Origin of the sequence: Acinetobacter sp. CFCC 10889, from assembly GCF_003268395.1 — a bacterium.
Classification (GTDB): domain Bacteria; phylum Pseudomonadota; class Gammaproteobacteria; order Pseudomonadales; family Moraxellaceae; genus Acinetobacter.
The window spans coordinates 1-57,671 of the sequence record NZ_LQXQ01000023.1 but is presented as its reverse complement, the minus strand read 5'-3'; the positions used below and the strand labels follow the sequence as shown (position 1 = coordinate 57,671).

Annotated in this window: 56 protein-coding genes and 4 pseudogenes (1 of these 60 running past the window's edge); 25 read left to right on the top strand and 35 right to left on the bottom strand. The window is 37.4% G+C overall.

Translation table 11 applies throughout. The features are described 5' to 3' along the window. From AVJ19_RS10635 to AVJ19_RS10625, 3 genes are all read left to right on the top strand, one after another. Positions 1 to 173, top strand: partial view of a hypothetical protein gene (locus tag AVJ19_RS10635; RefSeq protein ID WP_111859687.1) — the 3' portion only. 61 nt of this gene lie to the left of the window's left edge; the window shows 173 of its 234 coding nt (coding positions 62–234); the start codon falls outside the window, past its left edge; its stop codon occupies positions 171 to 173. Positions 174 to 308: 135 nt separating this feature from the next. Next, on the top strand, positions 309 to 686 hold the full coding sequence (locus AVJ19_RS10630; RefSeq protein ID WP_111859686.1) for a DUF2750 domain-containing protein: 378 nt from the start codon (positions 309 to 311) through the stop codon (positions 684 to 686). A 201-nt stretch (positions 687 to 887) separates the two neighbouring features. Beyond that, on the top strand, positions 888 to 1,319 hold the full coding sequence (locus tag AVJ19_RS10625; RefSeq protein WP_111859685.1) for a CBS domain-containing protein: 432 nt from the start codon (positions 888 to 890) through the stop codon (positions 1,317 to 1,319). 87 nt (positions 1,320 to 1,406) lie between these two features. On the opposite strand, the gene trpB is transcribed toward AVJ19_RS10625, so the two are convergent. The 9 genes from trpB to AVJ19_RS10580 all read right to left on the bottom strand — a co-directional run bounded on the left by trpB (position 1,407) and on the right by AVJ19_RS10580 (position 9,384). Then, a complete protein-coding gene (trpB, locus tag AVJ19_RS10620; RefSeq protein ID WP_111859684.1) occupies positions 1,407 to 2,615 on the bottom strand; it encodes a tryptophan synthase subunit beta in 1,209 nt (402 codons plus the stop codon). 61 nt (positions 2,616 to 2,676) lie between these two features. Beyond that, positions 2,677 to 3,864, bottom strand: a complete 1,188-nt coding sequence (locus tag AVJ19_RS10615; protein WP_111859683.1) for a vWA domain-containing protein — start codon at positions 3,862 to 3,864, stop codon at positions 2,677 to 2,679. Between the two features lie 15 nt (positions 3,865 to 3,879). Further along, complete coding sequence (locus AVJ19_RS10610) at positions 3,880 to 4,731, bottom strand: AAA family ATPase (protein WP_111859682.1); 852 nt, start codon at positions 4,729 to 4,731, stop codon at positions 3,880 to 3,882. Positions 4,732 to 4,751: 20 nt separating this feature from the next. Continuing rightward, entirely contained in the window at positions 4,752 to 5,195 is a 444-nt protein-coding gene (locus AVJ19_RS10605) for a hypothetical protein (protein WP_111859681.1), read from the bottom strand. Then, entirely contained in the window at positions 5,161 to 5,466 is a 306-nt protein-coding gene (locus AVJ19_RS10600) for a YcgL domain-containing protein (protein ID WP_111859680.1), read from the bottom strand. Before AVJ19_RS10600 ends, AVJ19_RS10605 begins: the two co-directional genes overlap by 35 nt. Before the next feature lie 145 nt (positions 5,467 to 5,611). Further along, positions 5,612 to 6,754, bottom strand: a complete 1,143-nt coding sequence (locus AVJ19_RS10595) for a ribonuclease D (RefSeq protein WP_111859679.1) — start codon at positions 6,752 to 6,754, stop codon at positions 5,612 to 5,614. A 413-nt stretch (positions 6,755 to 7,167) separates the two neighbouring features. Then, the gene (recR, locus tag AVJ19_RS10590) at positions 7,168 to 7,764 is read right to left on the bottom strand and encodes a recombination mediator RecR (protein WP_111859678.1); all 597 of its coding nucleotides are present in this window, start codon (positions 7,762 to 7,764) and stop codon (positions 7,168 to 7,170) included. An 11-nt stretch (positions 7,765 to 7,775) separates the two neighbouring features. Continuing rightward, on the bottom strand, positions 7,776 to 8,105 hold the full coding sequence (locus tag AVJ19_RS10585) for a YbaB/EbfC family nucleoid-associated protein (protein ID WP_111859677.1): 330 nt from the start codon (positions 8,103 to 8,105) through the stop codon (positions 7,776 to 7,778). Positions 8,106 to 8,196: 91 nt separating this feature from the next. Beyond that, positions 8,197 to 9,384: an O-succinylhomoserine sulfhydrylase gene (locus AVJ19_RS10580; protein ID WP_111859676.1), complete on the bottom strand. Its 1,188-nt coding sequence runs from the start codon at positions 9,382 to 9,384 to the stop codon at positions 8,197 to 8,199. Positions 9,385 to 9,522: 138 nt separating this feature from the next. Here AVJ19_RS10580 and AVJ19_RS10575 point away from each other — a divergent pair. The 5 genes and pseudogenes from AVJ19_RS10575 (at position 9,523) to AVJ19_RS10555 (ending at position 13,842) form a co-directional block, all read left to right on the top strand. Beyond that, positions 9,523 to 10,621 (top strand): annotated as a pseudogene (locus tag AVJ19_RS10575) (alpha/beta fold hydrolase). 3 nt (positions 10,622 to 10,624) lie between these two features. After that, positions 10,625 to 11,497: an NAD(P)-dependent oxidoreductase gene (locus AVJ19_RS10570; RefSeq protein WP_111859675.1), complete on the top strand. Its 873-nt coding sequence runs from the start codon at positions 10,625 to 10,627 to the stop codon at positions 11,495 to 11,497. 263 nt (positions 11,498 to 11,760) lie between these two features. After that, on the top strand, positions 11,761 to 12,030 hold the full coding sequence (locus AVJ19_RS10565) for a YARHG domain-containing protein (RefSeq protein ID WP_111859674.1): 270 nt from the start codon (positions 11,761 to 11,763) through the stop codon (positions 12,028 to 12,030). A 53-nt stretch (positions 12,031 to 12,083) separates the two neighbouring features. Beyond that, on the top strand, positions 12,084 to 12,497 hold the full coding sequence (locus AVJ19_RS10560) for an HIT family protein (protein ID WP_111859673.1): 414 nt from the start codon (positions 12,084 to 12,086) through the stop codon (positions 12,495 to 12,497). Between the two features lie 265 nt (positions 12,498 to 12,762). Beyond that, positions 12,763 to 13,842, top strand: coding sequence for a porin (locus AVJ19_RS10555; RefSeq protein WP_111859672.1), 1,080 nt, complete (start codon positions 12,763 to 12,765; stop codon positions 13,840 to 13,842). 77 nt (positions 13,843 to 13,919) lie between these two features. Here the strand turns inward: AVJ19_RS10555 and AVJ19_RS10550 are convergent, their stop codons facing one another. The 4 genes and pseudogenes from AVJ19_RS10550 to AVJ19_RS10535 form a co-directional block, all read right to left on the bottom strand. Beyond that, on the bottom strand, positions 13,920 to 14,648 hold the full coding sequence (locus AVJ19_RS10550; protein ID WP_162626583.1) for a hypothetical protein: 729 nt from the start codon (positions 14,646 to 14,648) through the stop codon (positions 13,920 to 13,922). Between the two features lie 125 nt (positions 14,649 to 14,773). Beyond that, complete coding sequence (locus AVJ19_RS10545; RefSeq protein ID WP_111859670.1) at positions 14,774 to 15,142, bottom strand: 5-carboxymethyl-2-hydroxymuconate Delta-isomerase; 369 nt, start codon at positions 15,140 to 15,142, stop codon at positions 14,774 to 14,776. Positions 15,143 to 15,229: 87 nt separating this feature from the next. Further along, positions 15,230 to 16,944: pseudogene (locus AVJ19_RS10540) on the bottom strand (AAA family ATPase). A gap of 61 nt (positions 16,945 to 17,005) precedes the next feature. Continuing rightward, positions 17,006 to 19,039 carry a hypothetical protein gene (locus AVJ19_RS10535; protein WP_111859669.1) on the bottom strand — a complete coding sequence of 678 codons (2,034 nt, stop codon included), beginning with the start codon at positions 19,037 to 19,039 and terminating at the stop codon, positions 17,006 to 17,008. Positions 19,040 to 19,317: 278 nt separating this feature from the next. On the opposite strand from AVJ19_RS10535, the gene mdh reads away from it, so the two are divergent. Both mdh and AVJ19_RS10525 read left to right on the top strand, forming a co-directional pair. Beyond that, the gene (gene mdh / locus AVJ19_RS10530; RefSeq protein WP_111859668.1) at positions 19,318 to 20,490 is read left to right on the top strand and encodes an iron-dependent methanol dehydrogenase; all 1,173 of its coding nucleotides are present in this window, start codon (positions 19,318 to 19,320) and stop codon (positions 20,488 to 20,490) included. A gap of 193 nt (positions 20,491 to 20,683) precedes the next feature. Beyond that, positions 20,684 to 21,646, top strand: a complete 963-nt coding sequence (locus tag AVJ19_RS10525; protein WP_111859667.1) for an alpha/beta hydrolase — start codon at positions 20,684 to 20,686, stop codon at positions 21,644 to 21,646. Between the two features lie 101 nt (positions 21,647 to 21,747). Here the strand turns inward: AVJ19_RS10525 and AVJ19_RS10520 are convergent, their stop codons facing one another. Then, a complete protein-coding gene (locus AVJ19_RS10520) occupies positions 21,748 to 22,929 on the bottom strand; it encodes a transcriptional regulator (RefSeq protein ID WP_416240580.1) in 1,182 nt (393 codons plus the stop codon). Positions 22,930 to 23,259: 330 nt separating this feature from the next. On the opposite strand from AVJ19_RS10520, the pseudogene AVJ19_RS10515 reads away from it, so the two are divergent. Continuing rightward, positions 23,260 to 24,770, top strand: a pseudogene (locus AVJ19_RS10515) (aldehyde dehydrogenase family protein). Between the two features lie 108 nt (positions 24,771 to 24,878). After that, positions 24,879 to 25,322, top strand: coding sequence for a hypothetical protein (locus AVJ19_RS10510; RefSeq protein ID WP_111859665.1), 444 nt, complete (start codon positions 24,879 to 24,881; stop codon positions 25,320 to 25,322). Here the strand turns inward: AVJ19_RS10510 and AVJ19_RS10505 are convergent. Together AVJ19_RS10505 and AVJ19_RS10500 are read right to left on the bottom strand one after the other, a co-directional pair. Then, the gene (locus AVJ19_RS10505; RefSeq protein ID WP_111859664.1) at positions 25,283 to 25,621 is read right to left on the bottom strand and encodes a hypothetical protein; all 339 of its coding nucleotides are present in this window, start codon (positions 25,619 to 25,621) and stop codon (positions 25,283 to 25,285) included. The two genes, AVJ19_RS10510 and AVJ19_RS10505, sit on opposite strands and share 40 nt — an antisense overlap. A 3-nt stretch (positions 25,622 to 25,624) precedes the next feature. Further along, the gene (locus tag AVJ19_RS10500; RefSeq protein ID WP_162626586.1) at positions 25,625 to 26,497 is read right to left on the bottom strand and encodes a LysR family transcriptional regulator; all 873 of its coding nucleotides are present in this window, start codon (positions 26,495 to 26,497) and stop codon (positions 25,625 to 25,627) included. Positions 26,498 to 26,629: 132 nt separating this feature from the next. Between AVJ19_RS10500 and AVJ19_RS10495 the strand changes: the two genes are divergently transcribed. Next, complete coding sequence (locus AVJ19_RS10495; protein WP_111859662.1) at positions 26,630 to 27,547, top strand: AEC family transporter; 918 nt, start codon at positions 26,630 to 26,632, stop codon at positions 27,545 to 27,547. 140 nt (positions 27,548 to 27,687) lie between these two features. Here AVJ19_RS10495 and AVJ19_RS10490 read toward each other — a convergent pair whose 3' ends face one another. Continuing rightward, positions 27,688 to 28,284 carry a 2-hydroxychromene-2-carboxylate isomerase gene (locus AVJ19_RS10490; RefSeq protein WP_111859661.1) on the bottom strand — a complete coding sequence of 199 codons (597 nt, stop codon included), beginning with the start codon at positions 28,282 to 28,284 and terminating at the stop codon, positions 27,688 to 27,690. Between the two features lie 405 nt (positions 28,285 to 28,689). Beyond that, positions 28,690 to 29,433 carry an SDR family oxidoreductase gene (locus AVJ19_RS10485; RefSeq protein ID WP_068976150.1) on the bottom strand — a complete coding sequence of 248 codons (744 nt, stop codon included), beginning with the start codon at positions 29,431 to 29,433 and terminating at the stop codon, positions 28,690 to 28,692. Positions 29,434 to 29,614: 181 nt separating this feature from the next. On the opposite strand from AVJ19_RS10485, the gene AVJ19_RS10480 reads away from it, so the two are divergent. Next, positions 29,615 to 30,184 (top strand): TetR/AcrR family transcriptional regulator, encoded by a 570-nt coding sequence (locus tag AVJ19_RS10480; protein ID WP_111859660.1) that lies wholly within the window; start codon positions 29,615 to 29,617, stop codon positions 30,182 to 30,184. 66 nt (positions 30,185 to 30,250) lie between these two features. Continuing rightward, complete coding sequence (locus AVJ19_RS10475) at positions 30,251 to 30,973, top strand: glutamine amidotransferase (RefSeq protein WP_111859659.1); 723 nt, start codon at positions 30,251 to 30,253, stop codon at positions 30,971 to 30,973. A 157-nt stretch (positions 30,974 to 31,130) separates the two neighbouring features. Here the strand turns inward: AVJ19_RS10475 and AVJ19_RS10470 are convergent, their stop codons facing one another. The 11 genes from AVJ19_RS10470 to AVJ19_RS10415 form a co-directional block, all read right to left on the bottom strand. Beyond that, complete coding sequence (locus AVJ19_RS10470; RefSeq protein ID WP_111859658.1) at positions 31,131 to 31,895, bottom strand: glutathione S-transferase family protein; 765 nt, start codon at positions 31,893 to 31,895, stop codon at positions 31,131 to 31,133. A gap of 318 nt (positions 31,896 to 32,213) precedes the next feature. Next, entirely contained in the window at positions 32,214 to 33,029 is an 816-nt protein-coding gene (gene phnX, locus AVJ19_RS10465) for a phosphonoacetaldehyde hydrolase (RefSeq protein WP_111859657.1), read from the bottom strand. Between the two features lie 59 nt (positions 33,030 to 33,088). After that, a complete protein-coding gene (gene phnW, locus AVJ19_RS10460; RefSeq protein WP_111859655.1) occupies positions 33,089 to 34,237 on the bottom strand; it encodes a 2-aminoethylphosphonate--pyruvate transaminase in 1,149 nt (382 codons plus the stop codon). 56 nt (positions 34,238 to 34,293) lie between these two features. Continuing rightward, entirely contained in the window at positions 34,294 to 35,448 is a 1,155-nt protein-coding gene (locus AVJ19_RS10455; RefSeq protein WP_111859654.1) for a TIGR03364 family FAD-dependent oxidoreductase, read from the bottom strand. A gap of 126 nt (positions 35,449 to 35,574) precedes the next feature. Further along, on the bottom strand, positions 35,575 to 37,290 hold the full coding sequence (locus AVJ19_RS10450) for a putative 2-aminoethylphosphonate ABC transporter permease subunit (protein WP_111859653.1): 1,716 nt from the start codon (positions 37,288 to 37,290) through the stop codon (positions 35,575 to 35,577). Further along, positions 37,284 to 38,507 carry an ABC transporter ATP-binding protein gene (locus AVJ19_RS10445; RefSeq protein ID WP_111859652.1) on the bottom strand — a complete coding sequence of 408 codons (1,224 nt, stop codon included), beginning with the start codon at positions 38,505 to 38,507 and terminating at the stop codon, positions 37,284 to 37,286. Before AVJ19_RS10445 ends, AVJ19_RS10450 begins: the two co-directional genes overlap by 7 nt. A 95-nt stretch (positions 38,508 to 38,602) precedes the next feature. Further along, positions 38,603 to 39,646 carry a putative 2-aminoethylphosphonate ABC transporter substrate-binding protein gene (locus AVJ19_RS10440; RefSeq protein ID WP_111859650.1) on the bottom strand — a complete coding sequence of 348 codons (1,044 nt, stop codon included), beginning with the start codon at positions 39,644 to 39,646 and terminating at the stop codon, positions 38,603 to 38,605. Between the two features lie 385 nt (positions 39,647 to 40,031). After that, the gene (locus tag AVJ19_RS10430; protein ID WP_171334194.1) at positions 40,032 to 40,760 is read right to left on the bottom strand and encodes a UTRA domain-containing protein; all 729 of its coding nucleotides are present in this window, start codon (positions 40,758 to 40,760) and stop codon (positions 40,032 to 40,034) included. Between the two features lie 101 nt (positions 40,761 to 40,861). Next, positions 40,862 to 41,371 carry a hypothetical protein gene (locus AVJ19_RS10425; protein ID WP_111859648.1) on the bottom strand — a complete coding sequence of 170 codons (510 nt, stop codon included), beginning with the start codon at positions 41,369 to 41,371 and terminating at the stop codon, positions 40,862 to 40,864. 61 nt (positions 41,372 to 41,432) lie between these two features. Continuing rightward, positions 41,433 to 41,951 (bottom strand): hypothetical protein, encoded by a 519-nt coding sequence (locus AVJ19_RS10420; RefSeq protein WP_111859647.1) that lies wholly within the window; start codon positions 41,949 to 41,951, stop codon positions 41,433 to 41,435. Between the two features lie 110 nt (positions 41,952 to 42,061). Continuing rightward, positions 42,062 to 42,601 carry a hypothetical protein gene (locus AVJ19_RS10415; RefSeq protein WP_111859646.1) on the bottom strand — a complete coding sequence of 180 codons (540 nt, stop codon included), beginning with the start codon at positions 42,599 to 42,601 and terminating at the stop codon, positions 42,062 to 42,064. Between the two features lie 322 nt (positions 42,602 to 42,923). Between AVJ19_RS10415 and AVJ19_RS10410 the strand changes: the two genes are divergently transcribed. Together AVJ19_RS10410 and AVJ19_RS10405 are read left to right on the top strand one after the other, a co-directional pair. Then, positions 42,924 to 43,577, top strand: a complete 654-nt coding sequence (locus AVJ19_RS10410; protein WP_111859644.1) for a potassium channel family protein — start codon at positions 42,924 to 42,926, stop codon at positions 43,575 to 43,577. Positions 43,578 to 43,585: 8 nt separating this feature from the next. Further along, the gene (locus AVJ19_RS10405) at positions 43,586 to 44,938 is read left to right on the top strand and encodes a TrkH family potassium uptake protein (RefSeq protein WP_111859643.1); all 1,353 of its coding nucleotides are present in this window, start codon (positions 43,586 to 43,588) and stop codon (positions 44,936 to 44,938) included. A 73-nt stretch (positions 44,939 to 45,011) separates the two neighbouring features. On the opposite strand, the gene AVJ19_RS10400 is transcribed toward AVJ19_RS10405, so the two are convergent. The 4 genes from AVJ19_RS10400 to AVJ19_RS10385 all read right to left on the bottom strand — a co-directional run bounded on the left by AVJ19_RS10400 (position 45,012) and on the right by AVJ19_RS10385 (position 50,214). Next, positions 45,012 to 46,160: a phospholipase A gene (locus AVJ19_RS10400; RefSeq protein ID WP_111859642.1), complete on the bottom strand. Its 1,149-nt coding sequence runs from the start codon at positions 46,158 to 46,160 to the stop codon at positions 45,012 to 45,014. A gap of 20 nt (positions 46,161 to 46,180) precedes the next feature. Then, positions 46,181 to 49,120, bottom strand: coding sequence for an insulinase family protein (locus AVJ19_RS10395; protein WP_111859641.1), 2,940 nt, complete (start codon positions 49,118 to 49,120; stop codon positions 46,181 to 46,183). A gap of 138 nt (positions 49,121 to 49,258) precedes the next feature. Further along, positions 49,259 to 49,738: a GNAT family N-acetyltransferase gene (locus AVJ19_RS10390; protein WP_111859640.1), complete on the bottom strand. Its 480-nt coding sequence runs from the start codon at positions 49,736 to 49,738 to the stop codon at positions 49,259 to 49,261. Positions 49,739 to 49,743: 5 nt separating this feature from the next. Then, positions 49,744 to 50,214, bottom strand: a complete 471-nt coding sequence (locus AVJ19_RS10385) for a nucleotide triphosphate diphosphatase NUDT15 (RefSeq protein ID WP_111859639.1) — start codon at positions 50,212 to 50,214, stop codon at positions 49,744 to 49,746. Between the two features lie 168 nt (positions 50,215 to 50,382). Here AVJ19_RS10385 and AVJ19_RS10380 point away from each other — a divergent pair, with 168 nt between their 5' ends. The 8 genes and pseudogenes from AVJ19_RS10380 to AVJ19_RS10345 all read left to right on the top strand — a co-directional run bounded on the left by AVJ19_RS10380 (position 50,383) and on the right by AVJ19_RS10345 (position 56,262). Further along, entirely contained in the window at positions 50,383 to 51,387 is a 1,005-nt protein-coding gene (locus AVJ19_RS10380) for an adenosine kinase (protein ID WP_111859638.1), read from the top strand. 18 nt (positions 51,388 to 51,405) lie between these two features. Next, positions 51,406 to 51,717, top strand: coding sequence for a Rieske (2Fe-2S) protein (locus tag AVJ19_RS10375; protein ID WP_111859698.1), 312 nt, complete (start codon positions 51,406 to 51,408; stop codon positions 51,715 to 51,717). Positions 51,718 to 51,736: 19 nt separating this feature from the next. Next, the gene (locus AVJ19_RS10370) at positions 51,737 to 52,345 is read left to right on the top strand and encodes an OB-fold-containig protein (RefSeq protein ID WP_111859636.1); all 609 of its coding nucleotides are present in this window, start codon (positions 51,737 to 51,739) and stop codon (positions 52,343 to 52,345) included. 572 nt (positions 52,346 to 52,917) lie between these two features. Continuing rightward, positions 52,918 to 53,109 (top strand): cytochrome oxidase putative small subunit CydP, encoded by a 192-nt coding sequence (gene cydP, locus AVJ19_RS10365; RefSeq protein WP_111859635.1) that lies wholly within the window; start codon positions 52,918 to 52,920, stop codon positions 53,107 to 53,109. Then, a pseudogene (locus AVJ19_RS10360) lies at positions 53,109 to 54,694 on the top strand (cytochrome ubiquinol oxidase subunit I). The gene cydP and the pseudogene AVJ19_RS10360 overlap by 1 nt, the downstream one beginning before the upstream one ends. Then, positions 54,691 to 55,836: a cytochrome d ubiquinol oxidase subunit II gene (gene cydB, locus AVJ19_RS10355; RefSeq protein ID WP_111859634.1), complete on the top strand. Its 1,146-nt coding sequence runs from the start codon at positions 54,691 to 54,693 to the stop codon at positions 55,834 to 55,836. Before AVJ19_RS10360 ends, cydB begins: the two are co-directional and overlap by 4 nt. A gap of 23 nt (positions 55,837 to 55,859) precedes the next feature. Further along, on the top strand, positions 55,860 to 55,961 hold the full coding sequence (cydX, locus tag AVJ19_RS10350; RefSeq protein ID WP_002120988.1) for a cytochrome bd-I oxidase subunit CydX: 102 nt from the start codon (positions 55,860 to 55,862) through the stop codon (positions 55,959 to 55,961). A 4-nt stretch (positions 55,962 to 55,965) separates the two neighbouring features. Next, positions 55,966 to 56,262 carry a cyd operon YbgE family protein gene (locus AVJ19_RS10345; protein ID WP_111859633.1) on the top strand — a complete coding sequence of 99 codons (297 nt, stop codon included), beginning with the start codon at positions 55,966 to 55,968 and terminating at the stop codon, positions 56,260 to 56,262. A gap of 54 nt (positions 56,263 to 56,316) precedes the next feature. On the opposite strand, the gene AVJ19_RS10340 is transcribed toward AVJ19_RS10345, so the two are convergent. Together AVJ19_RS10340 and AVJ19_RS10335 are read right to left on the bottom strand one after the other, a co-directional pair. After that, positions 56,317 to 56,880 carry a hypothetical protein gene (locus AVJ19_RS10340; protein ID WP_111859632.1) on the bottom strand — a complete coding sequence of 188 codons (564 nt, stop codon included), beginning with the start codon at positions 56,878 to 56,880 and terminating at the stop codon, positions 56,317 to 56,319. Positions 56,881 to 56,895: 15 nt separating this feature from the next. Continuing rightward, on the bottom strand, positions 56,896 to 57,576 hold the full coding sequence (locus tag AVJ19_RS10335) for a SprT family zinc-dependent metalloprotease (protein WP_111859631.1): 681 nt from the start codon (positions 57,574 to 57,576) through the stop codon (positions 56,896 to 56,898). Positions 57,577 to 57,671 lie beyond the last annotated feature (95 nt).

Below are 57,671 nucleotides of genomic sequence, written 5' to 3'. Positions count from 1 at the left end.
TTCATTCAGAAATGAACTTTGTAGATGCGGTAAAACAGTTAGAAGATGCAGCAAAAGCAGGTCATGGTAAAGCAGCAATGTTCTTAGCAGAACTTTATTTCCAAGGTTTTCGTGTAGAACGTGATTCACTTAAAGCGCAATACTGGCAAAAATTAGCCACTATGCAAGCATAATAAAACGTCACTTAGGTGGCGTTTTTTAATAGCATGCTTTTATATTCATATTTGTTTACGAATTAACAGCAAGCTTACATTAAAAAAATAGTCGAATCGCTTACAATAGCGTTGTATCAGATTCGATTGTTTATCATGAAAAAATACATTCTTCTTCAACCAATTTCTAAAGAACTGACGATCAAACTCTCTATTCTTAAATCGCTCATGTATTGCGGGGTTTTATGGGGCTTATATCATCAAGGTTGGGCAATGAAGACCGACAAAAACGATGTATTCTTTCCATTTTGGCTAAACTCGTTGCAAGCATATCAATATGCGAGTTTACATTGGCCACAATACACACCTAAGAAAATTACACCAAAAGATTTTCAAGATGCCTTACTTCCGACCCTCACTCGTCTGAATGTAAAACCTGCTTTATTTAATTCTTCAGGTCGTAAATTCAAACTTTCTACTACACAAATGCATCATTTTTTCTTCGATAATTCAATGCAATTTCACGCAATATAAGCTGAAATTGCATTGCCATTTTTCTTTCCACACTTCGCTTATATAAACTGTTTAACCTTTTATCTGAAAATTGAGCTGTTTTTGACGAAAGATTAAACAAATCATTGTTTTTTTTCTGCGATTGTCATACGAAAGTATTTGCATTCTTTTAAAATAAAGCTAAGTTAAAAGAGTGCAATAAAAACGAAAAGGAAAATAATGATGACTACAGTTGCTCAAGTAATTCACAATAAAATCGGTCAAGAAATCTTTACGATTTCTCCTGAACATACTGTTCTACAAGCCATTACAATCATGGCAAATAAAGGCATTGGTGCACTCGTGGTTACCCAAGACAACAAAGTTGTGGGAATCTTATCTGAACGTGACTATACCCGTAAAATCGCACTCATGCAGCGTACTTCTGACCACACCACTGTAGCAGAAATCATGACACCAAAAGTCATTTCTGTGACGCCAAACCATACCGTTGAGCAATGTTTAAGTTTAATGACGGATGGTCATTTACGCCATTTACCTGTACTTGAGGAAGGTGTTTTAGTTGGTTTTATTTCGATTGGAGATCTTGTCAAAGCCACAATGGAAGACCAACGCAAGCTAATTGAACAGTTAAAACAGTATATTTCTGGTTAGGCTGATAGATTTACATTTTCACAACAAGATTGAAGTAAATATAAAAAACCTAGCCAAAGCTAGGTTTTTTATCAACTTAGTTTTAAATTAGTTTAAACCTAATTTTTCAGCAACAAAGTCGGCATCTTTATCGCCACGACCTGAAAGATTTACCACAATTTTCACATCTTTTGGCATTTTTGCAGCTTCACGGATCGCCCAAGCAACTGCATGTGAACTTTCTAAAGCAGGTACAATACCCTCAACACGTGACAAAGTCATAAATGCATCTAAACATTCTTGATCTGTCGCAGTTGAATATTCCACGCGCCCTAAATCTTTTAAGAAACTGTGTTGTGGGCCAACACCCGGATAATCCAAACCTGAAGCGATTGAATGCACAGGTAAAGGCTCACCCTGTTCATCTTCCAATACATAACATGCCATACCATGCAACTGACTTGGTTTTCCTAAGGTTAGTGTCGCCGAATGTTGATCCGTATCTAAACCATGACCTGCCGGCTCAACACCAACGAGTTTAACATTTTCTTCATTTAAAAATGCTGTAAATGCACCCATGGCATTTGAACCACCACCCACACATGCCACGATATAGTCAGGGTTTGCACCAAAACGTGCATGGGTTTGATGTTTGATCTCATCCCCAATGATGGCTTGAAAGTCTCGCACCATTTTCGGAAATGGATGTGGACCAACCACTGAACCAATTGCATAAATAAAGCTTTGCGGGTCTTTGAGATATTCTTCAAAAGCACTATCCACCGCATCTTTCAATGTTGCTGTGCCACGAGTCACTGAAATTAAGTTTGCACCTAAAATTTTCATTTTGACCACATTTGGATGTTCTTTTTCAATATCCACTTGCCCCATATGAATCTCACATGGAATACCAACCAAAGCACATGCTGTTGCCAAAGCAACACCATGTTGCCCTGCACCTGTTTCCGCAATCACTTTAGTTTTACCCATATATTTAGCAAGCAAAGCTTCGCCCAAACAATGGTTAATTTTGTGTGCGCCAGTATGGTTTAGATCTTCACGCTTCAAATAAATCTGTGCGCCACCGATTTGATCAGATAAGCGTTTTGCATGAAATAGTGGACTTGGACGACCTACATAATTGGCAAATAAATCAGCGAGTTCATTTTGAAATTCAGCCGTATGGCGAATTTCCTCATATGCAACATTGATTTCATCCATCGCTTGTTTTAAATGAGGTGGAATAAATTGACCACCGTATTCACCAAAAAAACCTTCTTCATTTGGTAAAGCAATGCCATTAATTTGATGTGTCATTTCATTCCTCGGATCATCAACATATTTCAATTTAATCTGAAATTATAAATATTTTTCAAGGCTAACGAGATAGATATTTAGTCAAATCCTCGATACCTTTTAAGGTCATCGGATACATGTGATCATCAAAGATTTGCTTAATCCAACCAATTGTTTGTGTATAGTGCCAATAATTTTCTTGTTCTGGATTAAGCCACGCTGTTTTTTCAAAATGATTGCGTAAACGGCGTAACCACACATCACCAGCTTCATCATTCATATATTCCACTGAGCCACCGACAGACTTTAACTCATACGGTGCCATACTCGCATCACCAACGACAATCACACGGTAATCCTTACCATAGGTATTCAATAAATCCCATGTATTCATTTTGGTTGATGAACGGCGAAAATTATCTTTCCATACATAATCATACAAGCAGTTATGGAAATAAAAATATTCGAGTGTTTTAAATTCAGTTTTAGCAGCACTAAATAATTTTTCACACTGTGCGATATGAGAATCCATTGACCCACCAACATCAAACAACATTAAAACTTTAATGCGATTACGACGTTCAGGCACCATTTGTACATCCAATATGCCCTGCTTTGCCGTTTCATAAATAGTACTGTTAATATCTAACTCTTCAGCAGCACCTTGACGGGCGAATTTACGCAAACGACGTAAAGCCATTTGCATTTGTCGAGTACCTAAAATCTGTTCATCATCAAGATTTTGATATTTACGCTGTTCCCAAACTTTGACTGCTGAATTTTTACGACTTGGACCACCGATCCGCACACCTTCTGGATGATCACCAAATGCACCAAAAGGTGAAGTCCCTCCCGTCCCGACCATGCGGTTTCCACCCTGATGTTTTTTATGTTGTTCACGTAAACGCTCTTCCAACATTTTCATCAATTCTTCAAGCGAACCCGCTTTCATCAATTCAGCACGTTGCTCAGGTGTTAAATGCTTTTCGAGTAGCTCTAAATCAAACCAATCTTTTGGTAAGTTTTGAACTTTATTGAGTAGATCATCAATATCAAAGGTCTGAATTCCCTCAAAATAATCTTTCATCGCACGATCAAATTTATCAAAGAATCTTTCATCTTTGACCATAACCGTTTTAACGAGTTGATAAAAATCATCTTGACTAGCAAATACCAGACCTGCTGCAACTGCTTGATTTAAATCAATCAATTCACGAGTTGAAACAGGTATACCATATTTTCTCAGGGTATAAAATAATCGCACAAACATCTGGCGATCCCCCTATTAACGACGTGACATAAAGGCTAAACGTTCAAGCAATTGCACATCTTGTTCGTTTTTAATTAAGGCACCATATAAAGGTGGAATCGCTTTTGACTTATCATGATTGCGTAAAATATCTTCAGGCATATCATCTGCCATAAGCAAACTCAACCAATCAATCAATTCAGAGGTTGAAGGTGGTTTTTTTAAGCCAGGTACTTGACGTAATTTAAAGAATACTTGTAAAGCTTCAGAGACCAAAGTCGATGAAATTTTTGGGAAATGTACCGCAATAATTTCACGCATGGTTGCTTCATCAGGAAACTCAATATAATGAAAGAAACAGCGGCGCAAAAATGCATCTGGCAATTCTTTTTCATTATTTGAAGTAATGATTACAATCGGGCGTTGAGTTGCTGTAATTGTTTCACCTGTTTCATAAACAAAGAATGACATTTTATCAAGTTCATGCAACAAATCATTTGGAAATTCAATATCAGCTTTATCAATTTCATCAATCAATAAAACACAGCGTTCTTCACTGGTAAATGCTTCCCACAATTTACCTGGTTTAATATAGTTTTTAATATCATAAACACGATCATCACCGAGCTGACTATCACGTAAACGCGATACAGCATCATATTCATACAAACCTTGCTGTGCTTTGGTTGTTGATTTGATATGCCAAGTGATTAATTTTAAACCTAAACTTTCAGCAACTTGCTCAGCCAACAAGGTTTTTCCTGTACCAGGCTCACCTTTAACCAAAAGCGGCTTTTGCAATGCTCGTGCTGCTTTTACTGCAAGTTTCAAACTATCAGTCGCAATATATTGCGCTGTCCCTGTAAATTGTTGCACTTCCACAGACATAATTAACCTTTATTTTTTATTTAAAGTGGTGACGTATTTTTCGTTGCCGCTGTTTTTTGCATTGAATTTTTATTTGCTTTGTATTTCGACCAAAAAAAGCCGAGCACTAAGCCAATACCAATTACAAAAGTAATCAGTGCTGCATTTGACCAAATTAATGGAGAGTCTTTAGTGAGTACACCAAAAAGTAATCCAAAAAATGCTGGAGCAATCGCAGAATTAGGTCCTTCTGAAATAGTTGGGGTTGCAATAACTGCAAATACAATAATCCATGTAATCCCACCTAATGGTGAAGGTAGACGTTTTGCGATCGAATACCAACACCTTAAAATAATCAGTGTCCCAAGAATATAGACAGTGATCGCAATATTATCTTCTGGTATAGAATCAAATAGGTTGAGGAAATTTGCCCATATTCCTGATAACTGTTCAAGCACCGCGTAATCCCTCTGGTTCAACCGCATTTGGATTAATTAACCCTTCAGGCGGCATTTGAAGAAAGAAGCCCTTGGTTTGTAATGAATCCAACACATGTAACACATTCACACGTGCCAATTTACGCGATTCATTTAACTCCAAATGCATCACATACGTTGCACGACCAAATGCAACACGCAATGGTTCAGCTAAAATCTCAAGTGGATCCGCATTTTCAGCTTCATTTGGATGATTTGGACGAGCCACATAAAGATACATTTCATCTTTTTTGCTCGACTTATAAATATCACAATGCATTTTATTCAACAGCGTAACTAAAACTCAAACAACAGCATACATGAAAAAAACAACGGATACATTAGCGTTTGTTAACGCATCAGTCGTTATTTTATGCTGTTTGTAAATTCTTTAACCAATTCATTTTGACTCAATCCAGATACACTTAAGGAAAAACTTCCATTTGCGTAGAAAGATAGCGTTTGTCATTCACCAGTATTTTAATGAGCGGTTGTGTTAATAATTCATAACGCCAACCCAGCAAATAGCGAGGTAAATCCTGTTCATCACGCTGAAAAACTACATGTTGATATAATGCATTCATCCATTTTTTACGCATAAGAACTTCTTTCGGAATTTGCATTTCAGTCGCAACATCTAAAATCAAATCCTCCACTGTCTGAGCAACCTCCTGTGAAGAATGCTTAATTGGGCGTGCAATACGCAATGGCCATTCATCCATATCAGGAAGAAATTTCAACAAATCTAAAATTGTTTTCCCATGCTCACGCACAATATTTGGACGAATATCTTTGCTTTGTGACAATTGGAAGTTATTTTTTGGATTTTTTTCGAGCAAATCATGCATCGTTGTATTTTTTAAAATAAAACTACGTGGTTGATTTAATGCTTTAGCAAGCTCTTCACGCCACAAACACAATTGTTGCAATTGCATCAATTGTTTACGTGAATGACGATAGTTACCAATATCACTGTATAACTTATCTTTTGGCGTTTCCTGCGCAATGTCATAGGTTAGATTATTACAATCTTCTACCACGCACGTATAAAGATTTTTATGATGCAATTGTTGTTTCAAATCATTTGCCAACTGCATGATATATAAAACATCATTTGCTGCATAATCCATTTGCTTACACGTTAAAGGTCGAGCCAACCAGTCTGAGCGAGTTTGATCTTTATCAATCTCAATATCTAAGACTGTTTTTAATGCAGATTGATAACTCACTTGTAAACCATGTCCTAAAAAAGACATGGCAACTTGGGTATCAAAAACATTTTCTAAACATTTTTTTTGTGAATAATGATAAATCAAGTCAATGTCTTCACTACATGCGTGAAATACATTTTGCTCTGCCTGATAAATAGATGCCCAAAATTCTGATAAATCTAAAGTTGTTCCATCAAGTAAAAATACTTGATCACAGACATTAATTTGGAACACGCCAAGTTTTGGCCATAATGTATCGACTTTGATAAATTCAGTATCTAGACCATAAATAGAACTCTGACGCATCAATTGGATCACGTGGTCGAGTTGTTTTTGCTGATTAATAAATTGAAACATGCCTGTTTTGCGTCAAAATGTTACATTTAAATGAAATGTTGATTTTACCTTAATATATAAAATATAAATATAATATTTTTAAAGTAATTTACAACAAAAGCTATATTTTTCAGCAATATCTATATAACAAATCTATTTTAAAAATAGTTTTTAACACTTAATCCCTATATAAATCCATTTATATCTGAATATTACTTGAAAACAATCACAATGATGATCTATGTGCATCGTGGCATAAAATTACTTTTTTTGAGTAAAATTCTGCATAGCAATTGTAAATATTTATATTCAAACAATAAATTTATGGAAAACTTTGTCTCTTATTCTCTTTACTTTTCCATATTTTGAGACATTTCATCAATAATTCAGGTTCTTTGATAAAAATTTAGACAAAAAAATAAGCACTAATGTGCTTATTTCATCTGCATCCGATTATGCACAGCTTGACTTAAGGTATGGCTATCGACATATTCAAGCTCGCCCCCTTGTGGCACACCTTGCGCAATACGGGTCACTTGTATCCCCAAGTGCTTGGTTGCTTCCACCAAATAGTGTGCTGTTGCTTGACCTTCCACTGTTGCATTGGTTGCCAAAATCACTTCTTGGACTTGCCCATTTGACAGTCTTTGCACCAAATAAGGAATGCCGATTTCTTCAGGTCCAATCCCATCCAAAGGTGACAAATGCCCTCCGAGAACATGATATTTCCCTTTAAAACTACCACTTTGTTCAATCGCCATCACATCAGCAGGTGACTCAACCACACAGAGGATTTGGTCATTACGTTCTGTAGACTGGCAAATATCACACACTTCATTTTCAGTTAAAGAATGACAAATGCAACATTCATGAATATAAGAAGTCGCTTCGTTTAAAGCAGATGCTAAAGCTACAGCACCTTCTTTGTTTTTCATAATCAAATGCAATGCCATGCGCTGCGCCGACTTCGGCCCAACACTTGGCAATATTCTTAATGCTTGTACCAATTGATCAAAACGGTTGCTAAACACCTAAGCAACCCTTAGAACATGCCTGCAAGACCTGGTGGTAAACCCATGCCTGCATTTGCTTCTTTCATTTTCGCTTCAGATACAACTTCTGCTTGTCGTGCAGCATCATTCATTGCCGCAGCGATTAAGTCTTCGATCATGTCTGCATCGTCTTGTAACAAGTCAGGACTAATTTCGATGCGTTTAACAACATTACGGCAAGTCATTGTAACTTTAACCAAACCACCACCTGCTTCGGCATGAACCTCAGTTTGAGCAAGTTCTTCTTTTGCCTTTTTGACATTATTTTCCATATCTTTTTGCATGCGTTGAGCTTGCTGCATGAGCATATTAATGTTCATAAAATTCTCCGAACATAAAGTGGTTTAAATTTTCATCGCTCAAGTCTAAACTCGCTTTTAGACTTGAGCATTTATTTCATTCCAGCAGATTCTAAATTAAATCTAAGCCACGAGAAAGGTCACCGATAATATCATCAATGTTTTCTAAGCCTACAGACACACGAATTAAACCTTCTACAATGCCTGCTGCTTGTTTTGCCTCAGCTGACATTCTGCCATGTGATGTCGTTGCAGGATGGGTAATTGTTGACTTTACATCACCTAAATTGCTGGTAATGGACAAGAAACGAGTATGATCAATGACTGTCCATGCACCTTGTCGCTCACCTTTCACTACAAACGAAACAACACCACCAAAGCCTGATTGTTGTTTTTTCGCCAAATCATGACCTGCATGGCTTGGTAGACCTGCATAATATACTTTTTCAACTTTTGGATGTGCATCCAGCCATTCAGCAAGTTTTTGTGCACTTTCGCAATGTGCTTTCATGCGCAAGCTAAGTGTTTCCAAACCTTTTAAGAAGATCCATGCATTAAATGGACTCATTGAATTACCTAATGTGCGAATCACACCATTAATTTCTTCAACAAGTTTGTCTTTCCCAACAACAGCACCACCTAACGCACGACCTTGTCCATCAATATATTTTGTTGATGAATAGATAATTAAGTCTGCACCAAATTTAATCGGTTGTTGCAATACGGGTGTACAGAAAGTATTGTCCACTGCAAATAAAGCACCATGTTCATGCGCAATATCAGCAATTGCTTGCATATCCCCTACTTGAGCCAATGGATTTGATGGTGTTTCAATAAACAATAGGCGTGTATTTGGACGAACTGCCTGTTTCCAACCATCTAAATCTTCTAAGTCAACAAATGTGACATCTACCGCAAATTTAACAACATATTTTTCAAATAAGGAAATAATTGAACCAAACACAGCACGTGAACAGATGACATGATCACCTGCTTTAAGATATGCCATACATACCGCATGTACCGCAGCCATACCTGAACTTGTTGCAACCGCACGTTCTGCACCATCTAAGACTGCCAAACGCTTTTCAAAAGTTTGTACGGTTGGATTGGTATAACGAGAATAGGTATTGCCTTCGATCTGTCCAGAAAATTTAGCCGCAGCATCAGCCGCATTTTCACACACAAAAGAAGATGTGAGAAAAATTGGTTCACTATGCTCACCCTCAAAACTACGATTATGACCTGTACGAATCGCTAATGTATCAAGTTGGTATTCTATGTCGTCTTGTTGGCTCATGTTAAATTCAGTGATCCACTGCCTTTGTAAAGTATTGCTAACATTTTGAGCGTCTAGTGTATTTAAGGTCAAGGTATAATGTGAAATTATCGCTTAGACTTCGATCAAACTTTTATGATTTTTGGACTAAAACGCCTTATGGAACAATTAACGAGTCATCCTCAAGTCCGTTCGAGCAAAATTAAAAATTTATCTAGACGTATTTTCAATGGTAAATCATTGGTTTTATCACAAACTACGCCTTATGAAATTATTGGTCACTACAATCAGGCTAAAATCCGCTTTTATGCTGCAACTGAACGGAAATACCTAGAACCTTTGGTATTCGTTGCACCTTTGGCGATCAATATGTCGATTTACGATCTTTATCCTTATCGTTCTTTGATTAAATATTTCACTGAACAAGGTTTTGATGTTTATTTATTGGATTGGGGCAAACTCAGTTATAAACATCGTTATCTCAATTTTTTAAATTTTATTGATGAAGCAATTCCATACTGTATTGATCAAATTCGTGCACACTCAAAAAGTGAACAAATTTCTCTACACGGCTGGAGTATGGCGGGCATTTTTGTGCTGCTTTATACAGCTTTAAAACAACCTAATTATGTGAAAAATCTAATAGTTTTAGGCAGTCCAATTGACAGTTATTCATCAGGTGGTATTGGCAAGCTCTATAAACGAGTAAATATGCTGCTGTCTAAAAACCATAAAATTCAACAATCTATTTATCATGGCATGATCCCAAAAAGAATTTTACATACACCTGGTATTTTAAATGCGATTGGTTTTAAAATTTTAGATCCCAAAGGTTGGTATGAAGGTCATAAACAACTTTTACTGAACCTAGACGATGAAAAACTACTACACGAACATGCAACTTTAGGTAATTTTTTAAACCATATGATTGATTATCCTGGGGGAGTCAATCAAGATATGCTGTTTAATATTTGGTTGCAAAACCCACTGAAAAAAGGCGCAATTCGCTTAAAAAAGCAAAACTATTGAGCTTAAAAATATTGATTGTTCACTTTTGATTGGTGCAGGTAAAAACGATCAAATGGTCACAGCAGCCTCTGTTAAGCCTTTGAGCGAATTGACAAATAGCCGTGATGTCACGTTTACTCTTATTCCTGGTGGGCATTTAGGCTTAATGTCGAGTCAAAAAAGTGCAGATGAGTTTTGGCCGATGCTTACCCAATGGTTAGATGAACGTTCAACACAATATAAGGACTAAATAATGACTCAATCAGTTGCATTTATTGGCTTAGGCGCAATGGGCTACCGTATGGCAGCACATTTACCCAAACATTTTAATGAGGTCTATGTGTGGAATAGAAATCAAGATAAAGCCAAGCAACATGCAGCTGAATATGGTACGCAAGCTGTTGATTTACAAAATGCTGTGCAAGCTGATGTAATTTTTTCTTGCTTACCTACTAGTCAAGAAGTCGATGCTATTTTGGCACAAGTACAACTTAAAAAAGGCTGTATTTGGGTCGATTGTACCAGTGGTGTCCCTGAAGCAGCCAAAACACAAGCACTACGTTTAGCTGAACAAGGGGTTCATTTCTTAGATGCCCCTGTCAGTGGGCAAACGATTGGCGCAGAAAATGCAACTTTGACCTTTATGGTTGGTGGTGACTCAAACGCTTTTCAACAAGCGCTTCCTGCCATGCAAGCCATGGGGAAATTAATCAAACGGGTTGGTGGTTCGGGGGCTGGCTTTGCTGTCAAAGCCATTAACAATATGATGATGGCTGTTCATCTCTGTGCTGCTGCCGAAGGATTTACCACCCTTAAGGCACATGATGTTGATTTAAATGAAGCACTTGCCTGTATTAATGCATCAAGTGGTAAAAGTGGCGTTACGGAAACAGCCTTACCACAACGTATTTTAAATCGTGAATTTCCATTGACTTTCGCTCTACCGCTTTTAGCCAAAGACACTGGTATCGCGATTGATTTAGTCCGAGAAGCCAAGCTTTCTGCGCCTGTAATTGGTTTGACTCAAAGCCTGATCCAAGCAGCAAATGCTTTGGCTGAACCCAATAGTGACTTTTCAACCGCTATAAAACTTTATGAATCGTGGAGTAACATCACTTTAGAATAATATGTTCCCGATGCGGCATATTAAATAATAGATATTTCAAAAGCATGGGTAAATACGCATGCTTTATTTAAAAGCTTGTTTTTTACTTTTTAAATAAACAGTGCTTCAGATATAAAAATGACTGATATTTAAATCATTTTGTAATATATGAATAAAATATGAAGTAAAATTACACTTGAATAATTTTTCATCATTGAAAAACAAAGATAGTCCTCTATAATCTAAACCATATAAGTGACAGTATGTCCAATTGAGGTAAACTCATGAAAAAGTTTTTAGTTACAACCTTTGCATTGACCAGTTTATTCATCGGTTCTTCTACTTTTGCTGCGGATAACGCACAAGAATGTAAAAAACTGCAAGATGACTATAACGTTATTTATGCATCAAAAGGTTTCTGCTTCAAAGACCCTGAAGCAAAAGCAAAATTTGGTAATGAAAACTGTTTTACATCAAAACCTAAGTTTTCTGAAAAAGAACAGCAAAAATTGGATCAAATTGCTGCGCGTCAAAAAGAATTAAGCTGTAAATAACGGTATGATAGATACTTTTATAGTTTAAAAACAGCATAAGCAAGGAATTTAAAATGGCTTACGATGATCAAAATATTTTTGCACGAATTTTACGTGGTGAACTTCCTGCAATAAAAATCTATGAAGATGAACAAGTGTTGGCATTCATGGATATCATGCCACAAGCCGATGGTCATACTTTAGTCATTCCAAAAACTCCAGCCGTGACATTACTTGATCTTCCACCAGATGCAGCCGCATATACCATCCAAGTGGTACAAAAAGTTGCCAATGCCATGAAAAAAGCACTCAATGTTCAAGGCATTGTACTCATGCAACTTTCAGGTGAAGCCGCAGGTCAAACTGTACCACATGTGCATTTTCACCTCATTCCAAGCTCAATACATGAACTTGGTAAGCATGCTGCACAAATGGGTGATCAAGAAAAAATTAAAGCATTTGCAGAACAAATCAAAGCTGCGCTTTAAAATAAAATACTTAAATCAATAAGAAATGAGGCTATTTAGCCTCATTTTTTTTATTCTTTAAAGAAAAATATCTATTATTTCAAACATTTTTTTCTTCTAGCAAACATTTCGTCATCAAAATGTCATCTGCTCTTCACCCATTTGTAACAAAGTTTTCAGATACTGCATCCAAGTTAGTGAGTCACGTAAAGATTTGTTTCTTACTGACGCTATATAAAAAATTTATAGGTTTATGCCCTACTAGGACAGATTTGGAGAAATCTCAATGAAAAAAGTGCTACTCGCTGCCGCAGTTGCATCATTCGGCTTAAGCGCAGCGCAAGCAGCGCCAACATTGTATGGTAAGCTCAATGTTTCGTTAAACCAAGTTCAAAATTATGATTTTGCAGACAACGATGAAACTCAATTAAATTCAAACTCTTCTCGTATTGGGGTTAAAGGCGAAGAAGCGTTAACAGATAATATTGCAGCGGTATATCAAGCTGAATGGGCTGTTTCTACTGATGGTTCAGGTTCAGATACAGACTGGAGCGCACGTAACCGTTTCTTAGGTCTTAAATTTAAAGACATTGGTACAGTAAAAGCGGGTAATTACGATTCTTATTTCAAAACTTCAGCAGGAAAATATCAAGACATCTTCAATGATGATACAAATCTAGATATTACCAAAACAATGCACGGCGAAGAGCGTCTAAAAAATGTCGTTGGTTTTGAAACTGATAAAAATCTGATCATTCCAGGTTTACAGTTCAACCTCATGGCACAAGTAGGTGAACATAACTCTACTGAATATACAACCAAAGAAAATGACAGCTTCAGTGGTGTTTCGACTTCTATTTCTTATGAAAATAAAGACATCGGTTTAGCTGCTGCGATTGCAGGTAACTTCGCTGTACCAGGTGATTATGCTGCACTGAGCTTAAAAGATGTTGAGTCTGACGCTTATCGTGTAACAGGCTCGTTAGACTTAGGTGCTTTAGGTGCGAAAGGTTTAGTTTTTGGTGCTTTATGGCAACATGCTGAACTTTCTGACTCACCTTCTGCTGCGGCATTAGCTGCTGCAAAACTTAAACCTGAAGCTGCATCTGCTGAAGAAAAAGCATGGGCAATTACTGCGGGTTATACCATCCCAGAAACACCAGTAACTTTAAAAGCACAATATCAATCGGCTGAAACGACTGCTGATGGCATGACGGATCGCACGATTGACCAATATGGTGTTGGTGTGGATTATAACTTCAATAAACAAACACGTTTCTATGGTGTACTTGCACAACAGAAACAAGATTGGAAAGCTGAAGATAAGAAAACTGTCGTTGGCGTAGGTATGGAATATAATTTCTAATATATCCTAAGCGACAAAATAAGAAAGGAATATGAGCAATCATGTTCCTTTTCTAATTCATTAATCATAAAATATGATTACATTAAATTTTCAACTTCACCTGTCACAGGATTATAACTTCCCATCATGCGTCCTGAAGGGTCATAAAGTACAATTTCTTCAACACCTTCAAACTCGGCATATCTTTGATTTACCAATCTAAATAGTCTATTTGGATCATAAGCCTCTATCTCAGTTACAATTTGTTCAACTTCATAATGAGCGAATGTTTTTGTGATTGCTATTAAAGCTTGCTCCAAACGTATGGCATTCACTTCATAATCAGGGTTAATACCACCACGTAGATCCGCACGATAAGCTAACCAATCGGTTGCATAAGTTGACAAAATAAATTCTATTTTATTATTTTCAAAATAAATAGTAATACAAAAACCATCCTCTGAAAAAACTTTATTGCCATTTTCTAACAACAGCGTTAAGCCATTAATATCAATTGTATAAGGAATTTTTTTTTCTACATGATTAAATTGATGAAATAAATCAAACCAATAATCTGTATCTTTATAATCATCTTTATCTAAGATTATATAATCTTGAATATCATATTCAAATGAAGAACTATCAACAACTTGAACATCATCTTTTAATTTTATTTTTTTTGGAAAAAAAATTCCGTATTCTTCCAAGATTATGAGTAAGGTACATAAGTCATTCATTAATGAATCTTTAGTAGAATCATCTTCTATCGAGTCTATTTCCTGTGTAAAATTCCATGTCCCAAAGGGCTTTCCAAATATAATCATCATTCATTTCTTTTTAATATTCGATTTGTAACTGCTATTTTATAAGACGATCCTTAAATTTTAAAATACATTGTGAATTTTTATACAAAGAGATTTAAACATTAAACCTCTTTGATGTGATATAAATGTTATTTCAAAACACTGACCTTTCCATACACTTCTTTGGGCATTTCAGCGATTTCGACACACAATTGTATTTCTAAACCTGATGCTTGATATTTGTCAAAATTTTTTAAACATGTCAATAATTGCTCAGAAATCAATTGACGTTGTTCTAAAGTACGCCCTGTCATAATGCCTAAACGTACATGAATATACGCTTGTTGATTATCACCAAAACCAATCAAAAAATCCTGATTGGCACGGATACGTGTTTTGATATTAAAAGGATGGTCAATCAAACCCGTATCAAACAAAGCATGATTTAAATTTAACATCAAATCTTGATGATTCAGTTCTGTGATATTGTCTGAATACTCAACAACCATTTGTGGCACGACACGCTTCCTTTTTTGGCATTTTGCCCAATAAATTAAAATAATTTAATGTAAAATTCAATATCTTTTTCAATATTAAAATTTACATTATTCGATAAATAACAGTGCTAAACGTACTTGGTCATAGCCCATTTTCGGACTGGTTAACTCGACAATTGGACGTAACTTGATTGTACCCTCTTCACTAAAATGGCTTGGATCTTGACGTTTTTGCAATTTTTTATAAATTTTACGTACTTGCTCAAGCACATTTTCATCTGGGCTCGCCACCGAAATGTCTAAACCTTGTTCACGGTGTAATTTTGCCAAATGATTGATAATAGTCGCAGGTGTCAAGCCTCGTTCATTGGCAATATCCTGAATTTCATAACCATTTTCAAACAACTCACGGGTTTCATCCAAAGTTGCTGTGGCATAATTGGTTTTACCCCCAGTTTTTGCTAACTTTTTCTCATTGCGTTGAATTTCAGACGCATTCAATGTACCACCACAATGGCGAATAAAGGCATTGTGCTGAACAGTCAAATCTTCTTCAGCAAAGTGTTGTTCTGCCTCAGTTGACAGTTCTTGGAAACGGCGATCTGCCTTGATGGCTAGACTGTCTAACTCTAAAGCTTGTTCGTTAAAACCAAGTAAACGCAAGCCATTGATTGATTTTAAACGTGACAGTGCCACATAACCTTGACCTTTTTCAAAGGTATGTGACAGATTAATTTCAGCTGCTTCTAGCGTCATACCTTGTGATTTATGAATGGTAATTGCCCATGCCAAACGTAATGGAACTTGCTGTAAACTGGCAATGGTTTTACCTGCATCATTATCCACTGACCATGTTTCAGGTTCGACCAACAAAGTCGTGCCATCCGTCAGCTTTACTTTAGGCAATAAACCCAATTCATCATCTTCTTCAAAACCAACCACTTCACCCAAACTGCCATTGATATAACCCATATCAAAGTTGTTTTTTACAAACATCACTTTGGCATGTTTTTTTAGGGTTAATTCATCGGGCGCACGAACTGAAGACTTAAGGGTTTCAATCAATTTTTCATTGCCATCAGTCACTGCAACAAACTGATGTTCTTTACCTGAAATTTCATTTAAATGCTTATAATTAATATTGTCCACGTCCATATTATGAGTATATAGACGTGTATAGGTATCACCAATGTCTTGATTACGGGTGTTATGTAGGGCTTGCAAATGTTGTGGTTGAATACTTTGCGCTCGAATTGCATTTAAAACATCATTCAATGCCGAATCATCTTGACGATGTTGTTCGGTCAAATAGCACACTCGAAATTTGGCTTCAACCCATGCATTTGACATAAAACAAAACTTATCACGGTTTTTTTCATCATTTTTTCCTACAGGTGGTAACTGAAAAAAATCCCCCGCAGCAATGACTTGAATCCCACCAAAAGCCTCATCAGACTCTTTAAAATATTTTAAACTTGATTGACCAAATTCAGTTGTTTGGCATGTAGCATCGAAATTTCATCAATAATCAATACTTGGGCATTTTCCAAATGCTCTTTTAAATATTTACGTTCTTTCATGCGTTTCAGATCTTCATCTGAAAGGACATCTTTAATGCCAATGCCTGCCCAAGTATGAATGGTCATACCATTCATGTGCGTTGCTGCGATGCCTGTAGATGCCGTAATCGCCACAGGAACTTTGCGAACTTTCAAGTAATTTATATACTGATTTAAGGTATATGTTTTTCCTGCACCTGCTGAACCTGTCAAAAAGACATTTTCACCTGTTTTCATGAGTTTCAGCGCAGTTTCTTGTTTCATAACAACCTAGACCTTATCAGACCGCTATAGCCTAACGATTTTTGACAAAAAAGTTAAGTTTTTATGCCAAAATCCGTGCATCGACCCGCCGTTTACGCAGCATCAAATTAAATTCAGCAATAAAAGCAGAGACTTTGCTAAGACAAGCATCATCTGCGGCACGATTACTTGGATATTCTAGTTGATCAAAATGTAATTGATCATCTTTATACACACAGCCCAATGTCAAGCATTGTGTAGGGTGATGCTCTGGATAAATATGAAATGCCACATATTCCTGTGCCAACATACGCTCAGTATATGAATGTGCCAAACAGTGTTTATAGTCCACAGACTCTTGAATTACACGTTCTAATTCATGTAATTCTTCAAAGCACCAACCTTCAAAATACATGATCGGCTCAGGTGAAATTCGCTGCCAACTTTCTGTTTCAATACGATGTTTCAAATAATTTAAAGTATTGTCAAACTCAAGTTTTTGATGCCATTCATGTGCTTGCTGAAATAATGCTTGCCAAGTCATATTTTTATTTACATCACGTTGTTGTGAAAAGTGATCCAATAAATAATCCGCCACATAAGCATTAAAAATACTGATCGAACGCTGCGGATGAGTCACTTGATATTTAAAAAGCTGCCTAAACGCAGAGACTTCCATTTTCGACTGTTGTAAAGCTTTAAAAAAGTCGTGTTGTTGATGCGTTTTAGGATCAATAAAATTCCATAGCTCAGTCGGTAAATTTTGCACAATTTTCTGTAAAAACAACATATATGCTTGCATTACTCTGCTCAGTTTTACATAACATTGTTTGAGTAATTTCGCATTGTTTTTCGATAATATATGTACCAGCTCAAGCCATTCTTCGACATATAACATCGAAGCACTAATGGCATTTTTTTGATCTAAATGTTCACGACTTTCATTTAAACGATATTTTTTATTTTCAGGGTTTAAAAACCATTGCTGCTCAAGCGATAAGTGTCGGCATTCTGCTAAAAATAAACGAGCTGCAACATTTTGAAAATATTGCAGTGTTAATACAATGACTTGTGGATGCACATGACTACTATCGACAAAACTCAACGCCGTTACAGCGACTCGCAAATTTGGATTTTGAATGGATTGACTCAACCATAAATTTAACTCAAGTTTTTGTTTAAATAACCAATTTACTGCTTTGGCTTGGTAAAAAACAGGAAGTCGTGCCAGTTGTGAATCATCCCAATATGAGCTTTTAGCATCTAAAAAGTGTGCTTTATCAAGTAAATTTTGATATTGCCAATAGCCTCGATGCATCAATTTTGCATAAGCGATGACATTTGGTTTTTCAAGCGCATGTTGTCTTAATAATTGGAAATCTTGTTGATGTTCAAGCAGATTGATCAAGTTAAATTGTTCAGGATAGAAACATTGCACTAAATGATAAATTTCTTCAGGCAAAAATTTTTGTGCTGAAAAACACAATTCCTCATAGATTGGAATCAGTTCATTAACAGCAATAAATTGTTCCCCTTTCACCGAATTCGCCAAACATAAATGTTTAATATTTAACTCTACATCTAAGGGAATTTGTGTTCCATGTTCAGCAAAAGCAGTTAAATGTGGCTGATCATAGTAATGTTGCTGCACCAATAACGCATCAATCTGTACTGCATCATGTACTGAAATATTATAGATAAATTGTTCAATATGATTTTCAGCATCGACCCATTCAAATACTTGTTCCATCAAGGCTTGACGTAGCACTTGAACATTGGTTTTGATCGTGGTTGGATGTTGTGGTGAACGGTTGCCTGTCAGAAAGGCGATGTCTTGTAAAATAACTTTTGAAATTTTTTCTATTGGTAAATCTATATCATGTACTCGCAACTGCAATATTTCATTTTCATGATTAAAATCAATAATCAATAATCCATTTGCAATCAAAAGTTGTTTATTTCCCACATCCATTCGCAACATATTTTGTGCATCAATATGCTGTAAATACACCCATTGCTGCTGGAAAATGTGTCGCAATGTTGGCGCAATATTCAATAATTGTTGTGCTGTCCACTGATGTGGATTTATGTGTTGTTGATCATCAAGTGGCAACATATGGATGTGTTTCTCATGTCAAATATTCCCCAATACCAGTCCATTATAAGCGCTCTACTTTGAAGATTTGTGTTCTTTTTCGCTTTATTTTTTATGAATTTTTCTTATTTAAAATTTTTATTAAAATCCACACTTCAAATAACTTATTCATTTTATTTATTTTTATTTGGTAGGTGTTTAGTAGGTATAAAAATTAAATCGCTCAGGCAATACTCATTCTCAAGGTGATCATCACCTGTTGGATGATTAATAACAAATATGGTAGAAGGAATCGCACCATGGCTTTTAAAAATATTGCAGATCAAACAAACGGCTTTTATATCCCTTGTGTTTCATTATTTGGACCAGGTTGTGCCAAAGAAGTGGGTGCTAAAGCACAGAACTTAGGTGCTAAAAAAGCACTGATCGTAACAGATGCAGGTTTATTTAAATTTGGCGTTGCAGATATCATCGTTGGTTACCTAAAAGATGCTGGCGTAGACAGCCACGTTTTTCCAGGCGCAGAACCAAACCCAACAGATATCAACGTTCATAACGGTGTGAAAGAATATAACGACAATGGCTGTGATTTCATCGTATCTCTTGGTGGCGGTTCATCACATGACTGCGCAAAAGGGATCGGCTTAGTTACTGCAGGTGGTGGTCATATCCGTGATTATGAAGGGATCGATCAAAGTAAAGTTCCTATGACACCGCTTGTTGCAATCAACACGACTGCAGGCACAGCATCTGAAATGACACGTTTCTGTATCATTACCAATACAGATACACATGTAAAAATGGCGATTGTAGACTGGCGTTGTACTCCACTGGTTGCTATTGATGATCCTAAGCTCATGATCGCAAAACCTGCGGCATTGACTGCTGCAACAGGTATGGATGCATTAACACATGCGGTTGAAGCATATGTGTCTACTGCTGCAAATCCAATCACAGATGCATGTGCTGAAAAAGCGATTACCATGATCAGTGAATGGTTACGTCCTGCTGTGGCTAACGGTGAGAACTTAGAAGCACGTGATGCAATGGCGTATGCACAATACCTTGCGGGTATGGCATTTAACAATGCATCTCTTGGTTATGTTCACGCAATGGCACATCAACTCGGTGGTTTCTACAACCTTCCACACGGCGTGTGTAATGCGATCTTATTACCACATGTATGTGAATTTAACCTAATTTCTTGTCCAGATCGTTATGTGAAAATCGCACAACTCATGGGTGTAGATACACATGGTTTAACACAAACTGAAGCTGCTAATGCTGCGATTACCGCAATTCGTGAGTTATCTGCATCAATCGGTATTCCATCTGGTTTAGCAGAACTTGGCGTAAAAGCTGAAGATCATGCGGTGATGACTTCAAATGCGCAAAAAGATGCGTGTATGTTAACCAATCCACGTAAAGCAACTGATGCACAAGTGATTGCTATTTTTGAGGCGGCAATGTAACTCTCTCCTTTTTCGCTTTATTTTCCGAACTACTTTTTGGGAATATCTTGACCGATATTCCCTTTTTTTATTATGATTTTTTCAATAACAATAATAAAATCAAAAATTAATCACATTTCACTCACAAAAACTTCACCATCTAGCAAAAACATTTTATGATCATTCATAGTGCACAAATTGGATATCAGTAAAAATGTCAAACCCACAAAATTTAAATTATCTGCCTGACATTCTTGGTGCAGGCTTTGAACAAATGACTTTGGATTTTCCTGATGATGATCAAGGTAAAGTGGTTGCCACACTGATCCGAAAAAAAGCCACACAACCGACCAACAAAGCAGTGTTATATATTCATGGCTTTATTGATTATTTTTTTCAAAAAGAAATGGCTGAGCAGTTTAATCAACATGGCTATGATTTTTATGCAGTTGACCTAAGAAAATATGGTCGCTCATATCGCCCACACCAGAAATATTATTATGTAAAAAACCTCAATGAATACGATGCTGAAATCCACCAAGCCCTTGATATTATTGCATCTGAGCAACATGACAGCATCGTGTTAGCAGGACATTCGACAGGCGGACTGATTGCCACACTTTTTGCAGCGCACAACCTTGATCACCCTACAATCAAAGCGCTATGGTGCAATAGTCCATTTTATGACTTTAATATGAATATTTTAAAGAAAAAACTCGCACTGCCTCGTTTAAGCAAACTTGGGCAAAAATTCCCAAATATTAAATTTCCAAGCGATTTAAATAAAAACTATGTACCAAGCCTACATAAAGATTTGTCGGGAGAATGGGATTTTAATCTGACATGGAAACCGACCAAATATGCAAAAGTATATTTAAGTTTTGTACATGCCATTTTTGAAGCACAGAAAGAAATCCATGCAGGTGCAAAAATCAATGTACCAGCCTTGATCATGTGTTCACATCAAACCAAAAATCCTAAAAAAATGAACCGAGCTGCTAAGACCAGTGACATTATTTTAGACGTTAAAGATATTGAAAAGTATGCAAATAAATTACAAGGTGATGTCAGTGTCATTCCAATTAAAAATGGATTACATGATTTAGTGTTGTCAGCATCACCTGTTCGGATCCAAGTTTATGAAAGTTTATTTCAATGGTTAACACAAAAAATCTGATACTTTAATTTTTTAAATGATTTTATGAGATTTTTAGAAGCTGTGAAAACAGCTTCTTTATTTTGTATTATTTTAAAATTATCTAAAAATTAAATCATTTTTTAATGCTCTTCTCGATATTTTAATAACATCTGATGTGCTGGATGACCCGATGGTGTCAGTTCAATTAAACGCTCTACCGCATCAATCGCTTCAGGAAAATGCGCTAAGTGTTTCAATAAAACATCTGATTCATTGGCTTTAAAAATCGCTTCACTCAAACGAGACTCTAAACAATCACGCCATGCACAGAGAAAAGGACTTTCCGTTTTCGCCAAAAACACTCCTCGACATAACTTTAGTGCAGACTCAGTATAACCTGCATCCAAGGCATTTTCAGCTTGTAAAAAATCTGCCTCAACTTGCGCCAACAAGCGATAAGGACGAGAACCTAACATCCCCCCTAAAATTTCACGTAGCTGTGACATTTCTGCTTTTAACGTCCCCATACTCACTTTACGTTCGCCGTATAAAGCCTGATGTAAACCTTCAAGATTTAGCCCTTGTGGACAGAGTGCCAAAATCGTTAAAATTTCGATCTGGCGTGGTGTCAACACCACAATTTTGCCATTAAATAATACTTGTGGCACAGCAAAAGCACGAATAAATAAATGTTGTTGCTGATAATTTAACAAGGCTGACTGCAAAATAGAGGCACAACGTTCTGCTGCCAACAACCCTAAACTATTGTGATTACTCCATGTCGTAGATAGATCAATCACCCCCAAAACATTTTTGGAATAGGGATCTATTACAGGTGCGGCATAACACACCCAATCATGAATAGAACTCATATAATGTTCATTGGAAAATACACAACTTGACTGCTGTGTTTTTAATGACAATGCCAAAGCATTGGTGCCAACTAAATCTTCTCGCCACTGCCCACCCTCAACAAAGTGAACTCTTTCCGCAGCGTTACGCATTTTGCCACTCGCTGCTGACCATACAATCGTACTGCCTATATCACCCACGGCAATAACCATAGAAGACTGCTCTGCAATATGCTTTAGCTCTTCACCACATTCTGCAAGTGCAACATCTAAACTACTTTTTGCTTTTTCATTTTTTTGATTTTGAATTTGTAAAGGTGCAGCTTCACGATCAACAGGAATTTCTGCCTGTTTTGAACGCTGCCAAGAACTCGCAATACTTTGCCCTAACTGATCGGCTTGGTGCAAAGATAAACTACTACTTTGTCTAAATTTTTCAATTTGTTGACGCTTTTGCATTAAACTTTGCATATTCAACACCCTTTTACATCCATGTAATTATTTACTTACGTGCAACGTGCGATTTTAATTTTGTTGAACCTTAACCACATTGTTTGCAAAATATGCTGTAATGGTCAAGACATTTAATACCAAAGAGTAAGTAAATTTAAAATGTATCTAATTTTCTCAGCACCCACCCTCAAAAGAAAACACTGCTAAAATTTAAAGCATACGCCAAATATTAATTTTTTAACTCCAACCTTTTTCCAACCTTTAATTTCATAAGCTCAAATCATCCAATAAACCGACGAAAAAATTCGTCATCCATGCAACGTTAAAAATAAGTAAAGGGAAATTCTTATGCGCTATGCAGATCCAAATACTGAAGGCTCAAAAATCCAATTTAAAGCTCAATATGAAAACTTTATTGGCGGCAAATGGGTTGCACCTATAAAAGGTGAATATTTTGACAATATCTCTCCAGTTGATGGCAACGTATTTACCAAAGTACCACGTTCTTCTGTTGAGGACATTGAACTTGCACTTGATGCGGCGCATGCAGCCAAAGCAAGTTGGAACAGTTCTTCTCCGACCACTCGTTCAAATATTTTATTAAAAATTGCAGATCGCCTAGAAGAAAATCTTGAACTTCTTGCAGTTGCTGAGACTTGGGACAATGGTAAACCTGTCCGTGAAACGCTTGCAGCAGATATTCCGCTTGCGATTGATCATTTCCGTTACTTTGCTGGCTGTATCCGTGCACAAGAAGGCGGTATTTCTGAGATTGATGAAGATACCATTGCTTACCATTTCCATGAGCCTTTGGGTGTAGTGGGTCAAATCATTCCTTGGAACTTCCCAATTTTGATGGCAACATGGAAACTTGCACCAGCTTTGGCTGCGGGTAACTGTATTGTCTTGAAACCTGCTGAACAAACACCTGCAAGTATTTTAGTTCTCGTTGAATTGATTCAAGACTTGTTACCTGCTGGCGTACTTAACGTAGTCAATGGTTTTGGTATCGAAGTAGGTCGCCCACTTGCTACCAATCCACGTATTGCGAAAATCGCATTTACTGGTTCAACTGCGGTTGGTCAGCAAATCATGCAATATGCGACTGAAAACATCATTCCTGTAACGTTGGAACTTGGCGGTAAATCTCCAAACATCTTCTTTGAAGATATTATGGACAAAGATGATGAATTCCTGGACAAAGCGCTTGAAGGTTTTGCAATGTTTGCATTAAACCAAGGTGAAATTTGTACTTGCCCATCACTGCCTTGGTTCAGGAAAGTATTGCTGACAAATTCCTGGAAATGGCGGTTGAGCGTGTAAAACGTATTAAAACGGGTCACCCACTAGATACAGATACCATGATCGGTGCACAAGCATCTCAAGAGCAACAAGATAAAATCTTGGGTTGTATCGCGACAGGTCGTGCGGAAGGTGCGCAAGTGCTTACCGGCGGTGGCGATCGTCACGAAGTGGGTGAAGGTTTCTATATCGAACCGACCATTTTCAAAGGCAATAACAGCATGAAAATTTTCCAAGAAGAAATTTTTGGACCAGTTTTATCTGTTGCAACCTTCAAAGACTATGATGAAGCAATCAAAATTGCCAATGATACGATTTATGGTCTAGGTGCGGGTGTATGGTCACGTTCTACCCACACGGCTTACCGCGCAGGTCGTGCGATTCAAGCGGGTCGCGTTTGGACGAACTGTTACCACATCTACCCTGCACATGCAGCATTTGGTGGTTATAAGAAGTCTGGTATCGGTCGTGAAAACCACAAAATGATGCTTGATCATTATCAACAAACTAAAAACTTACTTGTAAGCTACTCAACCAAAGCAATGGGCTTCTTCTAAGTTTTAGCTCTAAATTGAGTGTGAATTAAAGCGAACTTCGGTTCGCTTTATTTGTTTTTTACTGCTATAAAATGGACAAATTATACATAAATTGATTCAAATCGCATCATGACCCAACATTTAAATTTTAATTTAGAACAATTCCAACACAACATGAACATTCTGTTAATCAATGATCGTTTTGCCCCAATTAAAAGGCTTAAAATTCAAGATCATTGTTTTAGTTTTTCACGAGGTCATTGTAAGACCACATTATTTTTAGATGCGGAACAAAATGTAGAACGTATCATGATTAAAATAAAACTCATCAATTCTGGCTTTATTTATGTCTTACCTGCGATGATTGCTCAAGCGACCCAAGCACCGATTTCACAAGATGAAACCTCTATACGTATCATGCGCTTGCTGATGAATTTAAACAGTTGCGACCTAACGCAAACTTCTCATATTGTAATCGAAAAAATCAAGTACATTGCTTCAAGGGATACGGAACAAAATTACATCCTAAATATTTATCCTGTGTCTGTTAATTCAGACCAAATATCTTCATAACCGTCATCATCAATAATAAAATTGAAACCATGATCAAGTGCAAGATAGGGCAAAACTTGGGGCAATAATTGATCTAAGTGTGATGCATGTATAGGTTGAAAATTATCAGCATCAGAATATTCACCACAATGAATAAACCATGTGATATTTTCATCCTGTTCAGGAATGATACGAGTGGCATAAATCGGTTGCTGACCAAGTGTCTGTAACGCTATCGCAACCATTTCAGAATCGTTGATCGCTCTATAGACAGATTGATATTTTTCACATATTTGTTTTTGTAAATCAATTAAATTCATCTTCTAAACCTTCTGCGCAATCTCTATAAACGCCTTCACAATCGGGCTGATCTGCTTTTTATTCTTTACTGCCAAACCGATTGACCGCTTAATATTCGGTGATAATGGCAATTTCTGCACATTGGGAAATAAAGTCATCAATTCCTGATTCAATGCCATATCCGCGACAATCGAAACCCCTGCATGGTTATTCACCATATTAATAATGGTTAAAATCTGCGAAAAATGACACTTAATTTTAGGGCTTAGATTAGCTTTTCTAAACATTTCAGTAACATGACTTTGACTCCCTGCCGAAGTCATTAAAAATGGATGCTCAACAAGCTCAGCTAAACTCACAGCACTCTTTTTCGATAATGGATATGATTTAGGAATCAAAGCCACAAAAATATCATTCATCACCGAAAAGGTATCAAAGCGCTCATCAGGCAACACCACAAAACCCACATCAATACTGCGCTCCTGAATCCATTGTGCAATATCTTTGTCTGTACCCTCTTTGATAAATACTTCAATATTGGGATATTCAATGCTAAATTTTTCTAAAATCAGTGGAATCAGCACATTGGATGAAGATGCACCAAAAGAACCTATACGCAATGTACCTGAATGAAAACCACGAATATCCGAAATTTCTTGTTTTAATTGATTGGAAATATTAAGAATTTCCTGCACATATAACAACAGACGAGTGCCCGCTTCAGTGAGTTCCACTTCGTTATGATCACGATGGAATAAGGTCACTGCCCAATCTTGTTCCAAACTTTTAATTGCATGAGAAATCGCAGATTGTGAAATTTGCAAATGATGTGCCACGACTGTAAAACTTTTCTGCTCTGCCAAAAGCGCAAAAATACTTAATTGGGTAAAAGTCATGCACACACTACTCATGAGTAAAAACTCATTTTACCATGAAGTATTATTAGGAATATCCTATATTCAAATTCAGCTATCAATTGTCACAAATGAATTGTTTCAGCCCAATTCAGTAAGGATCAGGCACCGCACATGTTACAAATGATCAATATTCTATTTTCACCGATTGCACTGATTGCCTTGGGATTCTACCTATTCCAATCACGTACTTTGGATGAAAAATTTTGGAATGGTGCTGAGAAGCTGAATTATTATGTACTGTTTCCCTCATTGCTGTTCAGTTCGTTGGCGAGTGCCAATATGCACATGGGACACCTCGACAGCATTTTGATGGTGATCTTTGCAATGATGGCGATCATCATTGTCAGTACCTATGGTTTTGCCAAGCTGAATAAAAGCCCTGATGCACATTTCGGAGTGTATATCCAAAGTCTGATTCGTTTTAATACCTATATTGGGCTTTCAATTGCAACCACACTGCCCAATCCTGAAATTAAAAGCATTTTGGTCAATATTTTGGCAATCGCCATTCCTTTTGTAAATGTGGTGTCCATTCTTTCACTGACACCGAAAAATCAGTTAAATATTAAAAACATTGCGATTTCATTGATCAAAAACCCTTTGATCAATTCCTGTATTCTAGGCATTGCATTTAACTTATTACAGATTCCGATTTGGACGGGTTTCCAAAGTTTATTACAGGCATTTTCAAGTAGCAGTCTAATGTTAGGCTTACTGTGTGTGGGTACAGCAATTCAATTCAAAGGCATGCAAGCTTATTTCAAAACAGCATTCATCATTAGCTTGGCAAGATTGTGTATCATTCCAATCGTGACATTTATCGTATTGCAATTTTTTGATCTGAATTACGCAGCAGTCATCGCGATCATGATTTTCTTTTCGATTCCAACAGCTTCCGCTGCTTATATCTTAACTAAACTGCTCAATGGTGATTATCAGTTAATGGCAGCTGTGATCAGCTTACAAACCATATTATCTGTAGTGACTTTGGCGATCATGTTGGCTTTGCTTCAAAGTTATTATTTTTAAAACTGATTCCACAGCTTACTCATTCATACACATGATAAATTAATATTGTTATCGAAAATTTTAGATTCAAAGCATATCCAAAAGAATATCGGAAGTTCCTTCTCCCTTTGGGAGAAGGCTAGGATGAGGGTTTTTAAATACTATTCCACTGCTTGCAATGCATGCTCAACAAAATGTAAATGATCAACACCCCAAAACATTTCATCCCCCACAAACCAAGTTGGCGCACCGAAAACACCTCGTTCAATCGCTTCTTCAGTCACTTGTTTAAGCTGATTTTTAACTTGATCATCAGCAAGCCAAGCCTGTACCAAATCAATATCAAGTTCCAATGATTGAGCCAATACAACCAATTCGCTCATATCATTTAAATTTTTAGGCTGCCCAAACATTGCATCAAATAAACCCTGCAACACTTTTTGAAAATTTTCAGGCTGATACAGTTGCACGGCTGTAATCAAACGCATCAGGTTCAAGGTATTAATCGGGAAATACGGATTCATTTGCACAGGAATATTCCAAAGTTTTGACCATCTGCCCAAATCAATCATCGAATACCGTGCTTTCGCAGGAACCGCCATCGGACTGCTATTCCCTGTTGCTTTAAAAACACCGCCCAATAACATCGGTTTCCAAATAATTTCTGCTTGATGTTGCGTCGCAATCTGCTGAATACGGTAAAAACCCACATAACTATATGGACTACCAAAATCAAAATAGAATTCCACTTGTTTCATTTTGCTTTCCTTATCATTTAAATCGAATCAATTTCCTTAAATTACTATCTGCTATTACATCGTAATATAAAAAACTTATTAATCTTGATGAATATTGATACGCGATAACGTCATCCGCAACTGTTCGAGGCAGGACTACATCTGATACATACTGTTTTTGCGACGCAATTAATCAATATTTAGTAGCTGACGAGTTTTGCGGTGAGGAGCAACGCTCCGCAAGGTGGTTTTCCTGCGAAGCTTCGCTTCTCATTTTCCGAAAAAAAAGTAGGGCGAGCCGCAGGCTAATCCTGAAATTAAAACTTTTGATATAAGACTCCGTCTAAAACGTTAAATAATTTTAGTTTATAACTTCAGATGCTTACGAAATTTAAATTTTATCATTCAATTAATCATCAAACAGTATCACCACTTTTCAATCCAAGGACGTAAATCCAATTCATGCGTCCATGCATCACGAGGTTGTTGTGCAATATGCCAATAATTTTCCGCAATATGCTCAGGATTTAAAATACCATCCTGATCTTTCTTCTCATATAAATGCGGAAACGTATTTTTAATAAAATCAGTATCAATCGCGCCATCCACCACCACATGCGCCACATGAATATTTTGAGGACCAAGCTCACGTGCCATACTTTGCGCCAAAGCACGAAGCGCATGTTTTGCACCTGCAAATGCCGCAAAATAAGCAGAACCACGCATACCTGCAGTTGCACCTGTAAAAATGATTGTACCTCGTTGACGCGTCACCATTCGTTTAGCCACTTCACGTCCAACAAGGAATGCCGCAAAACATGCCATTTCCCAAATCTTGAAATATTTACGTGCTGTTTCTTCTAAAATACTGCACGGTACATTCGCACCGATATTAAAAACTAAAACATCAATTTCACCAATATTCGCTTCAATCTCTTCAATCAGTTGAATAACCTCTTCTTCCTTTCGTGCATCGGATGCAAAACCATAAGCGACACCGCCGAAGCCCTCTATTTCTTGAATCAAAGGCTGTAACTTATCCGCATTACGGCGTGTCATACAGCTAATATATCCACCTTGTGCAAAACGTTTTGCAATTGCACCACCTGTGGCATCTCCCGCACCAATCACGAGTGCCACTTTATTTCCCTGCTGTTTTAATTCATTCATTATTGTGCTCACTTTAAACGAACAATGCGGTCGTTAAATTACCCACCAATAAAATAACGATCGTTATCATAACGATTACTATGTTATAATTCCCCAACATCGTCAAGCTTAATTTATAATCAAATGATTTAAGCTCATGACAATAATTATATTTATTCCGTTGAATATGTGAGATAGCACAATGCGTTATAAATCAGGCTATAAAGCTGAGAAACGTCAAGAGTTATTGGACATCAGTGGTCAAATTGCCAAAAAAAATGGCTTTAGTGCCACAGGTGTAGACAGTTTTATGAAAGCTGCCGGTGTGACCAGCGGTGCTTTTTATTCTCACTTTTCATCTAAATCTGATTTATTCAAAGCTTTGATTGAAAATGAATTACAACACAGTATTCAAATGTGGCAAGACAATCCACATCAAGACAATGCCGAAGCGTGGATGGACTTTGAACTCAATCGCTACCTGTCAATTTCTCATGTAGATCGCCCTGATCATGGCTGTGTATTGCCGACTTTAGCCAGTGAAGTTGCTCGTTCTGAGATTGACATAAAACAAGTGTATCAAGCTGAACTGCTCCGTGGTCAGTACCTTTTTATGAAACATTTGGGCAGTGAAGAAAAAGCATGGGCAGTCATGTGCCAATTGGTCGGAGCAATACTGATGGCACGTAGCATGACGGATGAATCGATCAAATTGCTGATTTTAGAATCAAGCAAACAGTGTATTAAAGCCATGTTGCAAAAGGCATCATAATTTTATATTTAAGCTCACTATAAACTGCTATAAATATCCTATATTCCTTATAAAACCGTATAAATCATGACTGCTCCAACATCCGCTTTGCCTAAAACGATCTATGCAATTCAACATTTAGCTTTTGAAGATTTGGGTGTTCTTGAAGATACCTTTTATGAACACGATTATCGGGTTCGCTACTTTGAGGCAGGTGTTGATGATTTAAAAAAAGCTTTTGAATTTGAGGGCTTAGTGATTATTTTAGGTGGTCCGATTGGGGTCTATGAAACGACAGACTATCCATTCTTAAATGATGAAATTGCCTATTTAAAACAGCGTTTAGCAAAAAACTTACCCACGATTGGGATTTGTTTGGGTGCACAATTGATTGCCCATGCTTTGGAGGCGAAAGTCTATGCAGGACACCAGAAAGAAATTGGTTGGTCTAAATTAAAGATTCAAAATATTCCAAATAATCCGTTATTGCCTTTGGAAAATACTGAAGTTTTGCATTGGCATGGTGATACTTTTGATTTGCCTGAACATGCTGAATTATTGGCGAGTTCAGAAATCTACCCGAATCAAGCTTTTAGAATCGGACAAAATATTTTAGCGCTGCAATTCCATGTTGAGGTTGCTGCTGACTGTATGGAAAAATGGCTCATTGGTCATACGTGTGAATTACGCAAAGTAGGTTTTGATATTCCACATTTACGTACTCATAATCAGATATTTGCACCATTATTAGAAATCAAAGCACAGCAAATTTTTCAACAATATTTGAAACAACTAGAAGCAAGCAAGTAAATCATGAGGTGGTATTCTAAACTGTATACTAGCTAAATCTGTTGATAAAAGTGAAAATATATAAATTGAATGCTCTGTATTTTCAGTATTTGATAACATTGAAACAATGAGTAAAATATAGCCAGTATACTTTTTTAAATACCACCAACCAAACCAACTATATACCACGCCAATCGACTCGCGCATTACGCTCAGTCATATAAATACGCTGTACATATTGCCCAAGAGGCAGATTAAGCAATTCATTTTTATAATTTTTAACTTCTTCTGACACACTATCCTCAGACTCAACTTCCCAAGGTGTCCCATTTAAAAATAACAATGGAGCAAGCATCGAACAGACTGCAATATCTGCCAAACCTAGGCGATCACCAACCAAATAGCGACATTGATTTTCAATAAGTTTAGCATTGAGCTGTTGCGTAATTTCGTCTATTTTATTTTTAGATTCAGCAACTTTTTCCGCATCTAACTGATAACTTTTTGAAACCAAAGTTTTTAAAATAGGTTTGGAAAATTTTTCAAACTGACGTAAATAACCTTTTTCACCCAACATAATTTCCAAAGGCTCATCACTAGTTGATAGTGCTTGCGCTAAACCCCAACGGCGTACATGCTGCCCTAACGCATTGGAAATTTCATTGATTTCTAAAGCATTTTGGCGTAATTGAGCATCTAAACGAAGCAAAGTATGCTCAGGATATTGTTCATCTAAATACAAAGCAATTTGGGTAGAATCTGCGATCCAGCGTTCGCCATCTTTTAAAATTGGTAATTTATTTTGCCCTGTTTTTAATTGAGCAAATGCACGATGCACCCCTGGTATCATATTTTGTGCTACAAAATCTATTTCTTTATGATCAAGTAACCAACGCGCTTTTTCACAGTAATGCGACAAAGGAAATTGGTAAAGGGTACGCATAAATTCTCCAAATTATTTTTTTAATCAAAGCCTTAGGATAATTCCAAGTGATTACATCTACTTTAACTTTTCACTTGGGAAATTACAATGTACATTTTGTTCAAAAATTCCAATAAAGAGTCAATTTTTATTAAAAAATAGGAGATGTTAAAAAAAATAAGCTGATACTAGATGGATTTTATACATTAAATATCAACTAATTTTAATGTTTATATTAAAAACCAAACATACTTTTGACATTAAAAAGAATGAATATTCATTTACAAAAAATACCAGTTGTAAAAAACTGGTATTTTTTAACGGCAAGATTAATGTCTTTTAAGGCTTTTCAGCATTTGCTAGACGCTGTTCAATCGCATCCAAAACTGCAGGCAGATCAGCAATACTATCAATTACATAATGTGCGCCTGAAGCATTCATTTTTGCATAGGCTTTTTCTTTTAAACGAGCTTGCTCAGTTGCAGAAAGTACAGACCATTCTTCAAAGCTTAAACCGACTTCATTACCACTCACGGCTAAGCCCACTGTCCAACAACCACCATTTAAACCCTCTTCAATACCAACCACTGTGTCATCCACTTTCACCACAGTTTTAATATCTAACACATCCAATTCAATCAAATTTTTCCACAACATCTCAGGATATGGACGACCATGTTTCACATCACTTGCGGTGATAATGCAGTCTGGTACATAACCTTGATCTGCCGCATCTTGTACCAATTGACCAATCATCATCGACGCATAACCTGTATTACTGCCAATTTTTGCACCGCGCGCACGAATATCTGCAAATGCCTCTAATGCACCCGGAATCAACTTCGAACAGGTTGGAATGGTTTTTAATTGATACGGAATAAAGTCTTGATACAAACGGTCAATGTCTGCAACAGTCACTTCCGCACCATGTGCTTGTTTCCATGCCTCTGCAACACGTGACATTTTTAACACAGCTGCAATGTGATCACGTTTTTCTAAACCCATTGGCGCACGTGCTTCTTCAATTGAAATTTCAACTTTGTTATCTGCAAATAACGCCATGAATGCCAAAATTGGTGCACGTGAACCAAAGTCTACTGTCGTACCTGCCCAATCGAAAACAACTGCTTGTAATGCTGAATGTGAAATGTTCATAAGTTTGTCCTAAAAGTTTGTGTATTAAATTGATATATAAATAAATTGTGAAAATAAAATTAAGCCTGACAATATTGCTCAATCGCTGTTAAAAGTCGTTCAATATCATCCAAATAAACCTCACCGATATTGCCAATACGGAAACAATTTAAATCGGTGACTTTGCCGGGATAGATCACAAAACCTGCTTGTTTCAGATTTTCATACAAGGCTTGGAAGTTAAAATCGGCTTCATTTGGATAAAGGAATGTGGTGATAATTGGAGATTGCGGTGTGTTTTGATCTAAGACCATTTCAAAACCAAGTGCTTGCATGCCTGTCGCTAGGCGTTGCTGATTATGCAAATAACGCTGATAACGTACAGTAACACCGCCCTCTTGTTCCAACTCGAGCAAGGCTTGATAAAATGCACGTACCACATGGGTTGGTGAGGTGAAACGCCATTTACCACCCTGCTGTTCCATCGTGTTCCATTGGTCATAAAGGTCTAGACTGACTGAACGTGCCAAACCCTTGCATGCCTGTAATTGCTCTCGTTTTGCCAAAATAAAACCAAAACCCGGTACACCTTGAATGCATTTATTGGCACTTGAAATCAGGAAATCTATTTCAAGTTCTGCAATGTCCATTGGCACACCGCCAAAAGAACTCATTGCATCGACGATCCATACTTTATTTTTCGCTTTGACAATGCGTCCAATCTCTTGAATTGGATTCAACAAACCTGTTGTGGTTTCGCAATGCACACATGACACATGGCTAATACTTTCATCTTCAAGCGCTTTTTCAATATCTGCAAGTTGAGGAGTTTGCATTTCAGGATAGCGTAATTCCACCACATCAATGTTCAGGCAACGTGCCATTTGCACCATGCGCGCACCATAAGCACCGTTATTGATGATTAAAATTTTGCCATCTTTGGGAATCGCAGAACCTAAGACGGATTCAACAGAAAAACTGCCACTACCTTGCATCAACACCGCACTATATTGCTCAGGTTGTGCTGTCGCCATAGCCACCAAACGACTGCGAATATCCTGAACCAAAGCATTATATTCTTTGTCCCACGTACACCAATCACGTTGCATCACACGGCGCACAGTTGTCGAAGTCGACAAGGGGCCCGGTGTCAGCAATAAGTATTTATTCTCAAGTTCATTGTTCATTTGATTTGCAATTTCGTTTTCAAGTTCAATTTTTGCGTTCATTTCGCCTAACCTTTGTTCAATTTTGTACAGTATAAATCAATGTGGTTTAAACCAGATTAAAAAATATAATTTTCTAACATTTCTTTCATAAAACCTGCGCCTGTGGTCATGCCCTTTCCTGCAATTGCACTGACAAGGAAAATATTACGTTCAGCTTCCGTTACGCATGCCAACTCAGTTGGATGGGTCAGGTAATAACCATTCCAACGAGCTTCAACTTCAGGAAGTTGCAAGCCAATGTTTTCTTTGCAATATTGCAAAATAAATTGGTTAATTTCTTCACGTTGATTAAATTGTGGTACATCTTCAATTGGATAATATTCATGGCTATCGCCCAAAATAATTTGTCCAAATTGATTTTGTTTAATCAGAATATGAATGCCGTATTTTTCAACCAAACCGATTTGTGATTCGTTGCGTAGGTCTTGATGGCTTGGGCAAATTTCAAAAGCAGGATAACGAGAGATCGACAAACCTGAATAAATCGACGCATTGAGATTCACGTTGAGTGGTTTGGTCAGTGTCATTTGTAAGGCACAACGCAATAAGCCTTTTTGTTGCAAGAGATCGGGATAGAGCAATTGCGTCACTTCACCATGACAAATCAGAACTTTATTTGCCGTGAAGGTTTGCCCTGTTGCTAAGTGAATACGTGCCATGTCTTGGCTTGACTGTGTTTGTACCACGCATGCATTGCACTGAATTTCCACGCCAATTTTTTCAGCATATTGCAATAAACGCTGACCGGCCAAATGTGGCTCAACGGAATAATCTTCATGGAATACCATGCCACCACGAAGTGCCGCTTCAGGGGTTAAATAATCATATTGATCAAATAGTTGTGATTTTGATAATAAACTCACAGGAATCTGATAATCAGGTGCAGCTTGAGCAAACTCGTTTAACACTTGCCATTCAAGTTCTGTATTTGCCACATACAAGCCATTACGCTGTTGAAATGAAATATCGGTGTGTGCTTGAATTCGTTGATAAAATTCACGGGTTGCCAAAGCATATTCACGCCATTTCGCATCGGGACGACTGAGTGTTGATGTTCCAACCATGCCAAAGTTACGGCGCGTTGCACCGACAGCTTGTGCATCTTTTTCAAAGACTTGCACTTTTAATCCTTGCTCTGCTGCTTGGATTGCTGCGGATAATCCTAAAATCCCTGCACCGACAATAATTAAGTCAAATTGTGCTGTATTCATGCTACTTTTCTACCTTATTTACTTTTTTCAGGACGCAAAATCCCGAGCGCCTGAAAACAAGCGTTTAATTCAAATGGTTTAAAAATTTAAAAGTTAATGTTGAATGATCAATCTGTTATCAATGGTTTATGAATGGGTCTGCTCACGCCATCGTTGGCTTGATGCCATCATTTTTCGAGTCAGCAACCAATGCAGCAACTTGACGGCACATGATGTCAGTAAAATCAAAATACTCATGGCAACCGCAGCCACGGTATCGCCTGCATCATCCATATTTAGCACTGCCACCGACGCTAAATTGGTATCAGGTGAGTAAAGGAAAATCGCAGCGGAAACCGTAGTCATGGCATTGACAAATAAATACACCGACACATCGCATAGCGCAGGAAAGGTTAAAGGTAAATAGACTTTGCGAAACATGGTCCAATGTGAAGTCCCCAAACTTTGCGCTGCATGATCAAGTTGATTCGGGATCTGTTGAATCGCATGAGTCAGCGTCATATGTGGCACAGTGTAATAATGGATAATGGTCGAAATCACCAACAGCGTCATCGTACCGTACAGCAAAGACACAGGGTTTTGCGGTGCATTGAAGAACAAGATATAAGCAATACCCAATACTAATCCCGGTACTGCTAAAGGCAATAATACCAAGACTTGCACATAATTTTTCAGCAAAGGATGTGCTTTAAAACGAGTGCTGAATAAGGCAATGATGAAGATTAAAATCGTTCCAAAAACAGTGCTAAACAAAGCCAATTTGATCGAGTTAAAATAGCTTGCCCAACCGCCACCATCGACATAGTCAAAGCGATAATGATTGAACGTCAGTGACAAATCATAAGGCCAATAGCGAATGAATGAGGCAAGAATCGCAGTGATGATGATCAGTAAAATACCACCTGAAATTACACCACAAAATACGGTTAAGGCTTTTTCAATGCGAGGATTGGCACGTAGACGATAAGGCTGAATTTGGAAATTTTGATAACGTTCCTGACGACGACTTTGATAACGATCAAAGATAAATGCCAACACCGCAGGACATAGCAACAAGATCGAAATCACAGCACCCATATTCATATTTTGCTGACCAATAATCTGCTTATACACATCCAATGCCATCATATTGAATGAGCCACCAATCACTTTGGGAATCCCGAAATCGGTAATGACGTAGGTAAATGCCACCAAACAGGCACTGACTAAACCGTAGCGAATCGCAGGAAATGTCACTGCCCAATGGGTTTCTAAAGTATTTTTTCCTAAGGCATGTGAAGCTTCAATCAAGCGTTGATCTATATGACGAAATGCGCCCATCATTAACATCACCATAGCCGGAAACAGCCAAAAGCAATAACTGATCAGAATGCCGAGCGGTCCATAAATCTGCACCTCGCCCATGATGCCCTTGAACACGCCTTGCTGACCAAACAAATAGACCAATGCCAAAGAAGGCAATATCGAAGGTGCAAGAATCGGTAAAAATGCCACAGCTTTAAAGAAAGCTTTGCCTCGAATATTGCAATTGGTCAATGCAAAAGCATAAACACTTGCCAAGCTGACCGTGATCAACATCGCTGTAATGGCAATCCACATCGAATTGAAAATGGATGAGATCAAAGCAGGATTGGAAAAATAAGCGGCAAAATTTTCAAAACCAACAAACTGATGCTGTTCATTTAAAAATGCGCTTTGCATCAACACCATTAAAGGTGCGATCAAACTCAACGTTAATAGAATCGCTGCAACAAATAACACTGCACTTGAACGCAATGAATAACGAGAACGATGCGCTGTCTGCGTTTTTAATAAGGCATCGGCAGCAGATTGATTTAACATCTCGCATGCCCTCGTGCATCAAATACATGCAAAGCACGAATTGGCACTTGTAAAACCATGTCATCTTGTACAATCGTCATCTGTTGATGATCGACATCGACTTGTAAAACATGCTCATCTGAAACATTGCCATCCGAAACACTGCCATCTGATGCATTTTGATTTTGAATCACACAAAATAAACGGCGTTTTGCACCCAAAAACTCAGTATTGACAATACGAACGGCTAAATTTAAATATTCATTCGATGGTTGATTTTCATTCACAAGTTTGACATTTTCAGGGCGAAAAGCGATTTCGAATTGCTCATCTTTGGCAAATGTTAAATGCGGAAATTCAATCTGTGATTGCTCATCCATTTTCAAATGATGTGCATCGACAGCCACCGTCTGCATAAAATTCATCGAACCGATAAACTGCGCCACGAAACGTGTTTGCGGTTTATAATAAATATTATGTGGCGTATCGAGTTGCTCAATCACACCTTTATTCATCACCGCAACACGATCAGAAATGCTCAAAGCTTCTTCCTGATCATGCGTGACCATGATCGCAGGCAGATTCAACTGACGCTGAATATTGCGAATTTTCTGACGCAAATTTAAACGCACCAAAGCATCTAAAGCGGATAAAGGCTCATCCAAAAGTAAAATATCAGGATTCGGCGCAATCGCACGGGCTAAAGCCACACGCTGTTGCTGACCACCTGACAATTGATTGGGATATTTTTCTGCAATGTTCGGCAATTCAATCAGGTGCAATAATTCATTCACACGATATTGAATCTCTTGTGTTGTCCAATCTTTCTTATGCAAACCAAATGCAATATTTTCCGCCACGGTTAAATTCGGAAAAAGTGCATAGTTTTGAAATACGATGCCACATTTACGTTTTGCTGTATTGAAATGAGTAATATCAATCTCTTGCTTAATCACCTTGCCATAATCAGGCTGTTCAAGCCCTGCAATGATGCGTAGCAAGGTGGTTTTTCCACAACCCGATGGACCTAAAAAGCTGACAAACTCACCTGCTTTGAGGTCAAGATTAATATGTTCCAATACCCGACTTGAACCAAATGATTTTTGAATATCAATCGCTTCGAGTAAAGTTTTAGATTCTGCCATTTTAAATGTTCTTAAGGTTGAGAGCAGATGCCCTGCCGAATTTGGCATGGCTTGCCCTGTCCTGCTATTTTGTAAATGCGATGGAATTTGCATGTTGCACCTGATTTTTAATGCTTAATTTGGAATATCTTGTTGAAAATCATTTGTTTTAAATAAATCGTTTTGAATAATTAATTCTGAATGATTCATTACTTTTCAAATAGTGCTGACCATTGTTTTAAAATTGATTCACGCTGCTCGGCTGCCCAATAAAAATCATTTTTCACCAACTGCTGTGACAAATTTTTCGGGAAGTCTGCATTTTTGCTCTGTACGTTTTGATGCGCCACCATTGAGAAGTTTTGTGCATAAGCCTCATTGGCTGCTTGGCTGACTGTCCAATCAATAAACTTTTCTGCGCTACTGAGTTTTTTCGTGCCTTTGACAATCGCCGAGGCTTCCATTTCCCAACCTAAGCCTTCTTTCGGATAGACAATTTCTAAAGGTGCACCACGAGATTTAAGTTTAAATCCCGGATAACCAAATGAAATGCCAATGACCGTTTCTCCTTGCGCTGCCATCTTGCAAGGCTTCGAGCCTGAATGCACATATTGAGAAATGTTTTGATCAAGTGCCTGCATATATTGCCAAGCTTGCTTTTCACCAAAAATCTGCACCCAAGCCGTGACATCCAAATAACCCGTGCCACTCGATGCAGGATTTGGCATCACGATTAAACCTTTGTAAATCGGTTTAGTCAGGTCTTGCCATGTTTGCGGGATCGGTAATTTTTTCTTTTCAAGTTCTACTTTATTAACACAGACAGCCGACTCCCAAGCGGTCATCCCTGTCCATGTCGGAATGTCTTTTTGGCTATAAAAGTCAGTTTTCAGTTGTTCAACATTTTTTGGACGATATGGCTGTAATAAGTCATTTTTTTCCATGACCAATAAACTCGTCAACGCCAAGCCCATTACCACATCGGCTTGTGGATTTTTTTGTTCGGCTAATAATTTCGCAGTGATCACACCTGTCGAATCACGTACCCATTTTACTTTTAATTCAGGATGCGCTTTGCGTAATTCCCATTGATAACGCTTCAGTTGATCCGCTTCTACGGCGGTATAAACCGTGATTTGCTCAACATCGTTTGAAGTTGAAGATGTGGTACATGCGGCACTGACGCAAGCCAATACAATACTTGTGCCAATTGCGAGGAGCTTCTTTTGCTGCTGTTTTAAATACGGGCTCATGGTGACATTCCTAACGAATGCTGCTTCTTGATAAGCTGTATTTCAACAAAAGTTTGTGACAGTTTAATTAATCTGGTTTAAACCAGATTGATTATTTTATCCGTTTTTCTAATTAAATTCCTCTCGAAATTTGATACGCGGAAACGTCCTTCGCAACTGTTTGAGGCAAGACTACATAATTAAGTTAATGTTTCTACGACATAATTAATCAATATTCGGTAGTTGACGAGTTTTGCGAAGGACAATGGTTTTGCCTACTTTTCCCAAAAGAAAAGTAGGTCGAGCCGAAGGCTAATCCTGAAATTAAAACTTTTGAAGTAAGACTCCGTCACAACTAAATCTTATCCAAATTAAATTACAAAAAATTTTGTACACTCACATTACTTTATTCTGACGCTTCAAAATGCAAATCAAGCACATCATGCAGCCAATATTCTTGGTCAACATCGGTTATAACCCCATTTTGATCACAATTGGTACGGCAAATATACAAGCCCATACTGCCCACATTGACATGTAAAGCCTTGGCTTGTTGCTCCGACAAAGCAGTTGGATAAAGGCTGATATGCGCACGGGTTAATTGACGTTGATAATGTTCTGCCATCAGAATCGTGATTGAATCTTCTAAATTTTGTTCTAAAAACTCAGGAAATAAACTTGCATTAATCCGTAAATGTTCTACTACCGCAGGACGTCCATTGATACTACGACGTCGCCACATCGAATAAATGTCATCGCCCACATTCACTTTTAAATGTGTTGCATCCCAAGCCGTTGCTTGTACCAATTCCGCAGAAATCAATTCGGTACTTGGTACACCGCCCTGTTCCGTTACATATTGGTTAAAACTTTTGGTCGATTGTGGACAGTAAATAATGCGCGGTGCACGCACAAACCAACCACGGCGGTCTAAACGATAAATCAGTCCATCCATTTCCAAAGCCAACAAAGCTTCACGCACTGCAACTCGTGTGGTTGCAAACTGCTCCATCAATACACGTTCTGAAGCAAGTTTGGTATTGGCACTCCATTGCCCCGATTCGATCTCATGGGCAATGGCATCACGAATCGCAATATATTTAGGAACACGTGAAGATGTTTCTTGGACAGACATACTGATTTATTTTGTGAAAATTTCTACTAATATACCCAAATATTAAGTCGATGCGATGACATTTAAAAAATAAAAATAGCGGTGAAATACAGGCGACGGTCTTAATACACACCCATGGTTAAATCACCATCTTGACCAAAACACTGATTAAATTCATTGACAATCTTTTGTAATTGCAATTCATCTTGTGAAGGTACAAGCAACCAATATGGATTTTCTCGAAAAATAACCAATAATGTCAGTTGCTTTTGTTCAGCAAAATGTTTGATTTGATCAAATAAGATTTCTTCTACTTTTTGTTCTATTTCAAAGCGAGCTTCAAAATCATAATCTTCATCAAATTGATCTTCTTCTAAGCTGTCAAAAAGCACACCAACATCTGTATCAATCGCTTGATTTAAAGCTTCTATATCCACTTGTTTTTGTTTAAATACTGTACTGTCATTAATCCCATTGATATCATATTCTTTGATTTCAACATATTGAATAAAAGAATAATCTTGATTTACCCAATTTTCAAAAACTGTAAATTCAGTTAAATCTTCAGGTAAAGTTTGCTGTTTTAGTTCAGGAAAAATCTCCTGAAATGTTTCATAAATCTTTTGTGTCATGGTCTTGATCTTATGTTGTGATATTTTAATATAAATAAGGAAATACAAGATCGAATTGGGTTTAATAGACAACCATTGTCGAATCTTCATCCTCGTTAAACGTTGCATTAAACAATTCAGCAATTTCAGCTAATTTTTCATCGCTTTGTTTGGGAATAAACATCCAATCAGGATTTTCTTTCACAACAACCAATAAAGACAATTGCTGCTGCTCTGCAACAGCACATAAAGTATCAAAGAAAATATCGTAGGTTTCATCCAATAAATCAATATGTTGATTACCTTTATTCTGTTCAAACAACTGATCGACTGCCTGTGCAATCTGCTGCTCAATCGCGTGAGTATCCACATTTTTTTGTATTAAATAATAATTATCTTCAATATCATGATTCTGAAATTCTGTCATTTCAATATAATGCCAAATATGAATAGATTCATTCATCCACTCACCAAAGGCATAATAAAGATCCCAACTGTTCATCTCATCTAAATCTTCTGGATTGCTAAGATACTCAGGTAAAGCTTGCTGTTTAAGTTCAGGAATAATATCTTGAAAAAGTTCATAAATATTTTGTGTCATGGTCTTGATCTTATGTTGTGATTTATTTTAAAAAGTGAGCCCATAATTAAACAGAATCGTACGTTAAAAGCCGTTAAATTTTGTAAAGCTCTAATTTTCATAAAGTTGAGCTATGTTGATCGGCTACAAATATAACGTTCATAGTGTTCAATCATGATATTTTGATCTTTAAATTGCTTATTAAAAGATTTACAAAATTTTTCTATCTTTGCTTCATCATTCGGGACTAAGCACCAATAATAATCGTCAGCATAAACCAACAAAAGCGCAAACTGAATTTGCTCTGCTACAGTTAAAACTTCTTCTAAAACAATATCTAAAATTTGATCATTGACATTATAATAACGTCCAATCACCGCTTTATGCTGCTCAAAATGCGCTAAAATTGGATCTGCTTTGGCTGCAATATTCTTTTTCAATCGTGCTATATCAATTTGAAAATCTTGCAAAATTGTTGAATGCTGCATTTCATTTTCAAAAAAACAATCAGGTTGCATTTTCATGATATAAGAATGATTTGCAAAACTTGCATCTTTCATCCATTGCATAAAATCTGCAAAATTTTGCCGATGTTTTTTCTTTGGAATATCTGCATTTTTGAGCAATGGAAACCAATGTTGTAGAATTTTATAAATTTTTTTATCATCCATGTTGCTGACCTATTGTTTTTCTTAGCTGAATTTTATGTCAGGTGCATTTAATTATGATGACATTCTGCCAATATTTACGGGTAAAAATATACATTATCACTATACTCAGTTGGTTTTTTGAAATAATTAAATAAAAATATAGTATTGAATTTAATAATTTTTTTATTTTTTTAAAATAATTAAATTGCTGTTTTTAAAAGTTTAAATTCTGAATCAATTGGCTGAATCTCGCTTTAACGATAAAATAGCGCCAGAAAATACCAGATCAAATACTTTTACACATTCTAATTGATTGATCTACAAGTGTAAGGATAGGTTAATTATGGCGCTATTTGCAGTCATTGGTTTAGGAAGTTTTGGCGGTACAGTGGCGCTAGAACTGACGCATTTAAATCACGATGTGATTGGGATCGACACCCTAAAAAAGAATGTAGAAAATATTGCTGATCAAATCAGTCATGCTGTCATTGCTGATGCAACTGATGAACATGTACTTGAAGAGTTAAATGTTCAAAATTGTGATGCTGTGGTGGTTGCGATTGGTGATGATATCGAAGCAAGTATTTTATGTGTGTTGCATTTAAAGAATTTAGGTATTAACCAAATTTTGGTTAAAGCCAAGTCTAAAGCACATCACATGATTTTATCACACCTAGGTGTGGATCAAATTATTCATCCTGAAGAAGATATGGGCATCCGTGTTGCTCAATCTTTGAGCTATCCGATGGTGCGCCGTTATATGGCATTGAATAATGAACGTTATATTGTGAAAATTGAAATCGCATCCAATTTACAAGGTGCACAATTTCAAACTTTGATGGATGATACAAATAACGAAATTCATACTTTATTATTGCAACGTGGTTCACATGTGCTCTACCAGATTGCACCAGGCACGATTTTACAGGAAAAAGACATTTTGATTGTTGAGGGTCCTGTAGAACAATTACGACAACTTTCTAATCGCTTCTTATAGAATGAATTATGCGTTTATCTAAAAAAGAGTTGATCAATAAAAAGCATAATCGTATTAATCTCAGTCCACCGAGTTTACTTGCCTTAGGTTTTTTAAGTTTCATTATCATCGGCACCTTACTGCTGAAGCTGCCTTTTGCCCATCATGGGGAGCTTTCTTGGATTAATGCCCTATTTACTGCAACATCGGCTGTGACCATTACAGGTTTATCCGTAGTGAATATTGGTGAATCTTTCACAACTTTTGGTAAAGTGGTCGTGATGCTGTTGATCCAATGTGGCGGTCTAGGCTTTATGACTTTTGCAATTTTGGCGGCACTTAGCTTGTCATCACGGGTCGGTTTGAAACAGCAAGTCATGGCACAAGAAATTATTGGGCAAACTAGTTTATCCAAAGCGACTACGACCATTAAAGGCGTACTGATTTATTCTTTATTTTTTGAGGCAATTGGTACGATTATTTTAACCATTGCTTGGTCAAATCATTACGATATCCAACATGCATTTTTCTATGCACTTTTTTATAGTATTTCTGCCTTTAATAATGGTGGGTTTTCACTATTTCCCAATAGTTTAATGAGTTTCTCTGATCAATATATGGTGACATTAACCATCAGTATGTTGTATATGATCGGAGGAATTGGTTTTGTGGTGCTGATGGACATTCGGCGTGCTAAAAAGTGGAAAAAACTCTCCGCCAATAGCAAATTGGTTTTATCAACCATTGCAGGTTTGAACTTATTTGCTTTTGTGACAATTTGGCTGATCGAAGCTTCTAACCCTTTAACACTCGCACCCATGTCTGTTGGAGATCAAGCTTTAAATGCTTGGTTCCATGCGACCGTACCTCGTTCTTCTGGCTTTAACAGTCTAGAAGTAGGTAATATGAGCAATGCTTCGACCTTGGTCACGATGGTACTCATGTTTATTGGTGGTGGCTCTTTGAGTACTGCAGGTGGTATTAAAATTGGGACATTTATTATCATGATTTTAAGTGTGATTACCTTTTTAAAACGCTCAGATGAAATCACCGTATTTGGTCACTCTATTTCCCATCAAGCCACTTTTAAAGCATTGGCAGTTATTGCGATTAATTCACTGTTAATTTTGATTGGTTTCTTTACTCTTTTGGTACTTGAACCGAATAAAAAATTCTTAGATTTATTGTTTGAAGCAGTATCAGCAGCATGTACAGTTGGTCTTTCACGTGGAGTCACTGAGGACTTACACACAGGAAGTTTGATTACACTAATGCTGCTGATGTTTGCAGGACGACTCGGCCCTTTGACTTTGGCATATTTGATTGCAACACCAAATAAAAGCCGAGTTAGCCATCCAAATGCTGAAATTCAGGTGGGTTAATCTCTTGTATTTAAGACATAAAAAACCGTTCAAAATTGAACGGTTTTTTATTTTTCATCTTTGATCTTTGCTGTTAAAATGCATTCATCAATGAAACACCTAAGCCAACATAGGTTGCACGGTGATTATAATCAATCAAACTTTCGCCATAACCATCAAACAGTTGGAAATGTCCACGCAGTTTGCCTTTAATTGGAAATGCCCAATCAAACTGTGCTGCACCATGTGAGTCATCACCACCTTTGAGTGAGTGACGCAACATCAATGAAAACTCATTATCTTTCCAACGATAAAATGCGGTCATATCACCACGCCCAACATAGTCTTTAATGTCAGGGTTATTATCATCTTTCGCATCTTCATCTAAACGATACCAAGGACGAATCATCAAGGCGAAATTATCTTTTTCAAAACCAAGATTCAGCATCACACGATTCCAACTACGAGACAGTGGATCTGAACGCCCATTCGATTGATGGTTTAATGTCAATCCAAGTAAACGTCCGTTTAAGCCCAATACTTCATAATTGGTTCTAAATACTAAGCTGGCTTCAGGCTCATAATTAGTTTCACGAAATGGGCGAGATTCATCTTCGTTATAGACTTGCCAGCGAGATGACTGAGTATAACCTACCCATAAATCACCATTATCACCAATCAAGTTTTCAACCGCTTTGGTTTTTAACGAGATTTGGAATTTTGCTTCTGTCGATTTTAAATCTTGTGCTTCTTCCACAGTGTTCTGAGGATTTGGACTATGAGGAAACTCATTTTTACTACTTGTCCAGAACGCAGGCAATAAATAAACAGGTTGATGGGCACGAATATTCCATGTCCCTAATTTACTGTCTGGTGAAAGTTCCCAACGCTTGTCTAATAAAGATGTATTCGGATCAATTTTTGCACCATGTACTGAAAATAAACTTTCTACTTTATCTTCAATTTTAGCTTTAATGCCTTGCGGCTCAGCTTTTGGTACTGTTAGCTCTTGAGCAGCACGTTGTTCTGAAACGATCACAGGAACAGGTTCAGATGTTCCAGCTTTAAACAATGCATCATAGCAAGCTAAACGATCTGCATTGGACTCCAAAGCCACACACGCTTGTGTGCTTGCAGGATTCATCAACGCAGTTTCAGCATGTGTAACAGTCACCCAACCAAAACTGAGCATCATTAAGATGCTCAGGTTCAATGGTGTGCGTTCAAAAGTTTTGAACGACATAGCATTCTCCAAAAAGAGTTTTAATTTACTTTTTTGATTTCAAAACCTAATTGCTCTAAAGCCTCTTTTTTGGCGAATGGTGCAACCACTGCTCTTGTTGGCTTTTGACCGATTAAGTAAGTTTGTGCAACACGTTTTAAATCTTCCAAGCTCACTTTAAGTAAACGCTCACGCATCTGACGTCTAAATGCAGGTGTACGTCCATGCAATAACGCATAACATGCTGTAATCGCTTCGCCCGCAGGTGAACCCGGTTTATCCATACTTGAAACTAAACCTAAAATCGCTTCTTCAAGCTGATGTGGTTTTTGCTCTTCGGTCATTAACCAGTTTAAACTTGCTTCAAAATCTGCAAAAGTTTCTGCTAAACGTGGATCTCGATAGCTATAGAAACGGAATGCACAAGCATTACCATCATAGCTTGCGCCACCACCATATGCACCGCCTTTTTCACGAATGGCACTGTGTAAGAAACCATTGCGTAAATACGCTGCCAAAATCATTAATGGTGCAGCATCAGGATGCGACACTTCAACCGCTTGATAAGCCGATGCACAGAATTGAACATTGGCTTGAATCAACCATGCTTCATCTGCATCACTCGAAAACTGCTCAACTTCTGTCAATAAAACAGGAGATTGATCTACTTCCAATTTATCCCAAACATTTTGAATTTCTTCAAGTAAACGCTCAGAGTGATGTTCTTCACAGACCAATAAAAATTGTTTTGGTGCAAGCATTAAACCACGATGAATTGCTTTTAGCTCATCAATTAAAGCATCAAACTCAACTGTATCTTTTTCAATTTTAGCAACCAGCTCAGCCAACCAATTTAAAGCACCTAAACCTGTATTTTGGTAATCACGTTGCGCCAAGGCACTGCTGTTACGAGACGCAATCTGCATCGCATAACTATGCCCTGAACCTGACAAACGAGATGCCCAACGCGTTTTACGTTGCTGCAATAGCTCTAAAATACGGTCTTTTTCATCGAAACGTAATTGCTCAAATGCCAATTTCAACAAGCCAATTGCGTCAAGTTTATCCGATAAAGACTTGGTGGTTAATGTCAACCAAGCAGTAATTTTACCTTTATCATCCGTTTTTGAACGTAACGATGCACCCATCCCTAAGCCACCACTCACCGCAGTTTGCAGTTGTTGTAGCTCTAAATAATCGTACTGTCCCGCACCAACTTCCCCCATAAGCACTGAGAGCAAATTGAAATATGGTGATTTTACGATTTGATCAGGAATTTGAATCAATACTTGTTGATAATAAATACCATTGGTTCCTGCATGATACAGATTTAAAGGTGTATCCACTTGATTAGAAATGATTTCACGTAGCTGACCTTGTACGATCTGCAAATCCGCAGGAATATCTTCTAAGCCTACTTTCGGCAATAGATTTAAATCATCTTCAGTTTCTTGACGTATTTTTAACGCTTCAGTTTGCGCCACAATTTCAGCTTTTTGCTCTTCACTGAGTGCTGCACCAATTTTTGCTAAACGCTGTTTCTCATCTGCTGCTTCTTGTGCGGATTTATTGGCATCAGGTACTAAAGTTAATTGCACACGATGTGGATTATCCAACAGATAAGTTTGAATCAAATTCGACAACCACATTGGGTCTTTAAGTTCTTCTTTCACTTCAGCAATGGCAGTATCCACATCCCACACATGCACAGGATCATTGTGGTGAATGGCACTTCCTAAACCATTTAAAATCAAAGATAAACCATATGGTGTACCATCGCCATTGATTTCACGTTGATGCAATTCGATTTGATGTAAAATTGCTTCCACAATTTCAGCATCAGCAGGTCGAGACGCTGCTTGTTGTAAAATATTCAACACGCCATTCTTAAACTCTTCAGCATGTTCAGGGTTTGAACCTTGCACAGCACAATAGAATGTCATTTCAAAATTAGAATCATCCACGCCCATAAATGGACCTGTAGACTGTGCATAACCGCAAGTCTCTAAATAATGACGTAGTGGTGACGCTGAATTTTCTAATAAAATCCCTTCAACCAAACGCATACCTAAGCGAACTTTAATATTGCTCGCTTCAGGCAATAACCATGACAAAACATGATAAGTTTTATCTTTCAGATCATCGCCATCAAGTGCATAACTCTCTTGTACTGCGATTGGTGCAGTCAAACGCTGTTCAGCTTTTGAATAGAGTGTTTCACCCTTTTCAAATTTAGACAGTGCTAATGTTTCAAATTGCTCTTGTAAATCATAAGCAGTTTGATTACCAAAAGTCATAAATACCGCATTACTTGGATGATAATGTGATTTATAGAAAGTCACTAACTCATCGTAAGTTAGGTCTGGAATGTCTTTTGGATCACCACCTGAGTTGTAGTGATAAGTCGTTTTTGGAAATAAATGATGTGCCAATTGATGATAAAGCTGGTCTGAAGGAGAACTCATCGCCCCTTTCATTTCATTAAAAACCACACCTTTATAGACAGGTTCGCCATTTTCCAACTCAATGCGAATGCCTTCTTGTGCAAAATCCAATGGATTCAAATTTGCGGCAAAAGCGGCATCCATATAGACTTCAAGTAAATTTTGGAAATCTTTACGGTTTTGTGTTGCAAATGGATACGCTGTCCAGTCCGCCGCCGTAAATGCATTCATAAAAGTATTGAGTGAACGGCGAATCATCAAGAAAAATGGATCACGAACTGGGAATTTTTCTGAACCACATAATGCAGTATGTTCTAAAATATGCGCTTCGCCTTTAGAGTCCATCGGCTGTGTACGAAATGCAACGAGAAATACATTTTCATCATGTTCGGTTGCTAAATGGAAATGCACAGCACCAGTCACTTTGTGCTTATATTCTGAAACTAAAATATCTAAAGCTTCAACATGGTGTTGACGTACCAACTGAAACGCAGGATGAACAGTGTGGGCTAAGGTTTCAGTGACATCTACAGTCATGTGATCTCCTAAAATTTAAAAAATATAACATCTAATATGGCATTATACATTCAGAATTCAATCTAATTCACCTATTAAAAGTATTGTCATTACAAAAATCCCTAGCTTTATACTCGGAATTGTAAATTTAATTATTTTTCAAGTTGTTGATAAAATTTTAAAATGGCTAATTTTAGCATGCTGGCAAGTCTGATATGCACATGCTTGATAAAATGCTGCTGCGCCTGTTTTATCTGTATATAAAGTTAAAATTTTAAAATAGTGTTGAGCAAACCTTTCTATTTCAGTCAGTAACTTTCGGGCAATGTCAGATTGTCTAAAACTTGGATGAACATAAAAACGGCGTATACGAGCAATCTGAGTGGATGAAAAGTTCAATTTATTGATACTTAGGCTATTTTCTAAATCATGAGGCTGTTGATTCAGACCTGCGATCCCAATCAATTGATCATTTTTATACACTGCAAATAAAGCTTCTCCTTGCTGATCAAACCGATTTATTCCCGTTTCAAACTCAGATTTTAGCCGAGTTAAAAAGCGAAAACCTTCTTGTTGTGCATGAAAGATTAATTGTTCTAATTGTATGGGAAGTTCAGTGATTTGAATGATTTTAGGCATGAGAATTATGCTTGCAAAATCTTATGAATTTTAAAATTCTGAGCAATATGATACTTTAACCAATAATCCAACATCACTTGTGTTTCAGGAAATAAATTGTCAGGTAATGCATCCAAAGCAAACCATTGCCAACATTCAAAAATATCAGCTTCAGTAACCTGAATCGACTGCTTTAAATCGTTTTGAGCATTGTCCAACTGACAGACTACACCTGCAGTCAAGTTTATATAATCACGTTCAATATCATTCATTAACATAAAAACTTGTACCTGTTCAGCAGCAAGTTGAAGTTGCGCTTCTTCAAATAATTCTCGGACAGCCGCATCTTCAAAACCCTCATGTTCATCTACTTTTCCACCGGGAAAGCACCATGTCACGGATTCATCATGTTTAATTCGTTTGCCCAATAAAACCTGTTGCGTATCATCGATTAACATCACGCCTACACCGATCAAAGCGTGTTGCATTTTTGGCATATCCTGCTTTCCATTTTAGAATGTCATGTTGGTTTTAGCATAATCTATTTTGCATGTGATGAAATTAGGTGTTATTTGCCATTTAAACTGAATTTTCTTCAACAAACTATTGTAAAACTGAGCATTCGTGTAAACTTTAGCTTTTAAAATATAGATGTGATACATAACATGGCTAAAGTTGATCTTTTTGCAATTGGCAATGCGCTCATTGACCAAGAATTTAAAGTCTCTGATGAATTTTTGACCCAAGAAAATTTGCAAAAAGGCACCATGCAACTCACCGATGGTGAAACGCAAGCCCAACTTTATGCACATTTACAGCAAAGCCAAAATTATAAAGGTCAAGCTTCGGGCGGTTCTGCTGCCAACACTGCGGTTGCTTTTGGTGCATTGGGCGCTTCAGCATTTTATGCTTGCCGTGTAGGCAATGATGAACTTGGTTCAATTTACCTCAAAGGCTTAAATGAAGCAGGCATCCAAACTTCTGAAAAATCAATCAGTGAAGGTGTGACAGGCACATGTATGGTACTTGTGAGTGAAGACTCAGAACGTACCATGCACACTTACTTAGGCATCACCGCAGAATTATCAGATACGCAAATGGATTTTGAACCACTGAAAACTGCAAAATGGCTCTATATCGAAGGTTATTTATCGACCAGCGATTCAGCACGTGCAGCCGTGAAAATTGCTCGTCAAATTGCCAAAGAAAATGCTGTCAAAATTGCAATCACGCTCTCTGATCCTGCAATGGTGCAATATGCACGTACAGGTTTGGATGAGTTGATTGATGATGGTGTGGATCTGATTTTCTGTAATGAACAAGAAGCCATGATGTACACTGAAACTGATTCAGTCGAAGCTGCATTGGCAAAATTGAAATTACTTAGTCATGACGTTGTCATTACACTCAGTGAAAAAGGTGTGCTTGTTTCCAATCAGGAACAACATTTTTATGTATCAGGTCGTAAAGTACTTGCAGTAGATGCCAACGGCGCAGGTGATGCTTTTGCAGGTGCATTCTTATATGCACTGAATGCTGGTGAATCTTTACAAACTGCTGCTCAATTGGCGATTCTGATCTCAAGTGAAGTGGTTTCTCAGTTTGGTCCTCGTTTAGCAGTTGCAGCTTATGCAAACTTGCTGACAAGCTTTAAAAAGGAATCTGCATAAATGTCTGAAAAAATTGCCATGATGGAAGAAATTCCAGAACGTGAAGCACGTGCATTTGACACCATGACAGGCGATACGATTTTTATCACCCAACGTGATGGTGCTTTTTATGCCTATCAAAACCTCTGCCCGCATCTACAAACTGAGCTTGAATTTTTAGAAAATCAGTTTTTAGACCAAGATGGTGAATATATCCAATGTTCAACCCACGGCGCTTTATTTAATGTGGAAACAGGTGAATGTATTTCGGGACCATGCTTGGGTGATACACTTGAAAAAGTGAATATTAAAGTCCATTCGGATGGTGGTATTTACATCGTAGAAGAATAATTTATTCTCAGGGACAGCCATGCTCTCATTTTTTTTAGAATATGACTTAATGCCTTTTCATTTAAGTGTACTCGCCTTAATTTTGCTGAGTATGGCGGAAACGATTGGTTATTATGTTGGTTTAAGACCAAGTACATTTCTAAAACGAATCTCGCCAGTTTGGCTGTCCCGCGCCCCACTCTTGCAAGTTAAATTTGCCAAAGTTTTAATTTTTGTTTTTCTACTGATAAATTTCAGTTTTGCTGGTTATTTTTTACAATTGTGTATTTTTGCCAGTCAACAACAGTTTTTCCCTTGGTACTATGTCATTTTACCTGCTTCAGTCATCGCTATTTTCTTTACGGTATTTATGATTCACTGTTTAGACCAAGTGATCAAACCTAAATTTAGTCCAACGACAGTAAATTTATTAGGGCGCTTGGCAACTGTGTCAAGTGGTAACGCCCGCCCCGGTTTTTCAGCACAAGCCCGTGTCCGTGATGAGTTTGGTCAACTACACTATGTGCAAGTTGAGCCTGAATTTGGTGAGCTTGAGTTTCAGTCACAAATCATTTTAATTCGTTTTCGTAAATCACATTACATTGCCAAAAAAATCTCTGTGTCTAATGATTTATTCAGCTTAGAGTAAAATAACCAAATGATTTGCATGACAATATTGCAAAATCAATATCCCATTAGCCTTCTCTTTTTATAATATACAAAAATACTTAACTCTCTATCTTTTCATCTTCCTAAAATTTCAATTTTTGTAGCAAACATGTGCCTAAATAAAGTATTTCCAAATTAAATTTAACTGTCTTGCTGTCTAAAAGAACTTGTAAATCATTCCTAAAATATACAAATCCTATTTTGCATAGATTTTATATGATTATTATTTTCATTTATATTCAGATATAAATCCAAGTATTTTAATCAGATTTTAAAATATAAATACAAACCTTTTTAGTTGGTTTAATTTTTAAATCCATAGTATTTTACTTTGATTTAAAATATTAATTTATACTAAATTAGTCTACTTTATTTCATAATTCAAAGTATTTTAATCAACTTTTATTTTTAGTTTATTTTTTATTTAGCATTATTTTAAATCATTGTTTTTTATAAATTTAATAATATATTTTTATTTTAATTGTTTTATCTATTTATTTTGTGTTGAGTTTTGTTTAATAATATAAATAGAGTTTAAATATAGGCTTTGTTATGAGCTTTAAACGCACCGATATAAATCGTCGTCTAGTTAGAGAAATTACGATCATTTTAATAATTAAGGTCATTCTTTTGCTTGTCATCAAAAATATCTGGTTTGATGCACCGACGATTCCTAAAGATTTTGATAACCAAGTTGCTGAGCGTATTGCTGGCAGTCCTTCCCAAACTAAGGAGACACGTTGATGATTTCTGAAAGCGTGGTCGATCTCTCGCGGTTCCAATTTGCAATGACCGCGTTGTATCACTTTATTTTTGTGCCTTTAACCCTAGGTCTAGCTTTTATTCTTGCCATTATGGAAACCACTTATGTGATTTCAGGTAAAGAAATTTATAAAGATATGACTAAGTTCTGGGGAAAACTCTTTGGTATTAACTTTGCCTTAGGTGTAACCACAGGTTTAACCATGGAGTTTCAATTCGGCACAAACTGGGCATATTACTCACACTACGTGGGCGATATCTTCGGTGCACCACTTGCTATTGAAGGATTAATGGCATTCTTTTTGGAATCAACTTTTATTGGTTTGTTCTTTTTTGGCTGGGATCGCCTCTCTAAAGTGCAACATCTGGGCGTAACATGGCTCGTTGCACTTGGCTCTAACATGTCAGCATTGTGGATTTTAGTTGCCAATGGTTGGATGCAAACCCTGTTGGTGCTGCATTTAACTATGAAACCATGCGTATGGAGCTTGTGGACTTCGGTGCGTTGATTTTCAACCCTGTTGCTCAAGTGAAGTTTGTTCACACTGTTTCATCGGGTTATGTGACTGGTGCGATTTTCGTATTGGCAATCTCAAGTTTCTACTTGTTGAAAAAACGTGATATGCCTTTTGCTCGCCGTTCTTTCGCCATTGCTGCGATCTTCGGTTTGGCATCAACATTGTCTGTAATCTTACTCGGTGATGAGTCTGGTTATGAACTCGGTGATGTGCAAAAAACCAAACTTGCAGCGATTGAAGCTGAATGGGAAACACATCCTGCACCTGCGCCATTCACCTTGTTTGGTATTCCCAACCAAGAGGAACAACGCACTGATTATGCTGTCCGCATTCCGTATGTGATGGGGATCATTGCGACACGTTCATTAGATAAAGAAGTCACAGGTATTAAAGATTTGATGGTTCAACATGAGGCTCGTATCCGTAATGGTATGGTGGCTTATAGTGAACTTGAAAAATTGCGTGCAGGTGATCGCTCTCCTGAGTTGTTGGCATCATTTGAACAAAATCAAAAAGACTTAGGCTATGGCTTACTTCTGAAAAAATATACACCTGCTGTTGTAGATGCATCTGAAGATCATATTAAAGCTGCAACCAAAGATACCATTCCAAATGTAACCGCATTGTTCTTCTCATTCCGTGCGATGGTGGCTTCTGGTTTCTTGATGTTACTGCTGTTCATTCTTGCAACTTATGCCGTGGCAAAACGTAATGCAGAAAACAAACCGTGGTTACTTAAATTTGCATTGTATGCATTGCCTTTACCATGGATCGCAACTCAAACAGGTTGGTATGTGGCTGAAGGCGGTCGTCAACCATGGACAATTGGTGAAGTATTGCCAACACATTTGTCAGCATCAAGTCTAAGTACTGGTGACGTTTGGGGTTCAATCATTGCACTTGCAGCGTTCTATACTGTTCTGCTCATCATCGAAATGTACTTAATGATCAAATTTGCACGCTTAGGACCAAGTTCTTTGCACACAGGTAAATATCATTTTGAAAAATTAGAAGCTAAAAACCAAGTTGTTGGAGAGGCTCAATCATGATCGAATATGAATTACTGAAAATCATCTGGTGGGTTTTAGTCGGTGTTTTACTGATTGGCTTTGCCCTCACCGATGGCTTCGACATGGGCTCTATGGCAATCATGCCATTCGTAGGCAAAACCGATGATGAACGTCGTGCAGCAATCAATACGATTGCCCCACACTGGGACGGTAACCAAGTTTGGTTTATTACTGCGGGTGGTGCGTTATTCGCTGCTTGGCCAATGGTGTATGCAACTGCATTCTCAGGCATGTATTGGGCATTATTACTCGTTCTCTTTGCCCTGTTCTTACGACCTGTCGGTTTTGACTATCGTTCTAAACTTGAAAATACCCAATGGCGTACCTCTTGGGATTGGGGTTTAGCGATTGGCGGTGCTGTGCCCGCACTGGTGTTCGGCGTTGCATTCGGCAATATGTTCCTCGGTGTGCCATTCACACTTGATGAAACTGTACGTTCAACTTATACAGGCAGCTTCTTTGCACTGCTTAACCCATTTGCCTTAATCTGCGGTTTAGTGAGCCTAGCGATGCTGAACGCACACGGCGGTGCTTGGTTGATGTTACGTACAGATGGTGCTTTGCGTCAGCGTTCTGCCAAAGCAACACAGTTAATGGGAATAGTGTTCCTTGTTTGCTTCTTAGCAGCTGGTGCATGGTTATACTTTGGTAATATCGAAGGTTATACTTTAGCTCAACCTTTTGATACAAATGGTGTTGCCAACCCATTAGCCAAAGAAGTAATGACCAATAATAACCACGGTTGGATGAATAACTATTCAACTTATCCAATCACCATCCTTGCACCTGTCATGGCAATTTTAGGTAGTTTGATTGTGATTGCTTCAGCGGGCAAAGGAAAAGCAGGCTTAAGCTTTACAGGAACTTCACTGATGATCATTGGTGCGATCCTCACTGCTGGTTTTGCATTGTTCCCATTCTTGATGCCATCAAGCATCAATCCTGTTGCAAGCTTGACCATGTGGGATGCTGTTTCAAGTAAAAATACTTTAACAGTGATGACTGTTGCTGCATGTATCTTTGTTCCAATCATTCTGTGTTATACCACTTGGTGTTACTACAAAATGTGGGGTGTGATCACCAACAAACATGTACAAGAAAATTCACACAGTCTTTACTAAGTTAGAGTTGAAGGAGAACAAATATGTGGTATTTCGCTTGGATTCTTGGAATTTTAATGGCGTGTTTTGCAGGTGTACTCAGTGCGCTTTACATTGAACATCATCAAGATTTAGATGAGGAATAACACCATGACAGAAATCGCAATGACAACAGAAGAAAGTAAGCCTAACAAATTTGCCATGGCAGTTTCATTTTTAATGGCATTGCCTTTAGCTACGGTTTTATTGCTCCACCCTGCAATGATGCTCGATGCCAATGGTCACTATAACCATACGGTTTTAATGTTGGTGATGATCGGGATCTCAGGTGGATTTATTCATGGCGTAGGATTTCTGCCACGGTTTTGGTTATGGAAATGGTTATTTAGCCCTTATGTTGCATGGCCACTCATGCTTTGGGGTTATTACACTTGGTTCTTAACCTAATGATTTAAAAGAAAACCCTGATTTTACTCAGGGTTTTCTTTTTTCTATTTTCAGTTAACTATCAAAACCAAATACAAAACGAACTTTGCCATGTTCGTCTTTTACTCGCTCACCTTTCCACACTAAATCATATTCTTTTGCAATTTGATCAGGATCAGACAGACCTATCGCATATAGATTTGGAATTGCTATCTCAGGCTTTATACATTCAGGATACCAACCCTGTTGATGCCTTTCAGAATCTTGTAAATACCACCACCGATCTTCTATCATTGCCAAACCGTCATACCGATCAGGCTCTTGCAAAATAAAATAGATTTCAACAGCATATTTTGTTATATAGCCATCATGATAATATTCTGTTTTTTCAGTCTCTTTTAATTGTAAATATGGGCTGTTCCACTGATGCACCCAAGCCGATACATCCTCAAAATATTCATCATCGAGCCAATAAGTCATACCAATCAAATGATCATTTTTGACCAATAAAGAAAACTGAGCAACCCAAAAGCATTCTGCCAAATAACAATGTGAAAATGCTATATCAAAATCACCCTTGTGTTGAATTTTTGGGACTAATGTCTTGCCATTAAACATGAGCAGTACATCATTAGACATTTTTATTTTCCTAATCTACTTTTCTAACCACCACCATGGCATCGCACCGCTTTTTAAAATTTTACGATGGTTTTTATAATTCGCATCATGTTTTTCAACTTCGCCCCAAAACGCAGAACTATGATCAAAATGCCGTGTATGCGCTAACTCATGTACGCAGACATATCGTGTAATCGCCTGATCACACAACACCAAAGCACTATTCAACATAATATCATGTCGTGCAGTACAACTACCCCAACGAGTTTTCGGCTGACGAACACTACATTCAGCAAAATTTAAACCTGTTTCAACACTGACATGTTGTAAATAGATCGGTAAATAATGCTTTGCATAAGCAATCACGAAAGCTTTTAAATATTGTTCAGACTGACGATCACTGATCAATAATTGATGATTCTGCTCATCGAAAATATAAGAATTTTTCTGTGTTTGATAAATAATTTGTAAAGGTTGTTCTAAGTTAAACAATTTTAATTCTATTGGTAAAGTTCGATCTAATTGCCCTGCTTTTTCTTGCTGTTTTTGCCAAGTTTCAATCATCCATTGTTCAGACTCAACTAAAAATTCTTGAATCTGACGTTTGGTACAAAACTTAGGTACAGTTAATTTGATCTGAAGGGGTTCTACACGTAAGCGTAATCGAGTTGCTCGTGCATGATGAGTGATTTGAATTTCGGGGAGGTTTGGGGTCATTTATTCTAAAAATTTATAATCAGATTTGGAGTTCCCTCTCCTTTCAGGAGAGGGTTAGGGAGAGGTTTTCTTTGCCCTCATCCTAGCCTTCTCCC

Excerpts from the sequence above, each read along its gene's own strand:
- AVJ19_RS10585 (WP_111859677.1), bottom strand. The coding sequence starts at position 8,105 with ATGAACATTAATATGCTCATGCAGCAAGCTCAACGCATGCAAAAAGAT.
- AVJ19_RS10560 (WP_111859673.1), top strand. The coding sequence starts at position 12,084 with ATGGCTTACGATGATCAAAATATTTTTGCACGAATTTTACGTGGTGAA.
- AVJ19_RS10400 (WP_111859642.1), bottom strand. The coding sequence starts at position 46,160 with ATGTCGTTCAAAACTTTTGAACGCACACCATTGAACCTGAGCATCTTA.
- AVJ19_RS10475 (WP_111859659.1), top strand. The coding sequence starts at position 30,251 with ATGACTGCTCCAACATCCGCTTTGCCTAAAACGATCTATGCAATTCAA.
- AVJ19_RS10580 (WP_111859676.1), bottom strand. The coding sequence starts at position 9,384 with ATGAGCCAACAAGACGACATAGAATACCAACTTGATACATTAGCGATT.
- AVJ19_RS10485 (WP_068976150.1), bottom strand. The coding sequence starts at position 29,433 with ATGAATGAATTAAAACAGCAGGGAAATAAAGTGGCACTCGTGATTGGT.
- AVJ19_RS10565 (WP_111859674.1), top strand. The coding sequence starts at position 11,761 with ATGAAAAAGTTTTTAGTTACAACCTTTGCATTGACCAGTTTATTCATC.
- phnW (WP_111859655.1), bottom strand. The coding sequence starts at position 34,237 with ATGAACGCAAAAATTGAACTTGAAAACGAAATTGCAAATCAAATGAAC.
- cydB (WP_111859634.1), top strand. The coding sequence starts at position 54,691 with ATGATCGAATATGAATTACTGAAAATCATCTGGTGGGTTTTAGTCGGT.
- AVJ19_RS10450 (WP_111859653.1), bottom strand. The coding sequence starts at position 37,290 with ATGTTAAATCAATCTGCTGCCGATGCCTTATTAAAAACGCAGACAGCG.
- AVJ19_RS10370 (WP_111859636.1), top strand. The coding sequence starts at position 51,737 with ATGCTCTCATTTTTTTTAGAATATGACTTAATGCCTTTTCATTTAAGT.
- AVJ19_RS10415 (WP_111859646.1), bottom strand. The coding sequence starts at position 42,601 with ATGGATGATAAAAAAATTTATAAAATTCTACAACATTGGTTTCCATTG.
- AVJ19_RS10605 (WP_111859681.1), bottom strand. The coding sequence starts at position 5,195 with ATGCGGTTGAACCAGAGGGATTACGCGGTGCTTGAACAGTTATCAGGA.
- AVJ19_RS10445 (WP_111859652.1), bottom strand. The coding sequence starts at position 38,507 with ATGCAAATTCCATCGCATTTACAAAATAGCAGGACAGGGCAAGCCATG.
- AVJ19_RS10335 (WP_111859631.1), bottom strand. The coding sequence starts at position 57,576 with ATGACCCCAAACCTCCCCGAAATTCAAATCACTCATCATGCACGAGCA.
- AVJ19_RS10405 (WP_111859643.1), top strand. The coding sequence starts at position 43,586 with ATGCGTTTATCTAAAAAAGAGTTGATCAATAAAAAGCATAATCGTATT.
- AVJ19_RS10550 (WP_162626583.1), bottom strand. The coding sequence starts at position 14,648 with ATGATGATTATATTTGGAAAGCCCTTTGGGACATGGAATTTTACACAG.
- AVJ19_RS10615 (WP_111859683.1), bottom strand. The coding sequence starts at position 3,864 with ATGTTTGTGCGATTATTTTATACCCTGAGAAAATATGGTATACCTGTT.
- AVJ19_RS10610 (WP_111859682.1), bottom strand. The coding sequence starts at position 4,731 with ATGTCTGTGGAAGTGCAACAATTTACAGGGACAGCGCAATATATTGCG.
- AVJ19_RS10345 (WP_111859633.1), top strand. The coding sequence starts at position 55,966 with ATGACAGAAATCGCAATGACAACAGAAGAAAGTAAGCCTAACAAATTT.
- AVJ19_RS10525 (WP_111859667.1), top strand. The coding sequence starts at position 20,684 with ATGTCAAACCCACAAAATTTAAATTATCTGCCTGACATTCTTGGTGCA.
- cydP (WP_111859635.1), top strand. The coding sequence starts at position 52,918 with ATGAGCTTTAAACGCACCGATATAAATCGTCGTCTAGTTAGAGAAATT.
- AVJ19_RS10510 (WP_111859665.1), top strand. The coding sequence starts at position 24,879 with ATGACCCAACATTTAAATTTTAATTTAGAACAATTCCAACACAACATG.
- AVJ19_RS10420 (WP_111859647.1), bottom strand. The coding sequence starts at position 41,951 with ATGACACAAAATATTTATGAACTTTTTCAAGATATTATTCCTGAACTT.
- AVJ19_RS10500 (WP_162626586.1), bottom strand. The coding sequence starts at position 26,497 with ATGACTTTTACCCAATTAAGTATTTTTGCGCTTTTGGCAGAGCAGAAA.
- AVJ19_RS10440 (WP_111859650.1), bottom strand. The coding sequence starts at position 39,646 with ATGAGCCCGTATTTAAAACAGCAGCAAAAGAAGCTCCTCGCAATTGGC.
- AVJ19_RS10600 (WP_111859680.1), bottom strand. The coding sequence starts at position 5,466 with ATGCATTGTGATATTTATAAGTCGAGCAAAAAAGATGAAATGTATCTT.
- AVJ19_RS10375 (WP_111859698.1), top strand. The coding sequence starts at position 51,406 with ATGATGGAAGAAATTCCAGAACGTGAAGCACGTGCATTTGACACCATG.
- AVJ19_RS10555 (WP_111859672.1), top strand. The coding sequence starts at position 12,763 with ATGAAAAAAGTGCTACTCGCTGCCGCAGTTGCATCATTCGGCTTAAGC.
- AVJ19_RS10535 (WP_111859669.1), bottom strand. The coding sequence starts at position 19,039 with ATGTTGCCACTTGATGATCAACAACACATAAATCCACATCAGTGGACA.
- AVJ19_RS10625 (WP_111859685.1), top strand. The coding sequence starts at position 888 with ATGACTACAGTTGCTCAAGTAATTCACAATAAAATCGGTCAAGAAATC.
- AVJ19_RS10570 (WP_111859675.1), top strand. The coding sequence starts at position 10,625 with ATGACTCAATCAGTTGCATTTATTGGCTTAGGCGCAATGGGCTACCGT.
- AVJ19_RS10425 (WP_111859648.1), bottom strand. The coding sequence starts at position 41,371 with ATGACACAAAAGATTTATGAAACATTTCAGGAGATTTTTCCTGAACTA.
- AVJ19_RS10380 (WP_111859638.1), top strand. The coding sequence starts at position 50,383 with ATGGCTAAAGTTGATCTTTTTGCAATTGGCAATGCGCTCATTGACCAA.
- AVJ19_RS10480 (WP_111859660.1), top strand. The coding sequence starts at position 29,615 with ATGCGTTATAAATCAGGCTATAAAGCTGAGAAACGTCAAGAGTTATTG.
- AVJ19_RS10390 (WP_111859640.1), bottom strand. The coding sequence starts at position 49,738 with ATGCCTAAAATCATTCAAATCACTGAACTTCCCATACAATTAGAACAA.
- AVJ19_RS10630 (WP_111859686.1), top strand. The coding sequence starts at position 309 with ATGAAAAAATACATTCTTCTTCAACCAATTTCTAAAGAACTGACGATC.
- AVJ19_RS10595 (WP_111859679.1), bottom strand. The coding sequence starts at position 6,754 with ATGTTTCAATTTATTAATCAGCAAAAACAACTCGACCACGTGATCCAA.
- AVJ19_RS10340 (WP_111859632.1), bottom strand. The coding sequence starts at position 56,880 with ATGTCTAATGATGTACTGCTCATGTTTAATGGCAAGACATTAGTCCCA.
- AVJ19_RS10520 (WP_416240580.1), bottom strand. The coding sequence starts at position 22,929 with ATGCAAAGTTTAATGCAAAAGCGTCAACAAATTGAAAAATTTAGACAA.
- AVJ19_RS10410 (WP_111859644.1), top strand. The coding sequence starts at position 42,924 with ATGGCGCTATTTGCAGTCATTGGTTTAGGAAGTTTTGGCGGTACAGTG.
- AVJ19_RS10385 (WP_111859639.1), bottom strand. The coding sequence starts at position 50,214 with ATGCCAAAAATGCAACACGCTTTGATCGGTGTAGGCGTGATGTTAATC.
- phnX (WP_111859657.1), bottom strand. The coding sequence starts at position 33,029 with ATGAACATTTCACATTCAGCATTACAAGCAGTTGTTTTCGATTGGGCA.
- mdh (WP_111859668.1), top strand. The coding sequence starts at position 19,318 with ATGGCTTTTAAAAATATTGCAGATCAAACAAACGGCTTTTATATCCCT.
- cydX (WP_002120988.1), top strand. The coding sequence starts at position 55,860 with ATGTGGTATTTCGCTTGGATTCTTGGAATTTTAATGGCGTGTTTTGCA.
- AVJ19_RS10490 (WP_111859661.1), bottom strand. The coding sequence starts at position 28,284 with ATGAAACAAGTGGAATTCTATTTTGATTTTGGTAGTCCATATAGTTAT.
- trpB (WP_111859684.1), bottom strand. The coding sequence starts at position 2,615 with ATGACACATCAAATTAATGGCATTGCTTTACCAAATGAAGAAGGTTTT.
- AVJ19_RS10430 (WP_171334194.1), bottom strand. The coding sequence starts at position 40,760 with ATGTCTGTCCAAGAAACATCTTCACGTGTTCCTAAATATATTGCGATT.
- AVJ19_RS10505 (WP_111859664.1), bottom strand. The coding sequence starts at position 25,621 with ATGAATTTAATTGATTTACAAAAACAAATATGTGAAAAATATCAATCT.
- AVJ19_RS10495 (WP_111859662.1), top strand. The coding sequence starts at position 26,630 with ATGTTACAAATGATCAATATTCTATTTTCACCGATTGCACTGATTGCC.
- AVJ19_RS10455 (WP_111859654.1), bottom strand. The coding sequence starts at position 35,448 with ATGAATACAGCACAATTTGACTTAATTATTGTCGGTGCAGGGATTTTA.
- AVJ19_RS10470 (WP_111859658.1), bottom strand. The coding sequence starts at position 31,895 with ATGCGTACCCTTTACCAATTTCCTTTGTCGCATTACTGTGAAAAAGCG.
- AVJ19_RS10395 (WP_111859641.1), bottom strand. The coding sequence starts at position 49,120 with ATGACTGTAGATGTCACTGAAACCTTAGCCCACACTGTTCATCCTGCG.